Here is a 55,398-nt window from a genome sequence, read left to right on the forward strand (position 1 = left end):
CCCGGCCGGAATGCTCAAGGCGCGACGGGAAAGTGAAGCGCTGGCCGCCAGTGCCGCGCGTGAGGGAACGGCACCGCAATGAGCCAACTGAAGATCACCCAGGTGCGCAGCACCATCGGGGCCCGCTGGAAGCAGCGGGAGAGCCTGCGCACCCTGGGCCTGCGACGGATTCGCCATTCGGTGATCCGTGAGGACAACCCACAGACCCGCGGCCTCATCGCGGTGGTCAATCACCTCGTTGAGGTGGAGGAGACACAGTGACCATCAAGCTGCACGATCTGAAGCCCGCGCCCGGGTCCAAGACCGCCCGCACCCGCGTCGGTCGCGGTGAGGGCTCGAAGGGCAAGACCGCCGGCCGCGGCACCAAGGGCACCAAGGCCCGCAAGAACGTGCCGGCCACCTTCGAGGGCGGCCAGATGCCGATTCACATGCGGCTGCCCAAGCTCAAGGGCTTCCGCAACCGGTTCCGCACCGAATACGAGGTCGTCAACGTCGGCGACCTCAACCGGCTGTTCCCCCAGGGCGGCTCCATCGGTGTCGACGAGCTGGTCGCCAAGGGTGCGGTCCGCAAGAACTCGTTGGTCAAGGTCCTCGGCGACGGCAAGCTGACCGTCAAGCTCGAGGTCTCCGCGCACAAGTTCAGCGGCAGCGCGCGGGAGAAGATCACCGCCGCGGGCGGCTCGGTCACCGAGCTCTGATCAGCCAAGCCGCGGAATCACTTCCGCGGCAAGGCGTTCCATCTGCTCGCGGTTCTCTGGAACGTCGACGCCGACCGGATTGAGCAACAGGTACTCGGCGCCGGCGTCGATCACCTCGCGCAGCCCGCGTGCCACGTCGTCGGGTGTGCCCGACACCGGAACGTCTTCGACGCCGGGCATCTTGCCGTAGATCCGCCGCAGGCCGGCCAGCACGCGCTCGCGTGCCCGCGCCGCGTCGTCGTCGACCATCAGGTAGACGCGCTTGCCGATGGTGAAATGGGTTGGGTCCTTTCGTTGTTCGTCGAGTTCGCGGCGCACCACGGTCACCGCCCCGGCGAACGCCTGGGTGGTCGACGAACCGGCGCCCATGAAGGAGTCGCCGTGGCGCACCGCCCTGGCCAGGGCCTTCGGCGCCAGGCCGCCGAACCAGATGGGCGGGTGCGGCCGCTGTACCGGCTTGGGCGCGATCGGCACGTCGTCGACGTCGCGGAACCGGCCATGGAACGTAACCCGGGCTTCGTCTGACCAGGCGGCCTTCATCAGCTTCAGACCCTCGGTGAAATACGAGATGTACGTTTCCTTTTCGACGCCGAACGCGGCGAACCTGCGAAAACCGCCGCCCGTCCCGACGCCGACGTCCAGCCGGCCGTGGCTGAGCCGGTCGACCGCGGTGACGGAAGAGGCCAGCTGCAGCGGATCGTGCAACGACGTCACCAGCACGGCGACGCCCAGACGCAGGCGCTCGGTGCAGGCCGCGCAGTAGGCCAGCAGCTCCAGCGGCGCCAGCAGCGGTGCGTCCCCGATGATCTGCTCGAGCACCCAACCCCCCTCGAACCCGAGCTCCTCGGCCCGAAGCAGGTACGCCCGCAGGCCTTCGGCGTCGAACCGGTCGTAGTCGAATTGGGGGATGGCGATGGAGAACCTCACCCCATCACCGTACGGCGGCGGTGTCGGTACGCTGCAAACATGTTCGCCTTCCTGCCCTCGATGCCCGGGGTCGACGACGTCCGCGCGTTGGCCGTACGAGTCGACACCGCCCGCCACCACGGCGTACCCAATGGCTGTGTCCTCGAGCTCGACCTGCGGTCGGCGCCGCCGGAGGCGACGGGGTTCGACCTGCTCGCGATCCTCACCGGCGGCAGGCCGATGGCGCTGCGCGACGCGGTCGCCGCCATCCACCGCGCGGCCGAGGACCCGCGGGTCGCCGGGCTGATCGCGCGGGTCCAACTTGCGGCCTCACCGCCGGCGGCGGTGCAGGAGCTGCGTGAGGCCATCGCCATGTTCACCGCCGCCAAGCCGTCGCTGGCCTGGGCGGAAACCTACCCGGGCACCCTGTCCTACTACCTGGCCTCGGCGTTCGGCGAGGTCTGGATGCAGCCGTCGGGAAGCGTGGGGCTGATCGGCTTCGCGAGCAACGAAACCTTCCTGCGCGACGCGTTCGACAAGGCGGGGATCGAACCCCAATTCGTCGCGCGCGGCCAATACAAGTCGGCGGCAAACCGTTTCACCGAACACGGCTTCACGACGGCCCACCGCGAGGCCGTCACCCGGATGCTGGAAAGCCTGCAGCAGCAGGCGTGGCAGGCGATCGCCGAATCGCGCAAACTCGACGCCGGCGCGCTCGACGCGCTGGCCGACCGCGCGCCGCTGCTGCGCGACGACGCCGTGTCCGCCGGGCTGCTAGACCGGATCGGATTTCGCGACGAAGCCTACGCCCGCATGGCGGAACTGGTTGGGGTGAAGGATGTTTCGGATGAGACCGACCCGCCGCGGCTGTACCTGGCGCGTTACGCCGGTGCGGCCCGCCCCCGGCTGACTCCGCCCAAGCCGCCGGTGCCCGGCCGCCGGCCCAAGCCGACCCTGGCCGTCATCACCGTCGACGGCATGATCGTCGACGGACGCGGTGGGCCGCAGTTCCTGCCGTTGGGCACTTCGACCGCCGGCGGCGACACCATCGGGGCGGCGCTGCGGGAGGCCGGCGCCGACGACTCGGTGTCCGCGATCGTGCTGCGGGTGAACAGCCCGGGCGGCACCATCACGGCGTCGGAGAGCATCTGGCGCGAGGTGACCCGCGCCCGCAAGCGGGGCAAGCCGGTGGTCGCTTCGATGGGCGCGGTCGCCGCGTCCGGCGGTTACTACGTCTCGATGGGGGCCGACGCGATCGTCGCCAACCCGGCGACGGTCACCGGTTCGATCGGCGTGATCACCGGCAAGCTGGTGATCCGCGATCTGTTGGAGCGGTTGGGGGTCGGGTCGGATACCGTGCGCACCAACGCCAATGCCGACGCCTGGTCGATCGACGCACCGTTCACGCCGGAGCAGCAGGCGCATCGCGAAGCCGAGGCGGACCTGTTCTACGCCGACTTCGTGCAGCGGGTCGCCGAAGCCCGCAACCTGACCGCCGAGGCGGTCGATCGTGTTGCGCAGGGACGGATTTGGACCGGCGCCGACGCGCTGGACCGCGGCCTGGTCGACGAACTCGGCGGGTTCCGCACCGCCGTGCGCCGGGCCAAAGTCCTCGCCGGCCTCGACGAGGACAGCGACGTCCGCATCGTCAGTTATCCGGGCTCGTCGCTGCTGGACATGGTCCGGCCGCGCGCATCGTCGCAACCCGCCGCCGCATCGCTGCCGGACGCACTGGCCGCGCTGCTGGGCCGCACGGTCACCGGTGTCCTGGACAACGTCGAGCACACGCTGAGCGGCGCCAGCGCGCTGTGGCCGGGGCCGTCGCGGTTCTAAGCGCTAAGCGGTGAGCCCGCCGCTGATGAATATGATCTCGCCGAGCGGGTCGTCGTTTTGCGGGGGCGGCGCCTCGATGCCCTGGCGGCGGAACAGTTCCGTGCGGGTGGTGCCCTCGACGTTCCACCGCTTGGACCGCAGATAGTCCAGGACGTGGTTGCGTTCGCCGGCGTAGACCAGCGACGCCATGTCGATGTCCACGCCGTGGTCGCGGAAGGAACCGGACATCTCCCGCACCCGGTCCGCATCGAAATCGACGATGCCGGGCACGAATTCGGTGGCGATCGTGCTCCCGGGCGCGCTGAGCGCGGTGATGTTGTCGAACAACCGGTCCTGGGCGTCCGGCGGCAGGTAGATCAGCAGACCCTCGGCCAGCCACGCCGTCGGCGCCGTCGTATCGAACCCGGCCGCTTTCAGGGCGGCCGGCCAGTCGGCGCGCAGGTCGATCGGCACGGTGCGCCGCGTCGCGGTCGGTTCGGCACCGATGCCGGCCAACGTGCCCGTCTTGAATTCGATGACGCGGGGCTGGTCGATCTCGTAGACCACCGTGCCGTCCGGCCACGGCAGCCGGTAGGCGCGCGCGTCCAACCCCGATGCGAGGATGACCACCTGCCGGATTCCGCCGCCGGTGGCGTTGACGAAGTAGTCGTCGAAATACTTGGTGCGCACGGCCATTCCGTCGACCATCGCCTGCATGCGCACCTGCGACGCGTTCTCGATCGCGTCGAGGTCGAGCTCGCCGTCCATCATCTTGGTGAAAAAATCGACCCCCACCGCGCGCACCAGCGGCTCGGCGAACGGGTCGTGGATCAGGCCGCGGGGATCCTTCGTCGCCATGGCGCGGCCGGCGGCCACCATGGTCGCGGTGGCGCCCACACTGGACGCCAGATCCCACTCGTCGTCGTGAGCGCGTGACATAGGTGAGACCCTAGCCAACCCGCTACGCCAGCGTCGCGGCGACGTAGCTCAGCTCGCCGAAGGTGGCCGACATCTCGTCCTCGGGAAATTCAAAGCCGTTCTGCGCGTACAATTCCCGGGCCGGGTGGGTCTCCACCTGCCAGCCGTGGGTTTTCAGGTAGTCGACGACGACGTTGCGTTCGCCCCGGTAGAAGAGGTCGGCCGCGTTGAGGTTGAAGCCGAAGCGCTGCCACCTTTCGCTGATGCGCTGCAACCTCTCGTCGGAGAAGGCGTTGGGGTCGGGCACGTGTTCGGTCGCCACCCGGCTGCCCGGCGCGCTGAGCGCGGTGATGTTGTCGAACAACCGGTCCTGCGCCTCGGGCGGGAGGTAGGGCAGCAGGCCCTCCGCGCTCCACGCGGTCGGCCGCGTCACGTCAAACCCGCCTTCGCGCAACGCCGCCGGCCAGTCGTCACGCAGGTCGATGGCGATCGCGCGGCGCTCGGCCGTCGGGGCGGCGCCGAGGCCGGCCAGCGTGTCGGTCTTGAACGCGATGACCTGCGGCTGGTCGATCTCGTAGACAACGGTGCCCGCCGGCCACCGCAACCGGTAGGCGCGGGTGTCGAGGCCGGACGCCAGGATCACCGCCTGCCGCACACCATCTTTGGTGGCGCCGGTGAAGAAGTCGTCGAAAAACCGGGTGCGAACGGTGATCTGCTCGGCCCGGGCCTTGCGGTTGAACAGCGGGTCGTCCTCGAAATCGACCTGTCCGTCGACGATGCGGATGAAGGGCTCCAGGCCGACGGCGCGGACCAGCGGTTCGGCCAGCGGGTCGTCGAGCAATGCGTCGGGTCCCTGTGACGCCACCGCGCGGGATGCGGCGACCATGGTGGCCGTCGCTCCCACGCTGGATCCGGGTCCCCAGCTGTCGCCTTCGGTACGTCCCGATTCCACAGTCATGCAAAGGCTCCTATTTCTTGTCCAGTGTGCCGCTTACGTAAAGCATCTCGCCCATGCGGATGTCGTCGTCCTCGAGCGGCGGAAGCCCGTTGGCCGAGAACAGCTCCTGGATGCTGACGCCGTTCAGCGACCAACCGCGCTCGCCGAGGTAGGGGGCGGCCTCGTTGCGTTCCCCGAAGTAGACGAGCCCCGCCATGTCCAGGTCGAAACCGTGCGCACGCCAGCGTTCGGAGATGTGCTGCATGCGTTCCTTCAGCTTGTCCTCGTCCCCGGGCTCGGGGTTGGGTGCGCTCTCGACGGCCAACCGGCTGCCCGGCGCGCTGAGTTCGGTGATGGTGTCCAGCAGGCGATCCTGCGCCTCAGGGGGCAGGTACCCCAGCAGGCCCTCGGCGCTCCACGCGGTCGGCTGGGCCGGGTCGAATCCTGCGGCGCGCAACGCGGCCGGCCAGTCGTCGCGCAGGTCGACGGCCACCACTCGCCGGTCGGCAGTGGGCGCGGCGCCCAGGTCGGCCAGCGTGCGCGACTTGAAGTCGATCACCTGGGGCTGGTCGACCTCGTAGACGACGGTCCCGGCGGGCCACGCCAGCCGGTAGGCGCGGGCGTCCAGCCCCGAGGCCAGGATCACCGCCTGCTTGATGCCGGCACGCGTCGCGTCCAGGAAGAACTCGTCGAAAAACTTCGTGCGCACGGCCATGTTGTCGGCCATCCGGGACATCGCGCCGGCGGATCCGGTCGCGCCGTCGTGCGCGTCGTTCAGCTCGTCCGGGTTCATCTCGCCGGTCGCCAGTCGGGTCAGCAGGTCCACGCCCACGGCCCGGACCAACGGCTCGGCGAACGGGTCGTTGATCAGCGGACGGTCGGCGCGGGTCGCCACGGCGCGGGCGGCGGCGACCATCGTCGCGGTCACCCCGACGCTGGACGCCAGATCCCAGGTGTCGCCCTCGTACCTGGTGGAAGTCATGTTCGCCCCTGTTCAGGAATAGTCAATCTAATATTTAGCTGATATAACAAGCCTCCACCACTGTACGCTTCCGCGAATTCGCGGCAACCTTGACGGATCGGGTGCTGCGCTCCCGGGGCACGCTGGTGCAGGCCGGCGTTCACGCGCCGGGCCGTTGGGAGTGGAGCGATGGCGCGACGCGTTCCTCGCGATCGCCAACCAGGGCGAAAGCGGAGCGGTGAAAGTCGCTACCGACCAGCGTTAGGCGGGGCGGGTGGCGCGGTAGTAGTTCAGTCGCCCGAGAACGCGGTGCGGCGTCGATGCGACCTCGGTGCAGTCGAATCCCGCCGCCGTCAGCAGTCGAGGAATCGCATCCCCGAGATTTCCCGCCGCGTGGGGGTTGCGCCTGACGAGCCGCGCCAGCGGGCCGCGGTCGGCGGTCTCCTCGCCGCCGATGTCGACCAGATGCAGCCTACCGCCGGGGCGCAGGACACGGAAAATCTCTTGAGCCGCAGCGGTTTTCGACTGATCGGCGATATGGTGCAGCATCATCGACGACAGCACTCGGTCGAATTCGCCGTCGGCGTAGGGGAGCCGCTCCGCGTAGCCGTGCTCGAAACGGACGCCGTCCCCTTTGCGTCGCGCCCGATCGAGCGCCCGCGGGTCGGGGTCGCATCCGACCGCCTCCAAGCGGGGATACTCGCGTTTGGCCCGAAGAATCAGATTGCCGGTGCCGCAGCCGATTTCGAGGACGCGATGGCAGTCGGCCAGGTCGGCCTGAGCGATCAGCGCCTGATGGAACCGTTTAACACCAAGCAGGCGTGAGATCAGGTCGTAGCAGGGCAGCAGCGCGTCGTGACCGGCGGCGGGCAAGTAGTCATGTGGATGATGTTTTGTCACGAAATCCATGGTGAATCGATGGAGCTTAGAATAATTGGGTGATTCTCGGGGAAAATTAGACTATTTTCGGTGACATGACGCAACCTGCTCGGATGGTTCGGCGTCGCGCGGGGGTGCCGATCTACGAATACCGCACCGATCCGGACACGCCGCCGGTGTCGGTGGTGAGGTCAGGTCCCGAGGATTTCATCGATCGCGGTCGCCACATTCACGACTTTCCGGCGCTCTGGTACCTGCCCGCGGCCGGACTGGTCTACGTGGCGGCCGCGGGCCGGGTGCTGGAACCCGCACGGCTGGAGCTTCACGACGCCGGAGTGGCGGTGTTCTTCGATCCCGCCGCGCTCGGCGAGGACGCGCGATCGCCGTGGCCGGCGTGGCGGGCGCACCCCCTGCTGTTCCCGTTCCTGCACGGACAGTCCGGCGGAATCCTGCGGCTGGATGTGCCCGCGGACCGACGGGCGGCGTGGGACGCCGCGATCCGGTCGATCGAAACGGAATTGGGTGCGCGGCAGGACGGTTATCGGCAGGCGGTGCTGGCGCACCTGACCCTGTTGTTGATCGACCTCGCGCGCCTGGCCGGCCCGGTGGTCGCCGAGCTGCGGCGCAGCGGTGAACCGCTGCTGGCCGGGGTCTTCGACGTGATCGACCGGCGGCACGCCGAGCCGTTGTCACTGCGCGACGTGGCAGGTGAACTCGGCATCACCCCGGGACACCTGACCACCGTGGTCCGGCGCCGTACCGGACGCACCGTGGGGGAGTGGATCACCGAGCGCCGCATGGCGGAGGCGCGGACGTTGCTCGCCGAAACCGATCTCCCGATCGCCGAGGTCGCCGGGCGGGTCGGGATCGCGGACGCGGGCTATTTCAGCAGGCTGTTCAGCCGGACCCATGGAGTATCGCCACGCGCATGGCGCGGCCGGGCGGCCTGAATGCCGCGACTCAAACGGTGACCGCCCCGTGAGATCCGGTGATGGGCAAGTCGATCGGGGTGATGACGCCCGGTTGCGCGTCGCAGACGAACGGGATGGCGTTGACCGCCGCGACGGCGGTGCTGTCCATCAACACGGTCATCACGTCCTCGCCGGGTTGACCGAATCGGATGGTCGCGTCGACGCGCGGCTGGCCTTCGATCACCACGCTGAAGCCTTTCGGATCGGTCCAGCGCGGGTCGAGCGCGTCGTCGCTCATCGTCCAGCAGATGGCGAGCTCGACGACCGGACGACCGCCGAGATGGCCGCGATAGGTGCGGCGCTGTCCGCCGACGGTGCCGGCGGCGAAGTTCACCCAGCCCAGGTCGAGATCGCGGGTCAACACCGCCGGCTCGACGAACGCGTCCTTGGAGTCGAGCTCGACGCCCAGCATTGTGGCGATCATGTCCAGGGTCTCGAAATAGCCGAGGCCGTAGCGTTGTGTCTCCGGATCGATGTGGGTCACCGGCTCACGGGGTGTTTTGCCGAATCCGAGCACTTTCCACACGTCCCATACGGGATAGGTGGTGCAGTCCAAGGTTTCAACGAGCTTGACGCTGTGGATCTTTCGGCATGCGCCGGTGAGGAAGCCGGCGACGACGTTGATGAAGCCCGGTTCGAATCCGGTGCCCAGGAAGGTCGCCCGTCCCTCCTGCGCCGCCGCTTCGAGCGCGGGGAGTTCGGCCGGGTGATGGGTGCCGGTGAGGAAATCACCCGTCGTGACGACGTTGATGCCGCTGCGCAGCATCCTGGTCACCAGCTCGTAGTCGATGGCGCGGGGCATGTAGCACACGCAATCCGGTCGGAGGTCGATCAGCGCGTCGGCGTCGCCGGTCGCGGCGACGCCGACCGAGGCTTGGCCCGCCAGCTCGCCCGCGTCGCGGCCCACCTTGTCCGAACCGAATGCATGAACGCCCACCACGTCGAAGTCGTCGCGCTCCAGCAGGGCGCCGAGCGCTCGCTTACCGATGTTGCCGGTCGACCATTGGACCACTCGGTAGCGCGCCATGCTCACACCGTATCGATGTCGAGCCAGTGATCGACGTCGAATTGATCGTCGACGGCGCGGATCGTCGCGCCGCCATGGCCGGGGTAGTGCGCGGGTATCACGGCAGCCTTGGCCTGGACCGCCTCGGCGAATATCCTGCGGCGGGTCACCGCGGCGGCCGCCGCGTCGACGTCGAAGGCGCAGGCGTCGCCGGGTCGACGGAGTTGCAGCGGGCTGTGGGTGAGGTCGCCGACGAAGACCGCCGGCTCACCCGCATCCAGCCACAGCACCGAGGAGCCCGGCGTGTGCCCGGGGGCGGGCCGCAGCCGCAGGGACGCACTGATCTGGTAATCGCCGGACCACGGGACGAGCTGGCCCGCCTCGGCGATGGGCGCAACGCTGTCGGCGAACACCAATTGGTCACCGCGCTGCTGGGCCGCTTCCTCTTCGCTGCGCGGCGATCGCCTCGCCGCGGGCCCATCGGGGGCGAAGTGCCGGTAGTCGGCCGCCGGCACCACGTATCGGGCGTTGGGAAAGGTCGGCACCCAGGAATCGTTGTCCAACATGGTGTTCCACCCGACGTGGTCTGAGTGGATGTGGGTGTTGACCACCACGTCGACGGCGGTGCGGTCGACGCCCGCCGATCGCAGGGCGGCCAGGAAGCCGGTGTTCAAATGGTCCAGGGGCGGCATGTGCGGGCGTTGGCGATCGTTGCCGACACCGGTGTCCACGACGACGGTCAACCCGTCCACCTCGATGACCCAGCTCTGGATCGCGATGTGCCACTGATCGGTGGAGGGATCGAAGAAGTCGGGCACCAGCAGGTCGGCGTTGTCTCGCCAGCCCGACGGCGGCGTTTGCGCGAAAAGGCGGGTGTCCAGGTCGAATTGGAGCTCGAGTACCCGCGCGACGGTCGCGTGGCCGAACCGGACCGGGCGCATCAGACGTTCGCGCGCAGGTAGCCGTAGACGCCGGCGAAGTTGCGGTTGACGTCCTCGGGGATGGGCACCGGACCGCCGAGAGCCCTTGCGCCCCAGACGATTTGGGCGGTGCGCTCGACGAGGGCGGTGATGTGCAGCACCTTGTCGGGCCGCGGCCCCACGGCCACCAGTCCGTGGTTGGCGATCAACGCGGCGCCCCGGCCGTCGAGCGCCTTGACGGCGTTGGCGCCGACGTCGGGAGTGCCGGAGGCGGCGTACTCGGTGCAGCGGACGTCGCCGCCGCAGTACACCGCGAACTCGTCGATGCACGCCGGAATCGATTGGTGCGCAATGGCGAACATGGTCGCCCACACCGGGTGGCTGTGAATGACGCTGCCGATGTCGTCGAACGCGCGGTAGCAGGCCAGGTGCAGCTGCATCTCCGAGGACGGCGAGCGGCCATCCGCGGCGTGCAGCACCGCGCCGTCCGGGTCTACGAGCACGAGGTCGTCGAGCTGCATGTCGCGGTAGTCGACCGACGACGGCGTGATGACGATGTTGCCGTCGGAGCGCCGCGCGGAGATGTTGCCCGCGGTTCCCTCGACCAGGCGCCGGCGCAACATGTCCTTGGCCGCGTCCAGCACGGCGGTTTCGGGGTGGGCCACCGATTTCACGGACGTCATGGGCCGAGCACCTCCGGGTTGACGATGTGGGCGGGCGTGCCGCCGGCCAGCAGCGCTTCCAGGTCGTCGGCCACCATCTGCGCCTGCCGAGCCTCAGTGTTCCACGTGGCACCGCCGATGTGGGGCGTCAGCACGACATTGGGCATGCCGACCAGCGGGTGGTCGGTGGGCAGCCACTCGCCGACGAAGTGGTCCAGGCCCGCGGCGGACACCTTGCCGTCGCGCAGCGCGTCGACGAGCGCGTCGGTGTCGTGCAGCTGGGCGCGGGCGGTGTTGAGGAAGACCACGCCGTCGCGCATGGCGGCGAACTGCGGCGCCCCGATCATGCCGACCGTGTCGTCGGTGACGGGCGCATGCAGGGAGATCACGTCGGCCTCGCCCAGCAGCTCGTCCAGGCCGTGCCGGGCGTCGTCGTTGTACGGGTCGTGGGCGATGACCCGCAGGCCCAGCCCGGACAGCCGCCATGCGGTGGCGCGGCCGACCGCGCCGAGACCCACCAGGCCGGCGGTGCGCCCGGCGACCTCCCAGCCGCGGAACCGCTGATAGGGGATGCTGCCGTCGCGAAAGATGTTGCCGCTGCGGACATCCGCGTCGGCGGGCACGAGCTGGCGGGTGGCGGCCAGCAGCAGGGCCACCGTCATCTCGGCGACCGCGTCGGCGTTGCGGCCCGGAGTGTTGAGCACCGGAACCCCGGCCGCGGTGGCCCCCGCGATGTCGACGTTGTTGGGGTCGCCGCGGGTCGAGGCGATCACCCGAAGGCCCAAGTCGAACACCGGCCCGCCCACCGAGTCGCTTTCCACCACAACCACATCGGCGGCCTCCACGGTGATGCGCTCGGCCAGTTGTTCGGCGCTGTAGATCCGCAGGGGGGCCTGCTCGATCCAAGGGTCATAGACCACGTCGGCCAGCTGCTTCAGCTTGGCGAAGCCCGGTCCCCGCAGCGGGGCCGTCACCAACGCGCGCGGTCTTGACGTCACGAACCCCAATGCTGGCGTACGGTGACGCCCGTGTCACGTGAAGTCGTCACAATCGGCGTCGACGTCGGCAGCACCGCGGTCAAAGCGGTCGCCGCGGACGCCGACGGTCGGGTGACGGCGCGGGCGCGGATCCCGCACCAGTTGCGGGTGCCTGCGCCGAACCGGCTCGAGCACGACGCCGACGAGGCGTGGCGGCGGGGACCGGTGGCGGCGCTGGAACGGCTGAACCCCGGGCCGAACGTCCGCGCGGTGGCCGTATCGGCGATGGTGCCGTCGCTGACGGCCGTCGACGCCGAGGGCGTGCCGTTGACGCCGGGACTGTTGTACGGCGACGAACGGGGCCGAACACCGGAACAACCGGTGCAGCCGCTGCCCGCCCTGGGCGAGGCCGCCGAGTTCCTGCGCTGGACGGCGGCGCAGGCACCGGACGCGGCCGGGTACTGGCCGGCGCCGGCGGTGGCCAACCACGCCCTTGCGGGCGAGGCGGTGATCGACTTCGCCACCGCCGCGACGGCGTACCCGCTGTTCGACGGGACGGGCTGGAACCCCGAGGCGTGCGCCGAGCGGGGCGCGCGGCCCGAGCAGATGCCGCGGGTGGAGAGCATGGGGGCCGCCGTGGGGGAGGTGCACGGCAGCGGCGCCGCCCTGGGAATCGGCGCGATCGACGCGTTGTGCGAACAGATCGTGGCCGGCGCCGACCGCGACGGCGACGTGCTGGTGCTGTGCGGCACCACCCTGATCGTGTGGACCACCATCGGAGAGCCCCGGCAGGTGCCGGGCCTGTGGACCATCCCGCATACCGCCGCGGGCAAGAGCCAGATCGGCGGGGCGAGCAATGCCGGCGGGTTGTTCCTCGGCTGGGTGGACCGCGTGGTCGCGCCCGGCGACCCGGCCGCGGCGCGGCCCGGGCGGGTGCCGGTGTGGTCGCCCTACATTCGCGGGGAGCGCACCCCGTTCCATGACCCGGATCGCCGGTCCGTGCTCGACGCGCTGGATCTCACCCACGACGCGGCCGCGCTGCGCCGGGCCGCCTACGAGGCGTCGGGCTTTGTGGTCCGTCAGCTCATCGAGCTGAGCGGGGCACCGGTGGCGCGCATCGTCGCCACGGGCGGCGGCACCCGGGTCGCACCGTGGATGCAGGCCATCGCCGACGCCACCGGGCGGCCGGTGGAGGTGTCGGCGGTGCCTGAGGGGGCGGCGCTGGGCGCGGCCTTCCTCGCGCGCATGGCGGCCGGCCTGGAAACATCGATCGCCGACGCCGCCCGGTGGGTCTCCACCGAGCGCGTCGTCGAACCCGATTCCGCCTGGGCCCCCGCGGTCGAGGACCGCTACCAGCGGTTCCTGGAGCTGGGAAAGAACAGATGTAGCGCGCTCCCTCCGGCGGCGTTCTAGGCTGTTGCAATGACCGACCACGATCGCAAAGCCGCCCGTCGCGAGATTGCCGATGCCCTGCTGAAAGCCCTTGAACGGCGGCATGAAATCGCCGACGTCGTGGTGGAGTCCGAGAACAAGGCGGCCGCGGTCGAGGCGATCGTCCGCCTGCTCGACACCTCGCACGTGGCCGCCGAAGCGGTGATGGGGATGTCGTTCGATCAGCTCACCATCGACTCGCGCCGCAAGATCCTGGCCGAACTCGAGGACCTCAACAAGCAGCTCAGCTTCACCCTCGGCGAGCGTCCGGCGAGCTCGGGGGAGACCCTGGAGCTGCGGCCCTTCTCGGCGGAAACCGACCGCGACATCTTCGCCGCGCGCACCCAGGACATGGGAGCCGCCGGCGACGGGTCCGGCGGCCCGGCCGGCAACCTCGACGACGAGATCAGCGCGGCGCTGGGGCGCCTCGACGACGAGGAGGCGGCGTGGTTCGTGGCCGTCGACTCCGGCGAGAAGGTCGGAATGGTGTTCGGCGAGCTGCTCGGCGGGGAGGTCAACGTGCGCATCTGGATCCACCCCGAGCACCGCAAGAAGGGTTACGGCACGGCCGCGCTGCGCAAGTCGCGCACCGAGATGGCCTGGTGCTTCCCCGCCGTGCCGATGGTGGTGCGCGCGCCGTCCGCCAGGCCCGCCTGAGCTAGCTCAGCGTCGCGGTGACGGCGACGATGTTGCGCAGCTGGGACGTCTCGTCGTCCGGGAAGACGAGGCCGTAGTCGGCGAAGTACTCGCGCCGCTGCCGGGTGCTCACCCGCCAACCGCGGCCGGTCAGGTAGTCCACGACGTTGCTGCGCTCCCCTTCGAAGAACAGCCCCGACAGGTCGATGTCGCAGCCCAGGTTTGCCCACCGGTCGTTGAACTGCTGCGCGCGTTCGGTCATCGTGCGGCCGGAGTCGCCGTGGAATTCGGTGGCCAGCTTGCTCCCGGGCGCGCTGAGCTCGGTGATGTTGTCGAAGAGCCGGTCCTGGGCTTCGGGCGGCAGGTACATGAGCAGGCCCTCGGCGCTCCACGATGTCGGTTGCGACGGGTCGAAACCGCTGCGCCGCAACGCTTCCGGCCAATCGTCGCGCAGATCGACGCTGACGGTGCGCCGCTCGGCGGTCGGGGAGACGCCCAGCTCGGTCATGGCGGCGGTCTTGAACTCGACGACTTTGGGTTGATCCACCTCGTAGACCACGCTCCCGGGCGGCCAGCTCAGCCGGTATGCGCGGGCGTCGAGGCCGGCCGCCAGGATCACCGACTGACGGATCCCGTCCCGGGCCGCATTGAGAAAGAAGTCGTCGAAGAAGCGGGTGCGCACCGCGATGGAATCCGTCTCCAGCTGCAGGTCCCGTTCGCCGTCCTCGGCGTCCGCGGGGGCCACTTCACCGTCGACCAGTTGGCGGAAGAATTCCAGGCCGACAGCTCGCACCAGAGGCGCCGCGAACGGGTCGTCGATGATCGGGTCGGCGCCCTCGCTGGCCAGCGCGCGGGCCGCGGCGACCATCGTGGCGGTGGCACCGACGCTGGAGGCCAAGTCCCAACTGTCTTGGTCAGTGCGTGTCATGCTGCTCCCCATTTACTTAGCAAATGCAACGAACCAAGAGCACTCTACGCCCCACGGCTTGCGGCTTCCTGTGCTTTTTATGGGTCGTCCTTGACGGCCCTGGACGGACTTGCCCAGACCAGCTGTTAGTCTCGTACACGGTTTGACGCGCTGCAGATAAGTCGGCCGTACGTCCTGGCCTGCGGGTGTTGGGCGCGTAATGCAGGAAACCCCCCGGCTGCGCAGGAGGAAGAGTGCTTTCGGCTTTCATCTCATCGCTGCGGACAGTCGACCTGAGACGGAAGATCCTCTTCACGCTGGGAATCGTCGTTCTCTATCGGCTGGGCGCTGCTTTGCCGTCCCCTGGCGTCAATTTCCCGAACGTCCAGCAGTGCATCAAGGAGGCCAGCGGCGGCGCGGCCGGGCAGATCTATTCGCTGATCAACCTGTTCTCCGGCGGTGCGCTGCTGAAGCTGACGGTGTTCGCCGTCGGGGTGATGCCCTACATCACCGCCAGCATCATCGTGCAGCTGCTCACGGTGGTCATCCCGCGGTTCGAGGAACTGCGCAAGGAAGGCCAGTCCGGCCAGGCCAAGATGACGCAGTACACCCGCTATCTGGCGATCGCGCTGGCGATCCTGCAGGCGACCAGCATCGTGGCGCTTGCGGCCAACGGCGGGTTGCTGCAGGGCTGCTCGCTGGACATCATCGCCGACCAGAGCATTTTCACGCTCGTCGTCATCGTGATGGTGATGACGGCCGGCGCGGCGCTGGTCATGTGGATGGGCGAGCTGATCACCGAGCGGGGCATCGGTAACGGCATGTCGTTGCTGATCTTCGTCGGCATCGCGGCCCGCATCCCCTCCGAGGGCAAGACCATCCTGGACAGCCGCGGCGGGATGATCTTCGGCGCCGTGTGCGTCGCCGCCCTCGTCATCATCGTCGGCGTGGTGTTCGTCGAGCAGGGGCAGCGCCGCATCCCGGTGCAATACGCCAAGCGCATGGTGGGCCGGCGCATGTACGGCGGAACGTCGACGTACCTGCCGCTCAAGGTCAACCAGGCCGGCGTCATCCCGGTCATCTTCGCGTCGTCGCTCATCTATATTCCGCACCTGATCACGCAGCTGATCCGCAGCGGCAGTGGTGGAGTGGGCAATAGCTGGTGGGACAAGTTCGTCGGAAGTTACCTGTCCGATCCCAGCGATCCGATTTACATCAGCATCTACTTCGGGCTGATCATCTTCTTCACGTACTTCTACGTGTCCATCACTTTCAACCCCGACGAGCGTGCGGACGAGATGAAGAAGTTCGGCGGGTTCATTCCGGGCATCCGGCCGGGCAAGCCCACCGCCGACTACCTGCGTTATGTGCTGAGCCGGATCACCCTGCCCGGCTCGATCTACCTCGGCGCCATCTCCGTGCTGCCCAACTTGTTCCTGCAAATCGGCAATGGCGGAGCGGTTCAGAATTTGCCGTTCGGCGGTACCGCGGTTTTGATCATGATTGGTGTCGGCTTGGATACGGTCAAGCAGATCGAGAGCCAGCTGATGCAGCGCAACTACGAGGGGTTCCTGAAGTGAGAGTCGTTTTGCTGGGCCCGCCGGGGGCGGGTAAGGGAACGCAGGCCCAGAAGCTCTCCGAGAAGCTCGGGATCCCGCACATCTCCACCGGCGAGCTGTTCCGCAGCAACATCGAGAACGGAACCAAACTCGGTCTCGAGGCCAAGCGCTATCTGGACGCCGGCGACCTGGTGCCCTCGGAGTTGACCAACCAGCTCGTCGACGACCGCCTCAGCGATGCCGACGCCGACGCCGGCTTCGTCCTGGACGGGTATCCGCGGTCGACGGAGCAGGCCAAGGCGCTGCACGAAATGCTCGAACGCCGCGGCACCGACATCGACGCGGTGCTGGAGTTCCGCGTCTCGGAGGACGAGCTGCTGCAACGGCTCAAGGCCCGTGGCCGCGCCGACGACACCGACGACGTCATCCTGAACCGGATGAAGGTGTACCGCGACGAGACCGCGCCGCTGCTCGAGTACTACCGCGACGAACTCAAGACCGTCGACGCGATCGGCACCCTCGACGAAGTGTTCGCCCGCGCCCTGCAAGCGCTGGGCAAGTAACGATGAGCGCGCTGGCGCGGCTGCGGAGACACAAAGTCGTTCCGCAGCGCACCGCCGGTGAGCTCGACGCGATGGCGGCGGCGGGGGCGGTGGTCGCGGCCGCGCTGCATGCGGTGCGGGCGGCGGCGGTGCCCGGGGTGTCGACGCTGGGCCTCGATCAGATCGCCGAGTCGGTGATCCGGGAGGCGGGCGCAGTTCCGTCGTTCCTCGGCTATCACGGTTACCCGGCGTCGATCTGCGCGTCGGTCAACGAGCGGGTGGTCCATGGGATTCCGTCGGCCGCAGAGATCTTGGCGCCCGGCGACCTGGTGTCCATCGACTGCGGCGCGATCTTGGAAGGCTGGCACGGTGACGCCGCGATCACGTTCGGCGTCGGCACCCTCGACGCGGCCGACCAGGCGCTCTGCGACGCCACCAGGGAATCGCTGGAGGCCGGGATCGCGGCAATGGTTCCCGGCAACCGGCTGACCGATGTCTCGCACGCCATCGAAACCGGCACGCGCGCGGCGGCCGACCGGCACGGGCGGGCGTTCGGGATCGTGGAGGGCTACGGCGGCCACGGCATCGGGCGGCAAATGCACATGGACCCGTTCCTGCCCAACGAGGGCGCGCCCGGACGCGGCCCGCTCCTGGCCCCCGGGTCGGTGCTGGCGATCGAACCGATGCTGACCCTCGGGACGGGCAAGACCGTGGTGCTCGACGACGCGTGGACCGTCACCACCTCCGACGGCTCCCGTGCGGCACACTGGGAGCACACCGTCGCGGTCACCGACGCCGGTCCGCGCATCCTGACGCTGGCCTAGCCTGCTGCGTCGCCCGGCGTGGCGAGTCGCGGCGGGTCGTGGCGATTGAACCGGCCACGACCGCAAGCGCGGCGAAGCCGGGCGCGGCGGGTCGTGGCGATTGAACCGAGCACCCGTTCGACTCGTTTCAGTAGTCGGAGGTGATGGAGTGGCCCGTGTTGCAGGCAATTCGAGGGCGTCCGGGACCGCCGAAGCCGCCCTGATGAAGGCGCTGTACGACGAACACGCAGCGGTTTTGTGGCGTTACGCGCTCCGGCTCACCGGGGATGCGAGCCAGTCCGAGGACGTCGTGCAGGAGACGTTGCTGCGGGCCTGGCAGCATCCGGAGGTCGTCGGGGACACCGAGCGCTCGGCGCGGGCGTGGCTGTTCACCGTCGCGCGCAACATGATCATCGACGACCGGCGGAGCGCACGGTTCCGCAACGTCGTCGGTTCGACGGACGAGGCGGGGGCGCCCGAACGGTCGACGCCGGACGAGGTGAATGCCGCGCTGGACAAGCTGCTGATCGCCGACGCGATGGCGCAGCTGTCCGCCGAGCACCGGGCCGTGGTCGACCGGTCGTACTACCGCGGCTGGACCACCGCGCAGATTGCTGCAGACCTCGGGATCGCGGAAGGAACGGTGAAGTCGCGATTACACTACGCCGTGCGGGCGTTGCGACTCACTCTGCAGGAACTCGGAGTTACCCGGTGAGGGGCTCCGAATGCTTGAAGGGTGCTGGGGAAAATGGATGACATGAAGACGCCGCTGCGGGGCATCGGGCCGCCGGACGACCCGTACGTGATGTGGGATGCCGCATACGTGTTGGGCTCGTTGTCGGCGGTGGAGCGACGCGAATTCGAGGCGCACCTGGCGCACTGCCCGGCGTGCCGGGAGGCCGTCGCCGACTTGAGCGGCGTGCCTGCGCTGCTCTCGCAGCTCGGCCCGGACGAGGTGGCGGCGATCAACGACTCCGGCCCGGCCGCCGGGTTGTCGGCGACACCGGAGATGTCGCCGGAGCTGCTGACGTCGTTGCTAGCCAAGGTGAGCTGGCGCCGGCGCCGCACGCGGATAGTGACCTGGGTGGCCTCATCGGCCGCGGCGGTGGTGCTGGCGATCGGCGTGTTCGTCGGGGTGCAGGGGTATTCCTCGTCCCCGTCGCAGCAGGTGACCGCGTCATCGGCGCCGATGGCGCAGGTGGGCACCACCCTGCTGGCCTCGACGGTCGAGCTGTCCAGCCAGCACTGGGGGACCTCCATCAACTTGCGGTGCGTGTGCCTGGCCCCGCTCAACGCGCACCACGACACGCTGGCGATGGTCGTGGTGGGCCGCGACGGCAGCCAGACCCGGCTGGCGACCTGGGTGGCCGTACCCGGCCACACCGCGACGCCCGCGGGGAGCATCTCGACACCGGTCGACCAGATCGCGGCCGTTCAGGTGGTGGCCGCCGATAGCGGCCAGGTTCTGTTGCAGCGTTCGCTCTAGGGGTCGGGGGCTGCGGTGTCTGGCCACGGGCGTCCACTGCGGGCGCTGGTGGTGGGCGCCGGCGTCGGCGGGATCGCCGTTGCCCGCGGCTTGTCGCGGGACGGGCACGACGTCACCGTCTTCGAGCGTCGACCCGAAGTGCGGGCGGCCGGCGGTGCCGTGACGATCTGGTCCAACGGCGAGACGGTGCTCCGGCAGCTGGGCGTCGACATGGACCGGGCCGGTCAACTGCTGTCGACCGTACGGGCCGTGACCGCCACGGGCCATCCGCTCGCCACGCTCGACGTGTCCGCGATGGCGGCTCGGCTGGGCGCGCCGGTCCGGATGGTTCCGCGCCGGGTCCTGCTAGAGCGGTTGCTGGACGGCTTTCCGGCCGACCGCATCCGATGCGGGGCCCGCGCGATCTCGTTGGCCGCCACGGGCGACGCCGTGCGGGTCGAGTTCGACGACGGCAGCTGGGCCGAGGGAGACCTGTTGATCGGCGCCGACGGCCTGCACTCGATGGTCCGGGACAACGTCGGCGGGCGGCAGGCCAAACCCACCGGCTGGTGCAGTTGGCAGGGGCTGATTGCCCTTGCGGACATCCCGGACAAGCACACCGCGCTCATGGTCATCGGCGAGCGCGGAAACCTCGGCCTGTGGCCGGCCGGGGGCTCCGAGGTGCAGTGGTGGTTCGACCTGCCGTGGTCGTACGACTTCGTGCGACCGCAACGTCCGATCGAGACGCTCCGGACCCACTTCGCCGGGTGGTCGGAAGCCGTCGACCGGGTGCTGGCGGCCCTGACCGACGATGATCTGGCGCACTCGCCGTATCCGCATTTCCGGCATCCGATGGCCCCGGCGGGCCGGGGCCCGGTGACGTTGCTCGGCGATGCCGCCCACACGATGCCGCCCACCCTGGCGCAGGGGACCAACCAGGCGCTGCTCGACACCATGGTGCTCTGCAAGGCGCTGTCGGCTCTTCGGGGCGGCGCCGCCAAAGGCGACGTGCCGAGCGCGCTGCGCTGGTATGAGAAGACCCGACGGCGCAAGGTGATGGCCGTGTCCAGGGTGGCAGCACTGCCGGTCTCGCACGGCGAGTTGGTGCTGCGGCCCGCCGGCCTGATCCCCGACCGGCTGCAGGCCGGCGCACTGACGATGTTTCTGCGCTGGACGAGTCACCCGCGGATGTGCGCGGAGATCAGCCGGGAACTGCGAGCGGCGACGATCAGCCGGTCCAGTCCATGAACGACGAAATCATCAGGGTCAGAGGCGAATTCGATGCGCCCTCCCGCTGGCTCTGGCTGTTGAAGTGGTGCGTGCTGGCATTCCCGCACTACCCGATCCTGATCGGGCTCTACCTGATATATCCGCTGTCGACCGTCGTGGCCGGCGTCGCCATTCTGTTCACCGGGCGGTATCCGCGGCCCATCTTCGACTTCAATGTCGGCGTGCTGCGCTGGTCGTGGCGCGTGATGAACTTCCGGTTCCCGATGAACAGCACGGACAGGTACCCGCCCTTCACGCTGGCGTCGCGGCCGGACTACCCGGGCGATCTGCAGGTCGACTATCCCGAGCGGCTGAAGAACTGGGCCGTGCTGGTGAAGTGGCTGCTGGCCGTGCCGCAGATCCTGCTCTGCTGGTCGATGGAGCCGCTGCTGCAGCTGCTGTGCGTGATCGCCGCGGTCGGGTTGTTGTGTACGGGGACCATCCCGACGGGCATGTTCGATCTTCTGCTGGGCATCGTTCGATGGCGCTATCGGGTGGCCGTGTACGTGTCCCTGATGCGTGACGAATACCCGCCGTTCCGAATGGATTTGGGCGCCAGTGACGCGTCGTAACCCCTTCTTCCCGTACGTGTACAGATTCGGCCAGCCGGTTTTCGACCGGCTCTTCTATCACCGCTATCGCCGCGAGGCGCTCAGCCACGCAAGGGGCCGGCTGCTGATGCTCGGGTTGGGTCCGGGCACCGACCTGAAATTCCTGCCCGCCGCGGTGACGACGGTCGCCGCCGTGGAGCCGGAGGCGCCGTTCCGGCGGATGGCGTCCCGGCTTGCCCATCGCCGCGGCATCGCCGTCGACATCGTCGAGGGAACCGGCGAATCGATTCCGTTCCCGGACAACGCTTTCGACTCGGTACACATCGGGCTGGTGCTCTGCTCGGTCGACGACGTGGCCGCCACGCTCGGCGAGATCCGCCGCGTGCTCGCTCCCGGGGGGCGGCTGGTGGTGCTCGAGCATGTCCGCGGCGAAGGCGCAATGGGCCGGTTCCAGGACCTGGTGGCCAGGCCGTGGTCGTGGCTGGCCGCCGGCTGCGAGCCGAACCGCCGAACCCTGGATTCCATCGCCGCGGCCGGGTTTGACACGACGGAGCTGCGCACCATCCCGCGCACGCCGGTGCCCTTCCCGTGCAAACCCCATTTGCAGGGGTTCGCCATCCTCACTTTACGCTGAGTGCCTCGATGATGTTCAGCCGCGCCGCGCGCCGGGCGGGTGGCAGCGAGCCGAGCAGGCAGATCGCCAGCGCACCTGCGGTGAACGCCAGGGGCATCGGGCTCAGGCGGAAGCCGACCTGGAAATTCATGATCTCCCCGCTGATGAGGCTGAACAGCCACTGGTCGGTCAGGCCGAACAGCAGCCCCAAAACGCCGCCGACGAAACCGATTCCGGCCGCCTCGGCCAGGACCGTCCGCAGGGTGAACCGCCGGCTGGACCCCATGGCCCGCAGCACACCGATCTCGCGGCGGCGTTCCAGCACCGACAGCGTCAGCGTGTTGAGCAGCGCGACGGCCGCCACCGCCACGACGATGACCCACACGGCGTTGGCGATGAACATGCTCTGATGCAGCGGGGCTTCCAGCCCCGCCAGCGCGGTGCGGCCGTCGTACACGTGGTTGGGCGCGGGCACCACGTGGCGCACCTCCGTCAACAGGCGCCGCGGGTCCACCCCCGGGGCCGCGGTGATCTGCAGGGTCGTCGCCGCCGGGCGATCGAACCACGCCCGCATGTGCCCGAGGCCGATTCCGACCGTTCCGATCACGGTCGAGAAGAACGGCACCAGGGCCAGCACCGGCGTCTGCCGCGGGCCGTGTGGCGTCTGCAGCTGCAGCCGATCGCCGGTGCGGACGTGCAAAGTGGCGCCCAGATTCTGCGTGAGCACCACGCCGCGGCCGGCCAGAACGTCGGCGCGCACCCGTTCGTCGAGCGCGCGGAACAGCGAATCGTGGGTCCCGTCGGAGAAGCCGTCGAGCAGGACGCGCGTGCCGCCGACGACGGCGAACCCGAACGCGCCCTCGGTCACCCGCGCCACCCCGGGCACCGCGGCAACCTTTTCCGAAAGGCCTTGCGGCAGTGCGTCGGTGGGGTAACTGTCGGGGGGGTTCGCGCTCACCCACACGTCGACGCCGGCAGCGGGAGCGAATATGGCGCGGGCCGAGCGGATCATGTCGGCGTTGGTGCCGGTGATCACCACGGTGGTGACCACCCCGATCAGCACGGTCATCACGGTGGCCCACACGCGCCGCGGGGCGCGTTCGATGGTGGCCGCCGCGAGTGCCCCGAACGGTCCGAAGACGCGGGCCGACGCGGCCGTGGCCGCGACGATGGGTGCGGCGAGCGCGAACCCGAGGGCGATCTCGGCGCTCAGCAGGGCGGCCATCGCGGCGAACGCCAAGGTTCCGCGTTGGCCGAGGACCACCCAGATGGACAGCGCGAAAACCGCGACGGCGCCCACACCGGCGGCGACCCGCAGCCAGCGGGGCACGACGTCCGCCGTGGACGCCCCGACCGGCGCCAGCGCTTCGATCGGCGCGACCTTGTACACCTGCCGCGCGGCCATCGCCGAGGCGACCACGCTGGTAAGCGCCGTGGCCGCGAGCGCCAGTGGGATCGCGTAACCGGGCAGCCAGTACTGGACGCGGGCCTCGAGGCCCTGGGTCATCGCCGGGGGCAAGCGGCCAATGGCCATGCGGCCGGCCAGGATTCCGATGCCCGAGCCGATGGCGCCGCCGAGCAGCCCGAGTATCGCCGCCTCGCCCAGCATGTCGCCGACGATGGTGACGCGCCGGCCGCCGATCGCGCGCAGCATCGAGATGACCGGCCGGCGCTGGGCGATCGCCATGGTCATCGTGGTGTAGATCAGAAACGCGCCGACCACCAACGCGACCGCGGCACCAAGCAGGGCCATGTAATTCATCAACCTGACACCGTCGCCGGCCCGGGCCGCCCGCAGGCTCGGAGCGGCGACGATGGCGCGGCCGTGCACCGCGGCGGTGACCGCGGCCCCGACGACGTCCGCGTCGGCGCCCGGTTTGGTGGTGATCAGGATCGAGTCGAGCTGCCCGGGGCGGCCGGCGACGTTCTGCGCCAACGCAAGTGGGGCAAGCACGTAGTGCCCGCCGTTGAGGTCGGCGAACTGCTTGTCCGCGAGCACCTCGCTGACCGTGACCGAGCCCGAGCCCAGTTGCAGCGTCTGGCCTTTCGCATATCCGACCCGCGGCCCGACCTGGACCCCGTTCGGCGTCGAGGACAGCGCCTGCACCGGCCGTGTGACCGCGTCCTTCAGGGCGCCGCCCAGTGCCGCGGTGCTCGCGTCCGCACCGAACAGCAGCACCGGTCCCGTCGCCGTCGACGCGGAGGTCCGGATCATCGGCGCCGCGGTCGCGACGCCGGGAACCGCGGACACGTCGGCCAATATCGTGTCGGGGAATCCGGCGTCGGTGATGCCCGACACCTCGAGCGCGGCCACGCCGGCGACCCCGTCGGCCAGCCGGTTGACCGATCCGGTGATCGAACCGAAGATGCCGAATATCGCGACCAAATACATTGCGGAAACGGCCATTACGGCGATCGACGCGAGCGTGCGGCGGCGATGCACGGCGAGCTCACGCAGGCTGAACACGCGCAGTCGGCTGGCCGCCGCCGAGAGTTTCACGCAGGGACCGCCGGTACGTCCGAACCGACGCGGCCGTCCTGCAGCGTGATCACCCGATCGGTCGCCGCGGCGGCGTCCGCATTGTGGGTCACCATCACCACGAGCCGGCCGCGGCCGGCTTCGTGTGCCACCCCGGCGAGCAGCTCCAGGATCGAGGCGCCGGTCGCGGAGTCGAGGTTGCCGGTGGGCTCGTCGGCGAGGATGAGCGGTGGGTCCATCATCAACGCGCGCGCCACCGCGACGCGCTGCATCTGGCCGCCGGACAGTTCCGCCGGCCGGTGCTCGGTCCGGTCGCCGAGCCCGACGCGGTCCAGCAACCGAATCGCATCCGGTTTGACCCTGCCCAGCCGGACACCGTCGAGCAGTTTGGGCACCGCGACGTTCTCCCACGCCGACAAGGTCGGCAACAGGTTGAAAAACTGGAAGATGAAACCCACCCGATGGTGGCGGAACTCCGACTGCTCCTCGTCGCCCAGGCGGCCGATCTCCTCGCCGTCGAACATGATCGAGCCGGAATCGGGAGAGTCCAGCGCACCGAGCAGGTGAAGCAGCGTGCTCTTACCCGCGCCGGAGGGTCCGACCACCGACACGAACTGACCGTCCCCGAGGCGAAGGCTGATCCCGTCGAGTGCCCGGACCGTTTGACCGCCGACCCGATATTCGCGCACCACGTTGAGCAGTTCGATGGTCATCTAGACACCACGAGGGCCGGCGGCACGCGGTTCACCCGCCGGGGTGAACCGATCAAGTGCCGGCCTCGTGTCTGAAGACATGTCCGGCAAGTACCGGGTGGTCGATCACATCGTCGGGCACCTCGCGTCGCTCGGGGTGGACCACCTCTTCGGCGTCGACGGCGCCAACATCGAGGATCTGTACGACGCCGCGCACTTCCGGCCGGAACTCACCGCGGTGCTGGCCAAGCATGAGTTCTCGGCGGCCACCATGGCCGACGGGTACAGCCGCAGCGGTGCCGGGCTGGGCGTGGTGGCGGCGACGTCGGGTGGGGGAGCGCTGAACCTCGTCGCCGGTCTGGGCGAGTCGTTCGCGAGCCGGGTTCCGGTGCTGGCCCTGGTCGGCCAGCCCGCGACCACGATGGACGGACGGGGCAGTTTCCAGGACACCAGCGGCCGCAATGGATCGCTGGATGCCCGCGCGCTGTTCTCGGCGGTGTCGGTGTTTTGCGAGCGGCTGGTCTCGCCGACAGACGTCCTGTCGGCGTTGCCCAGGGCGATCCGCGCGGCGCGTGCCGGGGGCCCGGCGGTGTTGTTGCTGCCCAAGGACATTCAGCAGGCTTTCATCGCCGGCGACGGCAGCGCCGAGCAGTTGCATTTCAGCGCGTCGATCGGCGACCCGCATCCCATCGCCCGGGAACTGCGCCGGACGACCGGTCAGGTCACGATCATCGCCGGCGAGCAGGTGGCCCGCGACGACGCCCGGGCCGAACTCGAGGACCTGCGCGCGCTGCTGCGCGCGCGGGTGGCCACCGTCCCAGACGCCAAAGACGTCGCCGGCACGCCGGGTTTCGGCTCGTCGTCGGCCGTCGGCGTGACCGGCGTCATGGGCCACCCGAGCGTGGCCGAAACGCTGGCCGCCAGCGCCCTGTGCCTGATCGTCGGCACCCGGCTCACGGTAACCGCGCGCGGCGGCCTGGACGACGCACTGGCGGCGGTGCGGACGGTATCGATCGGGTCGGCGCGGCCCTATCTGCACTGCACACACGTGCACACCGACGACCTGCGTGGCTCGCTGCGCCTGCTGACCCAGGCGCTGCGCGGTCACGGACGCCCGAACGGCGTGCGGGTACCCGATCTGGTGCGGCGCACCGAACTGACGCCCAAGGACTGCGACGGGCCGGGCGTGCGGTACCGCGACGCCATGGCGGTACTGGACCGTGCCCTGCCCGACGGGGCCGACATCGTCGTCGACGCCGGCAACACCGGCGCGGCAGCGATCCACTACCTGCCGGCCCGGCGCGGCGGCAGGTTCGTCGCCGCGCTCGGGATGGGTGGCATGGGTTACAGCTTCGGGGCCGGGATCGGCATGGCTTTCGGACGCGCTAACGGCGGCCGGCAGAGCGGCCGCACCGTGGTGATCGCCGGGGACGGCGCCTTTTTCATGCACGGACTCGAGGTGCACACCGCGCTGCAGTACCGGCTTCCCGTGACGTTCGTGTTGTTCAACAACAACGCCCACGCGATGTGCGTGACCCGTGAGCAGCTGTTCTACCAGGACCGCTACAGCTACAACCGTTTCCGGCCCAGCGCGCTTGGGACCGGTCTGGCCGCGATGTTTCCCGGGCTGACATCGGTCGATGTCAATGACCCCGCCCAACTTGCCGCGGCGCTTCGGGTGGCGCTGGACATCGAGGGCCCGGCGGTGGTCAGCGTCGAATGTGACGCTGACGAAATCCCGCCGTTTGCACCATTTCTCACCGCGCTGTCAGGCAGCGCGGCCGCCACAGAACAGGTTCCGACCGCAAAGGAGAACCGGGCCGATGTCGCTGCCAGCGCTTGAGGATATCCCCACTCCCATCGACGGGGTGGTCCGCATCGAAACCAGCCCGCGGGAGAAGGCGACCCCGATCATCATGGAGATGATGCGGTCGGTCTACCCGCACGACCAGGTCTTCGGGGAGTACTGCACGGTCAACGATTACGTTGCGTGCCCGCCCGATGAGTTGTACGAATACCTGGCCGACACCCGCAGCCTCGAGGAGTGGACGTACAGCCTGCGCGGTTTCACGCCCACCGACGAACCCGGCCTGTGGCTGGCCTACGACCGGCTCGGCTCGGAGACCGAGATCTACACCCGGACCGTCGCCAACGCGGCGGCGCGGACCGTCGACTACCACTGCGCATGGGACCAGGGCAAGCACCTGTGGATGATCTATCTGATGCGCGTCGTCGACGCACAGGTGGTCCTCGACAAGCCGGGATCGGTTGTGCTGTGGACGAACTGCCACCACCCGTTCTATGACAAGAACCCGTACCCGGAGACCGCGCCGGCGCAGCGGCCGGTGTGGGTGGGCGACTTCTGGGACATGTTCGGCGCCGGTCACGCGCTGGAGCTGCAGAACCTCAAGGCGATCGCCGAATACCGGCACCGCAACGGCCTTCCGGTGACGCCGAAATGGATGAGGTAGCAACATGAGCCAACCGAGCGTCAGCCTGATCGACGTTTCCACCTATCTGCCCGGCGAGCCGATCGGCGCCGACTACTACGCGCAATTCGCCGAATCCGACGACCTGCGCGAGAGCGTGATGTTCCGCGCCCCGAAGTTCCGCCACCACGTCGGGCCGGACGAGAGTTCGATCGACATGATCGAACACGCGGCCCAGGGCCTGATCGAGCGGCACGGCCAGGACGTGGTCGAGGGAGCCGACGTGCTCATCACCCACACCCAGGTGCCGGACATGGCCTTCTACGGGCAAGGCGGCGGCATCGCGCACCGGCTGGGCATGCGGCCGTCCTGGGTGCTCGACCTCAACAACGGCGGCTGCGCGGCGTTCGTGTTGGCGCTCAACGTGGCCCGCAAACTGCTGGCCGCCGGGGACGGGCACACCGCGCTGATCGCCATCGCACAGAACGCGGCCGGACAGTTCTTCGATCAGCCGACTATCCGCCGCAAGGCCCAGTCCGCGGTGCCCGGGGACGGCGCGGCGGTGGGTTTGGTCACGCGGGGCGACCAATCGCCCATCCTCGACGTCGAGTGCCGCACCTACGGTGAATACGCCGGCGAGATGACGCTGTCCTACGACCCGCCCCGCAAGTGGTGGCAGGCCGGGGCCGGCGAGGGCAGCATCGGCTTCACCGAAAGCAAGATCACCAAGGTGCTGGCCCGCGGCAACCGGCAGGTCCCCGAGGTGGCGCTGGCGGTGTGCGATCGGATAGGCCTGCCCGCCAAGGACATCGACCTGCTCGTCACCAACCAACCGAACCGGGTGTTCCTGCGCAACTGGCGTGAGGCCCTCGAGTTGCCCGAGTCGAGACACCGCGACACTTTTGATGAGTGCGGCAACCTGTTCGGCGCCGGCATCCCGATCAACCTGGACCGCGCGATCTCCGATGGGCAGGTCGAGGCCGGGGACGTCATCATGATGGCCGCGTTCGCGCATGCCGGCGACTTCGCTGGTGCGGCGGCGGTGCGCTGGGGCGGGCGAGGGTGATGCAGCCCGTCCCTAGCCCGGTGGACGGTGGCGGCTGCGACGCGCTGCCCGACGCGGTGGACCCGTTCGCGTTGTCGCTCAACGAGAATCCATTCCCTCCGCTGTCGGCGGTGCGGTCGGCGTTGATGCGGTCCGTTCACGCCGTCAACCGCTACCCCGAGTTCGTGCCCGAGCGGCTGCGCGGCGTGATCGCCGACCACATCGGGGTGCCCGCCGACCGGGTGGTGCCGGGCGCCGGCGCGACGGGCGTCGTGCTGCTGGCCCTGCAGGCGCTGACCACGCCGGGCGACACGGTGGCGATGGCGACGCCCACCTTTGACGGCTACCCGATCCTCGCGCGGATGGCGCGGCTGAAGACGCGGACGGTTCCCCTGGACGCGCAGGGTCACCAGGACCTCGACGGGCTGGCCCGCGCCGCCGCCGATGCCCGGGTCATCGTCCTGTGCCGGCCGCACAATCCCACCGGGACGATCGAGTCCGCGGCCGCCGTTTCGGCGTTCCTGCGCCGCGTGCCGCGCGAGACCGTCGTGCTGCTCGATGAGGCGTACATCGAGTTCACCGCGCCCGAGCACCGCATCGCGGTGTCGGCGTTGGTCACCCGCTTCCCGAATGTGGTGGTGGTACGGACCTTCTCCAAGGCCTACGGTTTGGCGGGGCTGCGGATCGGTTACGGCGTGGCGGCGCGGGAGCTGGCCGCCGCGCTGTGGTCCCATCAGCTGCCTTTCGGCGCCCCGATCACCAGTCTGGTCGCGGTCGCCGCGTCCTACGCCGCGGAAGACCAACTGCTGCAACGGGTCCGGATGATCAACGCCGAACGCTGTTATCTGCGGATGCGCCTCGGCGCGCTGGGGGTCGACACGACGGACGCGCACGCCAACTTCATGTACCTGCCCCCGAGGGGTGGGCCGTGGCATGAGGTTTTCGTCGACGACCGGCTACGGGTGCGGTGCTACCCGGACGGTGGCGCGCGGATCACCGTGGGCAATCGCGCCTCGACACTGGCGGTGCTCGCGGCGCTGGGGAAAGGCCACGCTCGCGCGCCAAGTGCGGTATGAAGGGGCGTGGCCGCCTCACGACCGCCGAAGCGTGATCCGATCGCCGCGGCGCGCGACAACTGGGAGCGCTCCGGTTGGAGCGATGTGGCGCAGGGCATGGTCGCGGTGACCTCGGTGATGCGGGCGCACCAGATCCTGCTGGCCCGCGTCGAGACGGCGTTGCGCCCCTACGACCTGAGTTTCTCCCGCTACGAGTTGCTGCGCCTGCTGGCGTTCAGCCGGACCGGCGCGCTGCCGATCACCAAGGCCTCCGATCGGCTGCAGGTCCACGTCACGAGCGTGACGCATGCGATCCGTCGGCTGGAAGCCGACGGGCTGGTGCAGCGGGTGCCGCACCCCACCGATGGGCGCACCACCCTGGTGCAGATCACCGACCTGGGCCGGTCGACGGTCGAGGACGCCACCGTGACCCTCAACGATCAGGTGTTCGCCGACATCGGGATGTCCGAAGCCGAAGCGCGGGCGCTGGTTTCATCAATCGAAACGCTGCGCCGCGATGCGGGCGACTTCTGAATCGCTCGCCTGGGTCACATCCGTCCCAGCAGTCCCGGCGCGGGCGGGATGCGACATTTTGCCCGCCTCACAGCGACAACGGTTGTCGCTCGGAGGCGGGCAAAACGCGCGGTGAGTCTTCGCAGGTGCCAATGTGAAGGTTGTGAATCCCATTGCCGTTCAGGGGGTTTCGCGCAGCATTTCGATCACCGCGCTGAAGTCCTGGTCGGCGTGGTCGGCCGCGAATTTGGCGTAGATCTCGGCGGCGTGCCTGCCCAGCGGCGCCGCCGACCCGGTCGAGGCCACCGCGTCCATGGCCAGGCCCAGGTCCTTGTTCATCAGTGCGGTCGCGAAACCCGGCTTGAAGTCGTTGTTGGCCGGCGATGTCGGCACCGGGCCCGGCACGGGGCAATTGGTGTGCACGGCCCAGCAGTTGCCGGTCGCGCCGGTGATGACGTCGAACAGGGACTGCGCTGAAAGCCCGAGCTTCTCGGCCAGCACGAAGGCCTCGCCGACGGCGATCTGCTGCACCGCCAGCACCATGTTGTTGCATACCTTGGCGGCCTGCCCGGCTCCAGCCGCGCCGCAGTGAATCACCTTGCCCGCCATGGGTTCCAGCACGGGCCGGGCGCGCTCCAGGGCGCCGTCGTCACCGCCGACCATGAACGCCAGCGTCCCGGCGACGGCGCCCTTCACCCCGCCGGAGACGGGCGCGTCCAGCTGCGAAACCCCGTGCGACTGCGCAAGCGCGTGCACTTCGCGGGCGTCATTGACCGAGATCGTCGAGCTGTCGATGAACAGCGCTCCCGCCTTGGCCGCCGGCAGAACGTCGGCGTAGCACCGCTTCACCAGGTCGCCGTTGGGCAGCATGGTGATCACCACGTCGGCCCCGGCCACCGCCTCGGCCGCGCTGTCGAACGTCGTGACCCCGTTGCCGGCCGCGGCGGCGACCGCCGCGGGCACCGGGTCGAACCCGCGCACGGTGTGGCCGGCGGACACCAGATTCGCCGACATCGGCCCGCCCATGTTCCCCAGCCCCAGGAACGCAATCGAGGTCATGGCTGCCTTTCTAAGCGGTCGCGCGGAATCGTCCGGCCTCGGCGCGGCCGATGACCACCCGCATGATTTCGTTGGTCCCTTCCAGGATTCGATGCACCCGCAGATCGCGGACGATCTTTTCCAGACCATACTCACGCAGATACCCGTAGCCGCCGTGCAGCTGCAGGGCCTTGTCGGCCACCTCGAAGCAGGTGTCGGTGACGTAGCGCTTGGCCATTGCGCACAGCTCGACCTTGTCGGGGTCGTCGTTGTCCAGCGCATCCGCGGCCCGCCACAGCATCATTCGCGACGTTTCCAGCCCGGTGGCCATGTCGGCCAGGGTGAACCGGATGGTGGGCTCGTCGAGCAGTGCCTTGCCGAACGCTTGCCGTTCCCGGACGTAGGCGCCCGCCTTGTCGAAGGCGGACTGGGCGCCGCCCAGCGAGCACGCCGCGATGTTGAGCCGGCCGCCGTTGAGGCCGTTCATCGCGATGCCGAATCCGGCGCCCTCGCCGTCCGCGCCGCCCAGCATGGCCTCGGCGGGTACCCGCACGCCCTCCAGGATCACCTGCGCGGTGGGTTGGGCATGCCAGCCCATCTTCTCTTCCAGCGCACCGAAACTGAGCCCCGGAGCGCCCTTTTCGACGACGAAGGCCGAGATGCCGCGCGGGCCGTCACCGCCGGTCCTGGCCATCACCACGTACACGTCGGAGGCGCCGGCGCCGGAGATGAACTGCTTGACGCCGTCGAGCACATAGTCGCCGCCTTCCCGGACGGCCCGGGTGCTCAAGGCGCTGGCGTCGGAGCCGGCACCCGGCTCGGTGAGGCAGTAACTGGCGATGACGTCCATCGCGGCCAGCCGCGGCACCCAGGCCTTGCGCTGTTCGGCGGTGCCGAACTTATCGATCATCCAGGCACACATGTTGTGGATGGACAGGAACGCGGCGGTGGTCGGGTCCGCGATGGCCAGCTGCTCGAAGATGCGGACCCCGTCGAGCCGGCGCAGGCCGCTGCCGCCGACATCCTCGCGGCAGTAGATCGCCGCCATGCCCAGCTCGGCCGACTCGCGCAACACGTCGGTCGGAAAGTGTTTGGCGGCGTCCCATTCCAGGGCGTGCGGGGCGAGGCGCTTGGCGGCGAACGCGGCCGCCGTCTCGGTGATGACCCGCTCGTCGTCGTTGAGGGTGAACATAGAGCCCTAATCCATTGTGGGGATGACGAATTCGGCGCCATCCTTGATGCCGGACGGCCACCTCGACGTCACCGTCTTCGTTTTGGTGTAGAAGATGATGGACGAGGGCCCATGCTGGTTGAGGTCGCCGAAGCCGGAGCGCTTCCAACCGCCGAAGGTGTGGTAGGCCACCGGAACCGGGATCGGCACGTTCACGCCGACCATGCCCACCTGCACCCGGGACACGAAGTCGCGGGCGGCGTCGCCGTCGCGGGTGAAGACGGCCACGCCGTTGCCGTACTCATGTTCCGAAGGCAACCGCAGCGCCTCTTCGTAATCGTGGGCGCGCACGATGCACAGCACCGGCCCGAAGATCTCGTCGGTGTAGATCGACATGTCGGGAGTGACGTGGTCGAACAGCGTTGGGCCGATGAAGAATCCGCCCTCGAGGCTGGCGTCGTCGAATGTCAGGTCGTCGCTGGCGCGCTCGCGGCCGTCGATCACCAATTCGGCGCCGGCCTGGACGCCCTGGCCGATGTAGTCGCGTACCCGCGCCAGCGCGGCCTCGGTGACCAGCGGGCCGTAGTCGGCCTTGGGGTCCAGGCTGTGCCCGACGCGCAGGTTGTTGATCCGGTCAATGAGCCTGGCGCGCAACCGTTCCGCGGTCCGCTCGCCGACGGGCACCGCGACGCTGATCGCCATGCACCGTTCGCCGGCGCTGCCGTACCCGGCCCCGATCAGCGCGTCGACCGCCTGGTCCAGGTCGGCATCGGGCATCACGATCATGTGGTTCTTGGCGCCGCCGAAGCACTGCGACCGCTTGCCGGTGGCCGCGGCCGTCGCATAGATGTACTGGGCGATGTCGGAGCTGCCGACGAAGCCCACCGCCTGGATGTCGGGGTGGTGCAGGATGGCGTCGACGGCCTCCTTGTCTCCGTGCACGACCTGGAACACGCCGGGCGGCAGGCCGGCCTCCAAGAACAGCTCCGCCAGCCGCACCGGAACCGACGGGTCACGCTCGCTGGGCTTGAGCACGAAGGCGTTGCCGCACGCGAGGGCCGGCCCGGCCTTCCACAGCGGGATCATCGCCGGGAAGTTGAACGGGGTGATGCCGGCGACCACTCCCAGCGGCTGGCGCAGCGAGTAGACGTCGATGCCCGGGCCGGCGCCTTCGCTGTACTCGCCCTTGAGCAGGTGGGGGATGCCGATGGCGAACTCGATGACCTCGATGCCGCGCTGGACGTCCCCGCGCGCGTCGGCAACCGTCTTGCCGTGCTCGAGGGACAGTAGCTCGGCGAGCTCGTCCATGTGGTCGTTGACCAGTTCGACGAATCGCATCAGCACACGCGCGCGCCGCTGCGGATTCCACGCCGCCCAACCCTTTTGCGCCTCGACGGCCGAGGCCACCGCGGCGTCGACTTCGGCCTTGCCGGCCATCGGCACCCGCGCCTGCACCTCGCCGGTGCTGGGGTTGAAGACGTCGGCGGTGCGGGTCGATTGGCCGGCGGTGCGCTGCCCATCGATGAAGTGGGGGATTTGGGTTGTCATGGTGTCCTCGAGTTGTACGCGCGTGAGAGGCGGATACTTGGATATCCTAGTAACCGCCGACGGGCGTCGCAAGGACACCGGTTTCACGCCAGGTAGTTGCCCGCTTCCAGGTCTTCCAGGAGGCTCGGGTGGCTGGGTCGCCAACCGAACCTCTGGCGGGTCAGCGCGCTCGAGGCCGGTTGGTCCGCCTCGAAGACGGCGCCGAAGAAGCCGAAATGGTCGGCCGGGACCGGCGTCGTGGGCACGCCGAGTTCCCGCCCGATGGCCTCGGCGAGCGCGCGCATCGGATCCCCCTCATCGGCGACCGCGTGCGCGACCGTACCGGGAGTGGCCTCCTCGAGAACCAAACGAAACAGGCACGCGGCATCGAGGACATGCACGGCCGGCCACCGCTGGCCGCCGTCGCCGACATATCCGGACACCCCGGTGCGTCGAGCCGCCTCGATGAGCAGGGACGCGAACCCGCACGGCCCGCCCGCCCGGTGCACGGACCTGGGGAGGCGGACCACCGCCGACCGGACCCCCTTTGCGGCCAGGTCCAGGGCGGCCTTGGCGTTTCGGCCCCGTCCGCCGATAGATCCATCGGTCGGCATCGGGTCCTCCTCGGTGCAGGCACGGCCGGGCACAACCGGTGTTCCCGAGGCCATGACGAATGGCTTGCCGGTCCCCTCGAGGGCGGCGCCGAACGCCTCGACGGCACCGGCCTCCTGGGTGACCGCCTTTTCGAAGTCGTCGAAGTGCAGGAAGGCGAGGTGAATCACGGCGTCGGACTCCGCGGCGCCCCTGCGCAGGCTGTTCGGGTCGTCGAGATCGCCGCGTAGCACCTCGGCTCCCATGGACTGGGCGGCCAGCGCCGACGCGTCGGAGCGCGCCAGCGCGAGGACCTCGTGGCCCGCGCCGATCAGTTCGGGCACGATGGCCGAGCCGATGCCGCCGGTGGCACCCGTGACGAAAACCCGCATGAGCGTCTCCTCTGAGTGATGGGACTGATGTCTCATCACGCTACCAGGTGATGGGACAAAGGTGTTATCGCTACGATGACGGGATGCCCCGATGGGAACCCGATGCGCGCCTGCGGCTGGTCGAGGCCGCGCTGCATCTGTTCTCCGAACAGGGCTACGACCGAACCACCGTCGCCGAGATCGCCGATCGCGCCGGGCTGACCAAGAGCACCTTCTTCCGGTATTTCCCCGACAAGCGGGAGGTGCTGGCGGCCGGCCAGGAAAGCCTGTCGCGGCTCTTGGTCGACGGCATCTCGTCGGCGCCGGCGGACGCCACCCCGCTCGCCGCCGTCGCGGCCGGGCTGGACCGCGTGGCCGGGTCGATGACGCCGTTCAATCGCGAGCTGGCGCCCCGGCTCAAAGCGGTCATCGCCACCAGCACCGAGCTGCAGGAGCGCGATGCGCTCAAACAGGTCGGCCTGGCCGCGGCCATGGCGGGTGCGTTGCGGGCGCGCGGCGTGCCGCACCGGGCGGCGGCCCTGGCGGCCGAGCTGGGTGGGCTCGCTTTCAAGGAGGCGTTCGCCGAATGGGTCACGGCCGACGGCGATCAGAGCCTGGGCGAATTGGTTCGCACCGCCCTGAACGAGATCCGTGCCGCGGCGGCCGACCTCGGCTGAGCAGGCTAGCCTTCAGGCGTATGCGCACCGTCGAGGCCGATTACCTGGTGGTCGGCGCGGGCGCCATGGGCATGGCGTTCGTCGACACGCTGGTGTCCGAGACGGATGCCCGCGTGGTGTTGGTGGACCGCAATCATCAGCCGGGCGGGCACTGGACCATGGCCTACCCGTTCGTCCGGCTGCACCAGCCCTCGGCGTTCTACGGCGTCAATTCGCTGCGCCTCGGCAGCGACTCCATCGACCAAGTCGGTTGGAACCAAGGGCTTTACGAGTTGGCCACCGCCGGGGAGGTGTGCGCCTACTACGACCATGTGATGCGCCAGCGGCTACTGGCGAGCGGCCGGGTCTCCTACTTCCCGATGAGCGAGTACCGCGGTGACGGCCGCTTCACCACGCTCGCCGGCGCCGACTACACCGTCAGGGTGGCCCGCCGCGTCGTGGACGCCACCTACATGCACGTCACGGTGCCGGCCATGCGCCCGCCGCCCTACGCCGTCGCGCCCGGCATCACCTGCGTGCCGCCGAACGACCTGCCGAAACTGGGTGCGCAGGAACGTTATGTGATCGTCGGCGCGGGAAAGACCGGCATCGACACCTGCCTGTGGCTGCTCGGCCAGGACATCGCGCCGGACCGGCTGACCTGGATCGCGCCCCGCGACTCCTGGCTGCTGGATCGCGCGACGATGCAGCCGGGACCGCTGTTCGCCGACAAGATCAAAGCCGGCTTCATTGCGCAACTGCGCGCGATCAACGACGCCGCGTCAATCGAGGATTTGTTCTGCCGGCTCGAGGACGTCGGCAGTGTGCTGCGGATCGATCCGGCGATCCGGCCGACGATGTATCGCTGCGCGACAGTCACCCGGGCCGAACTCGAACAGCTGCGACGCATCGGCGATGTGGTGCGCATGGGTCACCTGCTGCGGGTCGAGGCCGACCGGATGGTCCTCGAGGGCGGCACGGTGGCGGCGCTCGACGGCGACGCCCTTTTTGTCGATTGCACCGCCGACGGCGCCGAAAAGCGTCCGGCAACAACAATTTTCGATGCCAGCCGAATCACGCTGCAAAGCGTGCGCGGTTGCCAGCAGATCTTCAGCGCCGCGCTGATCGCCCACGTCGAAGCGGCGTATGCCGACGACACCACCAGGAATCAGCTTTGCGTGCCGTTGCCCCACCCGGACACCGATATCGACTGGCTGCGGTTGGCGCTGGCGGATTACAGCAATCAGCTGCGCTGGCTCGACGATCAGGAGCTGACCGCCTGGCTGTCCGCGGCGCGCCTGGACCTGTTCGGCCATCTCGTCGGTCATCTGCTGCCGCCGGCGTCGGCAAAGCCCCGCGTGCGCGACCGGTTGCTGAGCATCGCCAGGTCGGTGTTCTCGGCCACCGCCACCAAACTCGACGCGCTGCTCAGTGAACAAACCTCGGTTGCCGCACCGTGATAACCGGTGTAACCCGGCTCGATATTCATCGGGTGGAGGAGGCACGTGGCGGCACAAAGCGAACCCGTCAAACGGCCGCTGCGGGCGGTGCCCGACAGCGGCTTTGACGATGGCTATCCCGACTGGGAAGCGGTGTACCAGGACAACGCGTCCTGGGTCTACCGCACGCTGTTCGCCCGGGTCGGCAACCGGGCCGACGCCGAGGATCTCACCGCCGAGGTCTTCCTCGCCGCGCTGCGGCCGCTGCGGCTCACCGCGAGCGTCGGCGAGGTGCGCGCCTACCTACGGGTCACCGCGCGAACGGTGCTGGCCGCGCATTGGCGGGAGACCCTGGGCCGGGAGATAACCTCGATCGACGACATCGAGCAACCACCGGAAAGCGAGGAAGCGATCAGCACCGCGCCGCAGCGTGTTGCCCGGGTTCTGGACAATCTGCCGGACCGTTACCGGCATATCCTGGAATTGCGCTTCCTGCAAGGGCATTCGATCAAGGATTCCGCAGCGGAACTCGGGGTCAGCGTCGCCAACGCCAAGGTGCTCCAGCATCGCGCGCTGCGATTGGCGGCGCAGGTCAACGATGGGGGTGCACCATGAACGCGCGAGGGCTCCGCCGATACGTCGACGACCTGTTGCGGGGCCGGCGGCCCAGGCCGTTCGCTCCAGACGACTTCGAGGCGGCGCAGCTGCGCACGGCGATCGAATTGCGCGCGGCCGGACGCCGGGGCGAGGCCCCGCGGCAGGAATTCCTCGACGATCTGCACGGTCGCCTCGCCGAGCAGATGTCCGACGCGCGCCCGCACGCGGCGCCGAAGCGCAGCAGCACCCGCCGCCAGGTCATCGTCGGCACGTCGGCCGCGGCGGCCGCCGCGGTCACCGCGGTCTCCATCGACCGGGCCGTGATCGCCGGCCAATCCGGCGGGGTCCCCGCCGCCGACAACGCGCCGCTCACGCCCAACGCCGGCACCTGGCAGCGGGTGGCGGCCAGTTCGCAGGTAACCGACGGGAACATGCATCCCTTCGATCTCGGTTCGGTCAGCGGATTCGTCCGCCGCGTCGACGGCAAGCCGCAGGCCGTCTCCGGGGTATGCACCCACCAAGGTTGCCGGCTCTGGTTTGACGCGCCCGACGACACGCTGCGCTGTCCCTGCCACTCGACGTCTTTCTCGCCTACCGGTCAGGTGCTCACCCACCAACTGCCGATCGCCCCGAAGCCGTTGCCGGCGTTGCTGGTTCGTGAGGTCGATGGTGTTATCGAGGTGTTCGCGCCCGCGCGTCCCGACCAGCCCGCCTGAGTGGTGTAACCCGCCGCCCTATTCCTGGGCATGACGCTTCGAAAACATTCGGCGGTCGCCCTGGCCGCCGCGGTCCTCCTGGCGGGCTGCTCGGCTTCGCGGCCCGCGACCGGCTCCGGCTCCGGCACCAGCATGCCGATGGGCTCGGTGACGGCGCCCGCGGCTCCGGTGAGCGGCAACCAGGTCACCATCGACGGCTTCGCGTTCGCGCCGGCCACGCTGACCGTCCCCGTGGGCACCACGGTCACCTGGACCAACCGCGACGAGGAGCCGCATACGGTGGCCGCCTCCGACGGTTCGTTCCACTCACCCGGGATGGGGACTGGGGCCACCTTCACCCACACCTTTTCCGAGGCCGGAACGTTCGACTACGTCTGCTCCATCCACCCGATGATGCGCGGGAGCGTGGTGGTGACGCGATGAATCCCAACATGAGTCGCCGCCAGCTGATGCGGCACACGGCGTGGTTCGGGGCGGCCGTGGGCTTCGCCGTGGTTGGTGGCGAGGTGATTTCGCACGTTGCGGGTGCCGAGGCCGCCGAGCGCGCGCACGCCCGGCCCACCCTGCGGTTCGCCCAGATCAGCGACAGCCACATCGGATTCGCCGGGGCGCCCAACCCGGACGTCACCGGCACGTTCAGTCACGCGATCGAGCAGGTCAACAATCTAGGCTACACACCGGATTTCGTCGTGCACACCGGCGACCTGACGCACCTGTCCAGCCCCGAGCAGTTCGACCAGGTGAAGCAGATGATGACGGCCCTGAAGACACCACACGTGTTCACCGTGCCCGGGGAGCACGACTCGGTCGACGATGCGGGGCAGAAGTACCGAAGCGCCTTCGGTGCCGGATCCGTCGGCGACGGCTGGTACAGCTTCGACACCGCGGGCGTGCACGTGATTGCGCTGGTCAACACGCTGAACCTGCACAAGCTCGGGCATCTGGGTGCCGACCAATTGTCTTTCGTGGAAAAGGATGTCGCGCGGCTGTCGAGCGATACCCCCATCATCGTGTTCAGCCACATCCCGTTGTTCGCGATGTACCCCAACTGGGGCTGGGGCACCGACGACGCGGCCCAGGCGCTGAGCTACCTGCGCCGGTTCTCGTCGGTCACCTGCCTCAATGGGCATGTGCACCAATTGTTTTCCAAAACGGACGGCAACGTGACGTTCTACAGCGGGACGACGACCGCGTACCCGCTGCCGCGGCCCGGTGACGGTCCGGCGCCCAAGCCGGTCACCCTGCCCGCAGGCAAGCTCCGCGACGCGCTCGGCATTCGCGAGGTGAGTTACACCCGCGGCGAGGCCGCCCTGGCATTGAAAGAGCAGGCGCTGCAATGACTCTGCTGATTCGCATCGGCCTGGCCATGTCACTGGCGGCCAGCGCGGCCAGCCACGCCTACCTGTATATCCACGGCTACCGACACATCCCGGACGTCGGCGCAGCCTTTCTGGTTCAAGCCAGCGCGTCGTTCGCCATCGCCCTGCTGATCCTCTTCGGCGGTCCGGGCTGGCTCCGCTGGGCCGGCGCGGCCGTGGCGGGTGGCTCGCTGGTGGCCTTCGGGCTATCGAGAACGGTTGGCGTGCTGGGCTTTTCGGAACAGGGCTGGCAGCCCGCGCCGCACGCCGCGATCAGCGTGGGTGCGGAGGTGCTGACGGTGCTGCTGTGGGCGGGGGATCTGATCGTTCGGCGACCACATTGGCTGGCTGGTGGCGTTCACCGGCAGCTTCCTCTTCGGCCGCCCATTTCTTCAGAAGCCGAGACTTGAGCGACATCGAGGGCTTCTCGACCAGGAACCAGCTCAGCGCGGCGACCGGCAGCGTGACGAACGTCGCAACGATTGCGTGCACAACCGGATTCGGACGGTCAGGCCAAGAGATCACCAGCAACTGCTGAATCGGGAACGCGTAGATGTACACGCCGTAGGACAGGTCGGTACGAAGCCTCAGGCGTTTGTTTTTGAGGAGTGCACCGGAGGCGATGATGGCGTACGCGAGCGGAATTCCACCGAGCAGCCGGTAATGCGGAAGCAGGGTGCCGCCCAAGGCGACCACGACCGCGCTCAGCGCGACGAGCGACCACCGGGCGGGTATTTTGTCCCGCCACTGGTAGAGCAACGCGCCGGCCGCAAACATGACCGCGAAGCGCGAGCTCACGGCCGCGAACTGGCCCATGAACGGCTCACCGAGTCTGATCGGCGGAGACAACGCCTCGCCGATCACGGCCAACGCCAATATGGCGGGAGAAACCCATCGGCGGTTAGCCAGCCCGGCCATGCCAAGGGCGGCCACGGCGAAATAGCAACCCAGCTCGAAGATGAGTGTCCACAGCGAACTGTTCCAGCTTCCCGGATAAGGGACCCCGCGCGGTGTCCCGCCGACGTCGGCCTTCAGCATCACCACGGCGCTGTTCATACCGACGTACTCGAGCGGTGCGCTGGACAGCAGGAGCCTGAGCGCCGCGCCGCCCTGAATCGCCAGGCCGATCGGAGCGATGACGAACGCGGTGATGACCAGGCAGACGTAGTAGCCCGGGAGGATCCGGAGGGCCCGGGCGGCAGAGTAGTCGCGGAGGTGCGGGTGGCGAAGCCAGCTCGCGGTGATGAGGAATCCCGAGATGGCGAAGAAGCCATCGACTCCGCCGGCGGCGATGTATGGCGCGCCGGCCCATAGGTGACCGGTGAGGATAAAGGAGTGCCCGACGATGACCGAGGTCGCCAGCGCCAGGCGCCATGCGTTGAGCGCGTTAGCGCGCGGATCGAACGCTTGCCCGAGGGTCATAGGCCTCCGCCCATATCGCCCCCGAAGCCGTCCGCGGCATAGTATGACAAGCCGCCGGGCGTGTTGGGAATTTTGGCTTATTTGACCCGCTTGTGAACCGGGCCTAGCCGGTACCCGGGGCCTGGGGAGCGGTCCGGTCGGCGACGAGCTCCTCGGGTTGTTCGCCGCCCGGCCCTGCGGGCGCGGGTGCGCCCCACTTCTGCTTGAGTCGCCGTTTCAGGGACATCGAGGGCTTTTCGATGACGAACCAGCTAAGGGCGGCCACGGGCAGGGTACTGACCGCGCTGACGACGAAGAACACGACCGGATGCAGAGTCGCGAGCCCGCAGACGGCCAGTATCTTCTGAGTGGGGTACGCGTAGATGTACACCCCGTAGGAGATGTCGGTGCGCAACTGCAGCCGCTTGTGCTGCAGCAGTGCGCCCGACACGATGACCACGTACGCCAGGGGAAGGGCCGCGACCACGCGGTAATCGGGCAGGAACCCAGCCGCAACAACGATGGCCGCGCACACCGCGACCAGCGACCAGCGGGCGGGAATCACGTCCCGCCACTGATACATAACCGCCCCGGCGGCGAACATGATGGCCGAACGCGCGGCGAGCTGGGGGATGGTCCAGACACCGGGGAAAGTCAGCGGGGGAAACACCAACGCCGCACACACGGCCACCACCAGCAGAACCGGAGAAACCCACCGGCGGTTGGCCAGCCCGACGACGCCGATGAAGGCAACGGCGAGGTAGCACAGCAATTCCCAGACGAGGGACCACAGCGATGCGTTCCAGGTGGGCCCACCGGGCGCCTGACTCAATGTGCCGGCGATGTTCGGTTGGAGGTAGGCCACCGCGCTGTTTTTCAAGACGTATTCGATCGGTGCGATGGAGCGCAGCAGCTTGAGAGCCGACCCGCCCTCGATCAGCACACTGATGGGCGCGAACACGAACGCCGTCACCACCAGGCAGATGTAAAAGCCAGGCAGGATGCGCAGGGCTCGCGCGGTGAGGTAGTCACGCACGCGCGGGTCGGTGAGCCAACTCCTGGTGATGAGGAATCCCGAGATCGCGAAGAAGCCGTCGACCCCCACGGAGAAGAAGAGCTGATTGATCGCCGCGGGCGGCGTGCGGCCGGTGATGGGCCAGGAGTGGAAGAGCATCACCTCGGCCGCGAGCACCAACCGCAGCGCGTTCAGAGCATTACTGCGCGGATCGAATACCTGCCCGAGCTTCATCCGCCTCCGACCGTCGTCCCCCATCGAACTGTCCGCGCCATCGTATCGGCCGCACGCCGACGGCGTGGTCGGATGGGGATTGTCGACTAGGCCGTGCCCGGACGTTCCGGGGGAAGCGGGGATCCCGGGACTTCCTGGGCGGGCGGCACCATCACTGTTTGATCTTGAGTTGCATCTTGATCTTGGTCTTGGGGAGCGGACGATTTCTTTCCGAACCGCCGTTTGAGGCGCCGCGCCGGCTTCTCGACCAGGAACCAGCTCGCCGCGGCCAACGGCACCGTGGCGGCGGCGGTAACACCGGTCAACAGCAGCGGGTTAAGGCTGATGAGCCCGCAGACGAGCAGCAGCTGCTGGGTCGGGTAGGCGTAGATGTACATGCCGTAGGACAGGTCGGTACGCAGTTTCAGGTGCTTGTTGCGGATCAGGGCGCCCGATACGACCACGGCGTAAGCCAGGGGCAAGGCGCCGACCACCCGGTAGTCCGGCAGGAAACCCGCGGCCACGACGATGGCCGCGCTCAACGCGACGAGTGACCAGCGGGCGGGGATCACATCTCGCCACTGATAAAGGAACGCGCCGGCCGCGAACATGATGGCGGTGCGGCACGCCAAGAAGAACAGGGCGGTGCGGACGTCGCCCTCGTGTTGGGTCATGACATCGGGGAACTTCAGCCCCGGCAGCATCATCGCGCCGCCCGTCGCCAGCAGCAAGAATGCGAGAGACACCCACCGGTGGGTGGCGAGTCCGACCACGCCGATGATGGCAACGATGAGGTAGCACATCACTTCCCAGATGAGGGACCACAGGGAAGCGTTCCAGACGCCCGCGCTGGGAACCCCGGTCGGAGTACCGCCGATATCGAACTTGACCAGCGCCACGGCGCTGTTCTTCAACACGAAGTCCAGCGGCGCGCCCGAGGTGATGAGCTTGCCCGCCGAGCCGCCTTGAATCGCCACGCTGATGGGGGCGATGACGAAGGCGGTCACCAGCAGGCAGACGTAGAACCCGGGCAGGATGCGCAGCGCGCGGGCGGCGAGGTATTCACGGAGGCGGGGATTGCCGAGCCAACTCGCGGTGATGAGGAATCCGGAGATCGCGAAGAACCCGTCCACCCCGACGCAAAGTAGAAGCTGGAGGACGGCCCGGGCGGACGGGAGGTGGCCCCTGATCGGGAAGGTGTGCCAGAAGATCACTTCACCCGCCAGCGCCAGCCGCCAGGCATTCAGGGCGTTATTGCGCGGATCGAAGGCCTGCGCGAGTTTCATCCGCCTCCCCCGTGTCCGTACAGGGCCTAATCGGCGTATCGTATCGCGACCAAGCGCCAGAATGGGCCGGTTCACGGTACCTAAGGTATCGCGCAATGGCAAATATGCGGTTGGTCAATATCCGCGCACCAAGCTCGGTCAATTGGTGAATACAATTTGGCGCGCGAAGAGTGGCCAAGTGCCTTGTGGGATAACGACCGTCGCGGTCGGTGAAACAACGCGACCCCGCGGTTATGCGTTGCGCATCCCGTCGATAAACCTCTGCGTCTCCTCCCAGCTGGGCAAAAGCCCTGCGGCTCGCACCTCTTCGAAGCTGGGGGCCGCGGCGTCGCGGTCGGACAGGCTGGGGGCGGCACCGTTCACCAGCGGCCAGTCGACCCCGATCGCCGGATCGGTCGCGCAGATGGTGTGCTCGCGCTGCGGGTTGTATTCGGCCGAGCAGAGATACATCACGGTCGAATCGTCCTGCAAGGCAAGGAAGCCGTGCCCCAGGCCTTCGGAAAGGTAAATCGTCCTGCGGTCCTTGTCGTCGAGCAGCACCGAGTCCCATTGCCCGAATGTCGGTGAGCCCTCCCGGATATCCACCACGACGTCGAACACCGAGCCGCGTACGCAGGTCACATATTTGGCCTGGCTCGGCGGCAGCTGGGCGAAGTGCAAGCCGCGCAGCACGCCGGCGGCCGAGACCGAACAGTTCGCTTGGCGGACATCCAAGCGGTGGCCGGCGAATTCGGTGAACCCGTGGTCGGTGAGCCATTCGAAGAACAGTCCGCGGGAATCGCCGTGAATGGTGGGGGTGATCTCCCAGGCGCCGGGGATTGCGAGCTCGCGAACCTTCATCTACTGACCACGCTCTTCGTAACGGGCTTCCGCGGCGTCCTTCAAAGGGCGCCACCATGATTCGTTGGCACGATACCAGTCGATGGTGGCGCTCAACCCCTCTTCGAAATCGGTGTGCTTTGGCGCCCAACATAATTCGTCGTACAACAGCGAAGGGTCGATGGCGTAGCGCAGATCGTGACCGACGCGGTCGGTCACGTGGTCGAAGTCATCTTGTTCGCGCCCCATCATCTTCAGCAGCGTGCGCAGCACACTCAGATTGTCGCGCTCGCCCTCGGAACTGATCAGGTACGTGCGGCCGATCTCGCCCTTTTCCAGGATCCGCCGCACGGCGCTGTTGTGGTCGTCGACGTGGATCCAGTCGCGGACGTTGGCGCCGCTGCCGTACAGCTTGCACCGCCGGCCGGTGAGCACGTTGGTGATCTGGCGCGGGATGAACTTCTCGACGTGCTGATACGGCCCGTAATTGTTGGAGCAGTTCGAGATCGTCGCGCGCACGCCGTACGACCGCACCCAGGCTCGCACCAGCATGTCGGCGCCTGCCTTGGTGGCCGAGTACGGACTCGACGGGTTGTACGGCGTCGACTCGGTGAATCGGTTGGGGTCGTCGAGCTCGAGGTCGCCGTAGACCTCGTCGGTCGAAATGTGGTGCAGCCGCACGCCGTGGCGCCGCACCGCTTCCAGGATGGTGAACGTCCCGACGACATTGGTGTGCAGGAACGGGCCCGGGTCGTCCAGCGCGTTGTCCACGTGGCTCTCCGCGGCGAAGTGCACCACCGCGTCGGACTCGGCGACCAGCCGCGAGACCAGCTCGGTGTCGCAGATGTCGCCCACCACCAGCCGGATGGAGTCCTCGACGTCGGCCAGCGACTCCCGCCGGCCGGCGTAGGTCAAGGCGTCGAGCACCGTCACGGAATCTTCGGGGTGCTCCCGGACCGTGCTGTGCACGAAATTCGCGCCGATGAAGCCAGCGCCGCCGGTGACCAGTAACCGCATGCCCAAACCCTAACCGAGCGAGTCGGTCAGCTTGTGCCAGTCAGCCCCAGCGGCCCGGCCAATTCGCTCAGTGCCGAGACGAGCGCGTCGTCGTCCCCGGCGTCCAGCACCTGGACGGCGACGTGATCGGCCCCGGCGTCGCAGTGTTCGCGGAGCCGGTGCGCGATGGCTTCCGGCGTGCCGTAGGCGACCACCGCGTCGATCAGCCGGTCGCTGCCCGGCTTGCGCACGTCGGCTTCGGTGAACCCGAGCCGCAGCCAGTTGTTCACGTAGTTGCTCAGGTCCAGGTAGAAGTTCGCGTACCTGCGGCCGATCTCGCGGGCCTTTTCCGCGTCGGTGGTGAGTACCACCTTGTGTTCCGGCGCCAGGAACACGGAGTTGCCCACCAGTTCGCGTGCTTTGGCCGTGTGTTCCGGCGTGGTCAGGTACGGATGGGCGCCGGCGCTGCGCTGCGCCGCCAGCCGCAATACGCGCGGCCCGAGCGCCGCGAGCACCCGGCGACTGGTGGGCACCACCGCCGCGTCGAGCTCGTCGAGGTAGGAGACCAGCGCGTCGTACGGCTTGACGTACTCCTGGGTGTGCTCGGGGTGTCCCACCCCGACACCCAGCAAAAACCTTCCGGGATGGGCGTTTTCGATGCGCTTGAAGGACTCGGCGACCGCCGGGGCCGGTGCGGTCCAGATGTTGACGATCCCGGTGGCCAGTTGCAGCGACGTCGTCTGCTCCAGGGCCGGTTCCACCCACGACAGCTCGGCATCCGGTGAACCGCCGATCCAGACGGCGCCGTAACCCAGCGACTCGATCCGCGCCGCCAGTTCGGGGGTGATGGACCGCGACCCCAGCCATACGCCGAACCGGCCCAGGTCGGGTTTGAGTGCTACTGGCTCGGTCATCTACGTCCCCCTCGTGCGTCGTCTGCTAGCTCAGTCCGAGCGGCCCGGCCAATTCGGCCAGAGCCGGAACCAGGTTTTCATCCTTCGTCAGGACCTGCACGGGCACGTGGTCGGCGCCCGCATCGAGGTGCTCCTTCAGCCGCGCCGCGATCGCATCGGGCGTGCCGTAGGCCACCACCGCGTCGACCAGGCGGTCGCTGCCAGGCTTGGTGACCTCCTCGTCGGTGAAACCGAGCCGCTTCCAGCTGTTGCGGTAGTTGGCGAGCTGGAAATAGATGTCGAGCGCCCTGCGGCCCACCGCACGGGCCTTCTCGGGGTCGGTGGTCAGCACCGCCTTGTGCTCGGGAGCCAGGAATGCCGACGGGCCGATCAACTCGCGCGCCTGAGCGGTGTGCTCGGGCGTGGTGAGGTACGGGTGCGCGCCGGCGGCGCGCTCCGCCGACAGCTTGAGGACGCGCGGGCCCAGGGCGGCCACCACCCGTCGGTTGGCGGGCACCCCGTAGTCGTCCAGTTGCTGCAGGTATTCGACGAGCGCGTCGTAAGGCTTGCGGTACTCGGTGTGCGCCTCGGGATGGCCGACGCCGATGCCGAGCAGGAAGCGGCCGGGGTAGGCCTTGTCGATGCGGTGGAACGACTCCGCCACCGGCTTGGCCGCGGCCGTCCAGATGTTGACGATGCCGGTGGCCACCTGCAGGGTGGTCGTCGCTTCGAGGATGGGTTCCACCCAGGCCAGCTCGGCCGGTGGTGAACCGCCCACCCACACGGCCCCGTATCCGAGGGATTCGATGTCTTTGGCTTGCTGTGGCGTCACGCCGCGTCCGAACGATCCGAACCGGCCGAGATTGGGCTTGCTCGCTGCATCGGTCATGGTTGTTCCCAACCGGGGGCGCGTTGCGGCTATTCCGGAACGTCTACATCCACGGGCGGCGGCGTCTCGAGCGGCAGCAGCACGATGAACCGGGTGTCGCCGGGGACCGATTCCACGCGCAGGTCCCCTCGATGCTTCTTGACGACGATGTTGAAGGCCAGATCCAGCCCCAGGCCGGTGCCCTCGCCGAACGGCTTGGTGGTGAAGAACGGCTCGAAGATGTGCTCACGCACCTCCTCGGGCACCCCGGGTCCGGTGTCGCAGATCTCGACGCGGGCCATGTTCTCGCCCTCCCGGCAGGTGCGGACGGTCAGCGTGCCGCCCTCCTCGCGCATCGCGGCGATGGCGTTGTCGATGATGTTGGTCCACACCTGATTGAGATCACCTGGGTAACAAGGGATTTCAGGAAGAGATTGGTCGAAGTCCTTGACCAGGGTGATCACCGGATTCTTGCCGGACTCCTTGCTCGGGTCCTTGGTCAACCGGTCGGCGAACATCACCAGCGTGCTGCGCAGCAACTCGTGCACGTTGGCCACCTGGAACGGGGCCCGATCAAGCTGCGAATACTGCTTGGCGTCGGCGACCAACGCCGAAATCCGTTTGCTCGCTTCCAAAACCTGGTTCATCAGCAGTTCGCTCTCGATGGTGTAGTTGATCCATCGGATCGCCTCCTCCAGCGAGGTCGACGCGAGTTCCTCGCTGACCGTGGAAATCCGCTCCAGCCAGTCGGTGTCGATGCCGCCTTCGACGAACGTCGGCGCGATGTCCCAACCGCCCTCGACGCCGTGGTCTTCCAGCCAGTCGCCGACGGCGTCCTCGCGGTCGGCGGTTTCCATCGCGCTCAGGTGCTCGGACGCCGACTTGGCGACCTGCTCGGCGACCTCCTGCTGCAGGTGGACCAGGGCGCTGAGCGCCTCGGGACTGACCGTGCCGTCGGCGAGCATCGCCAGCTTGCCCCGCATGCCGGCGACCCGGCCGCGCAGGTCGGCCGCCGCACGGGCGATGGCCGCCGCGGGGTTGTTCAGCTGATGCGTCAGCCCGGCCGACAACCGGCCCAGCGCCAACAGCTTCTCCCGGTTGTCGATGATCCGGCGCGTGCGGTCGGTGCCGACGGCGATGCCGTCGAGCAGGTGGACCGCCATCGGGAATTGGTCCTTCATGAACCTGGCGAACACCGGCGCGTCCATCACGAAGAACCGCGACGGCTTGGTCACGTGCACCGAGGCGTCGTAGCTCTTCTGCTTCCCGCCGGTGAACGCCCGCCACGCCCCGCAATACACGCCGCGCTGCGAGGTGCGGTTGGTTTCGATGTCCTGGCCGCCGGAGAGCTTGGACATCATCAGCTCGCCCTCGATCAGGACGTAGAAGCAGGTCGCCGGCTCGCCCTCGACGCAGATCGGGCCCGGTTCGTAGTTCTCGATGTGCCCGTTGGCGCACAACACCGCCAGCTGCTCGTCGGTGAGGGCCTCGAACAGGAACAGGCTGCGCAGCTCGTCGGGCTCGCACGGCGCCTTCGCGGTCACGATTCCGCCAGGTAGCGGTGCACCAGCATCACGGCCATCGACCCCTCGCCGACGGCGGCCGCGACCCGCTTGGCGGACTCGGCCCGCACGTCGCCGGTGGCGAATACGCCCGGCACGCTCGTCTCGAGGTGGTGGGGCGGGCGGTCCAACGTCCAGCCGCAGACGTTGCGCAGGTCCGGCCCGGTCAGGACGAAGCCGTGGTTGTCGCGCGCGAGCACCCCGTCCAGCCACTCGGTGCGCGGCGCGGCGCCGATGAAGATGAACATCCGGGCGCAGGTGACGTCCTCGGTGTCTCCGGTCCGGTTGTCGACCAGGGTCAGCCGCTCCAGGTGGTCGTCCCCGACGGCGCGGCGCACCTCGGTGCAGGTGCGCACCGTGATGTTGGGTCGTTGCTGGATCTGCTGGATGAGGTAGTAGGACATCGAGGCGTCCAGCGACGGCGCCCGCACCACGATGGTCACCGACTTGGCCTCGCGGGAAAGGTACATCGCGGCCTGGCCGGCCGAGTTGGCCCCGCCGACGACGTAGACCTCCTCGCCGGCGCATTCCGACGCGATCGACACGGCGGCCCCGTAGTAGACGCCGCGGCCGGTCAGCTCGCCGCAGCCCTCCGCCGGCAGCTGGCGGTAGGCGACTCCGGTGGCCAGGATGACGGCGTGCGCGTCGATCGATCCGCCGTCGGAGAACCGCACGGTGCGCTTGGGGCCGTTGACCTCGAGCGCCGTGGCGGTGCGGGCGGTGATGAGTTCGGCGCCGAACTTCTCGGCCTGCCTGCGGGCCCGGTCGGCCAGCTGGCCGCCGGACACCCCGTCGGGGAAGCCCAGGTAGTTCTCGATGCGTGAGCTCTGGCCGGCCTGGCCGCCCGTCGCGGTGCGTTCGATGAGCACCGTGCGCAGCCCCTCGGAGGCGCCGTACACGGCGGCGGCCAGGCCCGCCGGCCCGCCGCCGATGACGATCAGGTCGTAGAACTCCTGCGACGGCGTGGTGGTCAGGCCCAGGGTGTCCGCCAGCTGCGCGTCGGTGGGCTCGACCAGGGTGTCGCCGCGTTCGGTGACGACGACGGGCAGCCGCAGGCCGTCCTCGCCGGCGGCCTTCAGCAACCGCTCGCCGTCGGGGTCGTCGGCCATGAACCACGAGTAGTGCAGCCCGTTGCGGGCCAGGAAGTCGCGCACCTGCCAGGACCGCTCCGACCAGCGGTGCCCGATCACCTTGGTGTGCGGGATGGGGTGTTCGGGTGCCGCGCGCCAGGCGTCCAGCAGCGCGTCGATGACGGGGTAGAACTTCTCCTGCGGCGGATCCCACGGCTTGAGCAGGTAGTGGTCCAGGTCGACGACGTTGATCGCGTCGATGGCGGCGTGGGTGTCGGCGTAGGCGGTCAGCAGCACGCGGCGCGCCGCCGGGTACAGGTCCATCGCCTGCTCGAGGAATTCGATGCCGCTCATCTGCGGCATCCGGTAGTCGGCGATCAGCACCGCGACCGTCTCACCCCGCAGCTTGAGCTCCTTGAGCGTCTCCAGGGCGTCGGGGCCCGACTCGGCGCGCACGATCCGGTGCCGGTCTCCGTATTGGCGACGCAGGTCGCGGGCGACCGCGCGGGAAACCGATGGATCGTCGTCGACGGTCAACAGGACCGGCTTGCGAGGCTGAACTGATGGGGTTGCGGGGCTCGCGGGACTCGTCATCGGGGTTAAGTATGCCCTCGTCAGGGCCCCGGCGGCAGGTCGAGGAGGCGGATAATCGGCGGCCCGGATTTCGCCGCCAGCGATTTTGGGTCAGGGCGCTGACCAGGTATCGTGGGACAACGGTGCGTCATCCGCGCCGACTTTTTGCGTGCCCTGTCTTAGGAACTTCCTGGAATTTCCTGCCCTTGGCTCACGTTTCTAGTCGGGCGAATGCTGCGCCGATATGGGCGCACACAAGGATACGAAACCAAAGACGAGGATTGCTGAAAAGTTATGGCCAAGAAGGACGGTGCCATAGAGGTCGAGGGCCGCGTGGTCGAGCCCCTGCCCAATGCGATGTTCCGCATTGAGCTAGAGAACGGTCACAAGGTGCTCGCCCACATCAGCGGCAAGATGCGGCAGCACTACATCCGCATCCTGCCCGAGGACCGGGTGGTGGTGGAGCTGTCTCCCTACGACCTGTCCCGGGGCCGCATTGTGTACCGGTACAAGTAAGCCCGAATTCCGACAACGAGAAAGAACAGGATCGAACAGCCGTGAAGGTGAACCCGAGCGTCAAGCCAATCTGTGACAAGTGCAGGGTGATCCGTCGGCATGGGCGGGTCATGGTGATCTGCTCCGATCCGCGTCACAAGCAGCGCCAGGGCTAGACGCAGCCCCTCACACAACTGAATGCAGACCTCCCAGCACCACTGAGCGGCTGGCATCTATAGAGATGGGCCAGCTCATCCACGCCCGGACGGAGGCCGGGCCCCGCGAAGCGGGAACGGGCTGGGAAAAGACCTCCGCCGAGAAAAAGAGGAAACGCCACCTATGGCTCGACTAGTAGGCGTCGATCTGCCGCGCGACAAGCGGATGGAGATCGCGCTGACCTATATCTTCGGCGTCGGCCGCACCCGGTCGAACGAGATCCTGGCAGCTACGGGGATCGATAAGGACCTGCGCACCAGGGACCTGACCGACGACCAGCTGACCCACCTGCGTGACTACATCGAAGCGAACCTCAAGGTTGAGGGTGACCTGCGCCGCGAGGTGCAGGCCGACATTCGCCGCAAGATCGAGATCGGCTGCTACCAGGGCCTGCGGCACCGCCGCGGCCTGCCGGTGCGCGGCCAGCGGACCAAGACCAATGCGCGCACCCGCAAGGGCCCCAAGCGCACCATCGCAGGCAAGAAGAAGGCCAGGTAATCGCCCATGCCACCAGCCAAGAAGGCAGCCTCTGCCCCCAAGAAGGGGCAGAAGACCCGCAAGCGGGAAAAGAAGAACATCCCGCACGGTGCCGCGCACATCAAGAGCACGTTCAACAACACGATCGTGAGCATCACCGACCCGCAGGGCAACGTCATCGCCTGGGCGTCGTCGGGTCACGTCGGCTTCAAGGGCTCGCGGAAATCGACCCCGTTCGCCGCGCAGCTCGCCGCCGAGAACGCCGCGCGCAAGGCGCAGGAGCACGGCGTGCGCAAGGTCGACGTGTTCGTCAAGGGCCCGGGCTCGGGCCGGGAGACGGCGATCCGCTCGCTGCAGGCCGCGGGCCTCGAGGTCGGCGCGATCTCCGACGTCACCCCGCAGCCCCACAACGGCTGCCGTCCGCCCAAGCGCAGAAGGGTCTAGGAAGACAATCATGGCTCGTTACACCGGACCCATCACCCGCAAGTCGCGCCGGCTGCGCACCGACCTGATCGGTGGCGACCAGGCCTTCGAGAAGCGTCCCTACCCGCCCGGCCAGCACGGCCGCGCGCGGATCAAGGAGAGCGAATACCTGCAGCAGCTGCAGGAGAAGCAGAAGGCCCGCTTCACCTACGGCGTCATGGAGAAGCAGTTCCGCCGCTACTACGAAGAGGCCACCCGGCAGCCCGGCAAGACGGGTGAGGAGCTGCTCAAGATCCTGGAAAGCCGGCTGGACAACGTCGTGTACCGCGCCGGGCTGGCGCGCACGCGCCGGATGGCCCGCCAGCTGGTGAGCCACGGCCACTTCAGCGTCAACGGCGTGCACGTCAACGTCCCCAGCTACCGGGTGTCGCAGTACGACATCATCGACGTGCGGGACGGCTCGCTGAACACGGTGCCGTTCCAGATCGCGCGGGAGACGGCGGGCGACCGGCCGATCCCGAGCTGGCTACAGGTGGTGGGGGAGCGCCAGCGCATCCTCATCCACCAGCTGCCCGAGCGGGCGCAGATCGACGTGCCGCTCGCCGAGCAGCTGATCGTCGAGTTCTACTCGAAGTAACGGACTTTCGAGCCGCCCGGCTCGAAGCCCCCAACGGCATCAAATAGCGGGTGCCGAGAAGGAGAAGAAGAAACAAATGCTGATTTCTCAGCGACCCACACTGTCGGAGGAAGTCCTCACCGACAGCCGCTCGCAGTTCGTCATCGAGCCCCTGGAGCCCGGATTCGGTTACACCCTGGGCAATTCGCTGCGCCGGACGCTGCTGTCGTCGATTCCCGGCGCGGCCGTCACCAGCATCCGCATCGACGGCGTGCTGCACGAGTTCACCACCGTCGCCGGGGTGAAGGAAGACGTCACCGCGATCATCCTGAACCTCAAGGGCCTGGTCGTCTCCTCCGAGGAGGACGAGCCGGTCACCATGTACCTGCGCAAGCAGGGCCCGGGCGCGGTCACCGCGGGTGACATCGTCCCGCCCGCCGGTGTCACGGTGCACAACCCCGAGATGCACATCGCGACGCTGAACGACAAGGGCAAGCTCGAGGTCGAGCTCGTCGTCGAGCGTGGCCGCGGTTACGTCCCGGCGGTGCAGAACCGGGCCTCCGGCGCCGAAATCGGCCGCATCCCAGTCGATTCCATCTACTCGCCGGTGCTCAAGGTGACCTACAAGGTCGACGCCACCCGTGTCGAGCAGCGCACCGACTTCGACAAGCTGATCCTGGATGTCGAGACCAAGAGCTCGATCACCCCGCGCGACGCGCTGGCGTCGGCCGGTAAGACGCTGGTCGAATTGTTCGGCCTGGCACGCGAACTCAACGTCGAGGCCGAGGGCATCGAGATCGGGCCGTCGCCGGCCGAGGCCGACCACATCGCCTCGTTCGCGCTGCCGATCGACGACCTGGACCTGACGGTGCGCTCGTACAACTGCCTGAAGCGCGAGGGTGTACACACCGTCGGCGAGCTGGTGAGCCGCACCGAGTCGGACCTGCTCGACATCCGCAACTTCGGTCAGAAGTCCATCGACGAGGTCAAGGTCAAGCTGCACCAGCTGGGCCTGTCGCTCAAGGACAGCCCGCCGAGCTTCGACCCGTCGCAGGTCGCCGGTTACGACGTGGCCACGGGCACTTGGTCCACCGAGGGCGCGTACGACGACCAGGACTACGCGGAAACCGAACAGCTGTAATAGACGTCCGTCCCGGCCCTACCTGATACGGGGGCCGGCCCCCAATGAGGAGATAGTGCAATGCCCAAGCCCACCAAGGGCCCCCGCCTCGGCGGGTCGTCTTCGCACCAGAAGGCCCTGCTGGCCAACCTGGCGACGTCGCTGTTCGAGCACAACCAGATCAAGACGACCGAGCCGAAGGCGCGCGCGCTGCGTCCGTACGCGGAGAAGCTGATCACGCACGCGAAAAAGGGCACGTTGCACAACCGTCGCGAGGTGATGAAGAAGATCCGCGACAAGGACGTCGTGCACAAGCTGTTCGACGAGATCGGGCCGTTCTTCGCCGACCGCAACGGCGGTTACACCCGCATCATCAAGGTCGAGCCGCGCAAGGGCGACAATGCCCCGATGGCGGTGATCCAGCTGGTGCTGGAGAAGACGGTGACCTCGGAGGCCGATCGGGCGCGCCGGGCCAAGACGCCCAAGAAGGCTCCGGTTGCGGCGGCGGCGGCACCTCAGGCGGCGGTCGAGCCTGAGGAAGCCGTCGGCCCGACGGCCGAAGAGGTGACCGAGCCGGCCGAGACGCCGGAAGCCGAGTCCGGAGAGGCCACCGAAGCCCAGGCCAAGGCCGAGGAGAAGGCCGACAAGGCCGTCGCCGCGAGGGCCGAGGCCGAGAAGGCCGCCGAGGCCGACGAGGCTGACGAGAGTTAACGACGCCGTCCGTCTGCGGCTCGACATCGCCTATGACGGGACGGAATTCGCCGGCTGGGCACCTCAGTCCGGCCAGCGCACCGTCGCCGGAGTGCTCGACGAGGCGCTGACGACGGTCTTCCGTGCGCCCATGCGGCTGCGGGCCGCCGGGCGCACCGACACCGGGGTGCACGCCACCGGTCAGGTGGCGCACGTCGACGTGCCGCCGGCCGCGCTTCCGCACGCCTACCCGCGCTCGTCACGCGCCGGGGAGGCGGAATTCGAGCCGCTGGTGCGCCGGCTCGGCCGGTTCCTGCCCACCGATGTGCGGGTGCTCGACATCACCCGTGCCCCAGCGGGTTTCGACGCCCGATTCTCGGCGCTGCGGCGCCACTACACCTACCGGCTGTCGACGGCGCCCTACGGGGTGGAACCACAGCAGGCCCGCTACATCACCGCCTGGCCGCGCCCCTTGGACGTGGACGCCATGGCCGACGCGTCGCGAGAGTTGCTGGGGCTGCATGACTTTGCCGGATTCTGCCGTCAACGGCCCAACGCCACCACGATCCGCGACCTGCAGCGCCTGGAGTTCTCGCGCGACGGCCACCTGATCACGGCGCACGTCACCGCCGACGCATTCTGCTGGCAGATGGTGCGCTCGTTGGTGGGGGCGCTGCTGGCCGTGGGCGAGCACCGGCGCCCGGCGTCGTGGTGTCGCGAATTGCTCACCGCCACAAGCCGTTCCAGCGACTTCGCGGCCGCGCCGGCGCACGGGCTGACGCTGGCGAGCGTCGACTACCCGCCCGATGACCAGCTGGAGGCGCGCAACCTGGTCACCCGGGACTTGCGCACCCGCTAAACCTTGGCCGCGACGAAACTGGCGGCCTGGTTGGTCAATCCGGGCACGTAGCTCAGGTGCGAGGCCCACCGGGTGCCGCCCGAGCAGATCGGGTCGCCCGGGTTGCACAGGTCGATGGTCTTGCCGGCGAATTCCGGAGTCAGGGCGTTCATCAGCCCGCCCGCCCGGCTGGACGGATTCCCGAACAGGGCGACGGCGGCGACGTGATCGGCGGCGGTGGCCGGCAGTGGCTGCCGGAAGCCCAGGCCGGGCAAGGGCGCGGCCGTGACGATGTCGACGACGGCGGCCCCCTGCGAGTAGCCGCCGAGCACCAGCTTGGTGTTGGGGCAGTTGCCCGCCATCTGCTGGATGTGGTTGCTGGCGTCGTTGGCGCCGTCCGCGGCGGCCAGGAAGTCCTTGTTGGCCGGGTAGTTCACCCCATACGCGCCAACACTTTTAGAAGTCTGCTGGCGCAGCGAGTTGACGAACGCCCCGCCGACCTTGCCGACGCCGGGCGGTTCGTCGGTTCCGCGGGCGAACACCACCTCAACGCCGGGGCAGGAGGCGAAGGCCTGCGGAAGCAGTTGGGGAGCAACCACTATCGCGGCGCCGGCGAGGAGGCCGGCGCCCAGCGTCAGTGGAATGAGCCGCACCCCACGATGTTAGGGGCGCGTTGATCTCGCGCCGGTAACGATTCAGACGAGAGGTGCTTGCGGAGTAACCGTGC

Annotated in this window: 59 protein-coding genes and 4 pseudogenes (1 of these 63 only partly in view); 35 read left to right on the forward strand and 28 right to left on the reverse strand. The window is 68.5% G+C overall.

The genetic code is table 11. The annotated features are described in order from the left end of the window. The first annotated feature begins 78 nt into the window (after positions 1-78). Both rpmD and rplO read left to right on the forward strand, forming a co-directional pair. Positions 79-261, forward strand: coding sequence for a 50S ribosomal protein L30 (gene rpmD / locus A5711_RS22970; protein WP_067754267.1), 183 nt, complete (start codon positions 79-81; stop codon positions 259-261). After that, complete coding sequence (gene rplO, locus A5711_RS22975; RefSeq protein ID WP_067950619.1) at positions 258-698, forward strand: 50S ribosomal protein L15; 441 nt, start codon at positions 258-260, stop codon at positions 696-698. Before rpmD ends, rplO begins: the two co-directional genes overlap by 4 nt. On the opposite strand, the gene A5711_RS22980 is transcribed toward rplO, so the two are convergent. Further along, positions 699-1,625: an LLM class flavin-dependent oxidoreductase gene (locus tag A5711_RS22980; RefSeq protein WP_067950622.1), complete on the reverse strand. Its 927-nt coding sequence runs from the start codon at positions 1,623-1,625 to the stop codon at positions 699-701. 39 nt (positions 1,626-1,664) lie between these two features. Here A5711_RS22980 and sppA point away from each other — a divergent pair, with 39 nt between their 5' ends. After that, on the forward strand, positions 1,665-3,437 hold the full coding sequence (gene sppA, locus A5711_RS22985; protein WP_067950624.1) for a signal peptide peptidase SppA: 1,773 nt from the start codon (positions 1,665-1,667) through the stop codon (positions 3,435-3,437). Positions 3,438-3,440: 3 nt separating this feature from the next. Here sppA and A5711_RS22990 read toward each other — a convergent pair whose 3' ends face one another. Genes A5711_RS22990 through A5711_RS23000 form a run of 3 tightly spaced genes read right to left on the reverse strand, consistent with a single transcriptional unit; the run spans position 3,441 to position 6,253 of the window. Beyond that, positions 3,441-4,355, reverse strand: coding sequence for a class I SAM-dependent methyltransferase (locus tag A5711_RS22990; protein ID WP_067950626.1), 915 nt, complete (start codon positions 4,353-4,355; stop codon positions 3,441-3,443). 22 nt (positions 4,356-4,377) lie between these two features. Beyond that, on the reverse strand, positions 4,378-5,292 hold the full coding sequence (locus tag A5711_RS22995; RefSeq protein ID WP_067950628.1) for a class I SAM-dependent methyltransferase: 915 nt from the start codon (positions 5,290-5,292) through the stop codon (positions 4,378-4,380). A 10-nt stretch (positions 5,293-5,302) separates the two neighbouring features. Continuing rightward, complete coding sequence (locus A5711_RS23000) at positions 5,303-6,253, reverse strand: class I SAM-dependent methyltransferase (protein ID WP_067950630.1); 951 nt, start codon at positions 6,251-6,253, stop codon at positions 5,303-5,305. A 98-nt stretch (positions 6,254-6,351) separates the two neighbouring features. Here A5711_RS23000 and A5711_RS27050 point away from each other — a divergent pair. Next, positions 6,352-6,497 (forward strand): annotated as a pseudogene (locus A5711_RS27050) (oxidoreductase); the annotation flags it as partial. On the opposite strand, the gene A5711_RS23005 reads toward A5711_RS27050, so the two are convergent. Then, positions 6,494-7,132 carry a class I SAM-dependent methyltransferase gene (locus A5711_RS23005; RefSeq protein ID WP_369829956.1) on the reverse strand — a complete coding sequence of 213 codons (639 nt, stop codon included), beginning with the start codon at positions 7,130-7,132 and terminating at the stop codon, positions 6,494-6,496. The pseudogene A5711_RS27050 and the gene A5711_RS23005 overlap by 4 nt on opposite strands. A gap of 74 nt (positions 7,133-7,206) precedes the next feature. On the opposite strand from A5711_RS23005, the gene A5711_RS23010 reads away from it, so the two are divergent. After that, positions 7,207-8,061 carry an AraC family transcriptional regulator gene (locus A5711_RS23010; RefSeq protein ID WP_067950634.1) on the forward strand — a complete coding sequence of 285 codons (855 nt, stop codon included), beginning with the start codon at positions 7,207-7,209 and terminating at the stop codon, positions 8,059-8,061. Positions 8,062-8,071: 10 nt separating this feature from the next. On the opposite strand, the gene A5711_RS23015 is transcribed toward A5711_RS23010, so the two are convergent. From A5711_RS23015 to A5711_RS23030, 4 genes are read right to left on the reverse strand one after another with little or no spacing between them, the layout of a single operon-like run. Next, positions 8,072-9,109, reverse strand: a complete 1,038-nt coding sequence (locus tag A5711_RS23015; protein WP_067950636.1) for a dihydrodipicolinate reductase — start codon at positions 9,107-9,109, stop codon at positions 8,072-8,074. 2 nt (positions 9,110-9,111) lie between these two features. After that, positions 9,112-10,029 carry an MBL fold metallo-hydrolase gene (locus A5711_RS23020; RefSeq protein WP_067950638.1) on the reverse strand — a complete coding sequence of 306 codons (918 nt, stop codon included), beginning with the start codon at positions 10,027-10,029 and terminating at the stop codon, positions 9,112-9,114. Beyond that, complete coding sequence (locus A5711_RS23025; RefSeq protein WP_156745037.1) at positions 10,029-10,691, reverse strand: L-fuculose-phosphate aldolase; 663 nt, start codon at positions 10,689-10,691, stop codon at positions 10,029-10,031. Before A5711_RS23025 ends, A5711_RS23020 begins: the two co-directional genes overlap by 1 nt. Further along, positions 10,688-11,668 (reverse strand): NAD(P)-dependent oxidoreductase, encoded by a 981-nt coding sequence (locus A5711_RS23030; RefSeq protein WP_067950741.1) that lies wholly within the window; start codon positions 11,666-11,668, stop codon positions 10,688-10,690. Before A5711_RS23030 ends, A5711_RS23025 begins: the two co-directional genes overlap by 4 nt. A 30-nt stretch (positions 11,669-11,698) precedes the next feature. Between A5711_RS23030 and A5711_RS23035 the strand changes: the two genes are divergently transcribed. Both A5711_RS23035 and A5711_RS23040 read left to right on the forward strand, forming a co-directional pair. Next, positions 11,699-13,060 carry an FGGY-family carbohydrate kinase gene (locus A5711_RS23035; RefSeq protein WP_067950744.1) on the forward strand — a complete coding sequence of 454 codons (1,362 nt, stop codon included), beginning with the start codon at positions 11,699-11,701 and terminating at the stop codon, positions 13,058-13,060. 9 nt (positions 13,061-13,069) lie between these two features. Next, the gene (locus tag A5711_RS23040; RefSeq protein ID WP_067950640.1) at positions 13,070-13,735 is read left to right on the forward strand and encodes a GNAT family N-acetyltransferase; all 666 of its coding nucleotides are present in this window, start codon (positions 13,070-13,072) and stop codon (positions 13,733-13,735) included. A 1-nt stretch (position 13,736) separates the two neighbouring features. Here the strand turns inward: A5711_RS23040 and A5711_RS23045 are convergent, their stop codons facing one another. Beyond that, on the reverse strand, positions 13,737-14,642 hold the full coding sequence (locus A5711_RS23045) for a class I SAM-dependent methyltransferase (protein WP_067950642.1): 906 nt from the start codon (positions 14,640-14,642) through the stop codon (positions 13,737-13,739). A gap of 233 nt (positions 14,643-14,875) precedes the next feature. On the opposite strand from A5711_RS23045, the gene secY reads away from it, so the two are divergent. The 8 genes from secY (at position 14,876) to A5711_RS23085 (ending at position 21,444) form a co-directional block, all read left to right on the forward strand. After that, positions 14,876-16,201 carry a preprotein translocase subunit SecY gene (secY, locus tag A5711_RS23050; protein WP_067950644.1) on the forward strand — a complete coding sequence of 442 codons (1,326 nt, stop codon included), beginning with the start codon at positions 14,876-14,878 and terminating at the stop codon, positions 16,199-16,201. Next, positions 16,198-16,743 (forward strand): adenylate kinase, encoded by a 546-nt coding sequence (locus tag A5711_RS23055; RefSeq protein WP_067950646.1) that lies wholly within the window; start codon positions 16,198-16,200, stop codon positions 16,741-16,743. Before secY ends, A5711_RS23055 begins: the two co-directional genes overlap by 4 nt. A 2-nt stretch (positions 16,744-16,745) precedes the next feature. Then, positions 16,746-17,546, forward strand: a complete 801-nt coding sequence (gene map / locus A5711_RS23060; protein WP_067950648.1) for a type I methionyl aminopeptidase — start codon at positions 16,746-16,748, stop codon at positions 17,544-17,546. Positions 17,547-17,694: 148 nt separating this feature from the next. Then, positions 17,695-18,240 carry a sigma-70 family RNA polymerase sigma factor gene (locus A5711_RS23065; RefSeq protein ID WP_082953377.1) on the forward strand — a complete coding sequence of 182 codons (546 nt, stop codon included), beginning with the start codon at positions 17,695-17,697 and terminating at the stop codon, positions 18,238-18,240. A 42-nt stretch (positions 18,241-18,282) separates the two neighbouring features. Then, positions 18,283-19,011 (forward strand): anti-sigma factor, encoded by a 729-nt coding sequence (locus tag A5711_RS23070; protein WP_156673286.1) that lies wholly within the window; start codon positions 18,283-18,285, stop codon positions 19,009-19,011. A 15-nt stretch (positions 19,012-19,026) separates the two neighbouring features. Further along, entirely contained in the window at positions 19,027-20,238 is a 1,212-nt protein-coding gene (locus A5711_RS23075; protein WP_067950654.1) for an NAD(P)/FAD-dependent oxidoreductase, read from the forward strand. Beyond that, complete coding sequence (locus tag A5711_RS23080; protein ID WP_067950656.1) at positions 20,235-20,831, forward strand: DUF4389 domain-containing protein; 597 nt, start codon at positions 20,235-20,237, stop codon at positions 20,829-20,831. Before A5711_RS23075 ends, A5711_RS23080 begins: the two co-directional genes overlap by 4 nt. Then, positions 20,818-21,444 (forward strand): class I SAM-dependent methyltransferase, encoded by a 627-nt coding sequence (locus A5711_RS23085; protein ID WP_067950658.1) that lies wholly within the window; start codon positions 20,818-20,820, stop codon positions 21,442-21,444. Before A5711_RS23080 ends, A5711_RS23085 begins: the two co-directional genes overlap by 14 nt. Here the strand turns inward: A5711_RS23085 and A5711_RS23090 are convergent. Continuing rightward, positions 21,431-23,830, reverse strand: coding sequence for an ABC transporter permease (locus tag A5711_RS23090; RefSeq protein WP_231987534.1), 2,400 nt, complete (start codon positions 23,828-23,830; stop codon positions 21,431-21,433). The two genes, A5711_RS23085 and A5711_RS23090, sit on opposite strands and share 14 nt — an antisense overlap. Positions 23,831-23,919: 89 nt before the next feature. Beyond that, positions 23,920-24,615, reverse strand: coding sequence for an ABC transporter ATP-binding protein (locus A5711_RS23095; protein ID WP_067950662.1), 696 nt, complete (start codon positions 24,613-24,615; stop codon positions 23,920-23,922). 79 nt (positions 24,616-24,694) lie between these two features. Here A5711_RS23095 and A5711_RS23100 point away from each other — a divergent pair, with 79 nt between their 5' ends. The 5 genes and pseudogenes from A5711_RS23100 (at position 24,695) to A5711_RS23120 (ending at position 29,657) form a co-directional block, all read left to right on the forward strand. Then, positions 24,695-26,437, forward strand: coding sequence for a thiamine pyrophosphate-binding protein (locus A5711_RS23100; protein WP_067950664.1), 1,743 nt, complete (start codon positions 24,695-24,697; stop codon positions 26,435-26,437). Further along, entirely contained in the window at positions 26,418-27,065 is a 648-nt protein-coding gene (locus tag A5711_RS23105; RefSeq protein ID WP_067950666.1) for a hypothetical protein, read from the forward strand. The genes A5711_RS23100 and A5711_RS23105 overlap by 20 nt, the downstream gene beginning before the upstream one ends. Positions 27,066-27,069: 4 nt before the next feature. Further along, positions 27,070-28,089, forward strand: a complete 1,020-nt coding sequence (locus A5711_RS23110; RefSeq protein WP_067950668.1) for a 3-oxoacyl-ACP synthase III family protein — start codon at positions 27,070-27,072, stop codon at positions 28,087-28,089. After that, positions 28,089-29,253, forward strand: a pseudogene (locus tag A5711_RS23115) (histidinol-phosphate transaminase). The gene A5711_RS23110 and the pseudogene A5711_RS23115 overlap by 1 nt, the downstream one beginning before the upstream one ends. Further along, the gene (locus A5711_RS23120; protein WP_067950670.1) at positions 29,151-29,657 is read left to right on the forward strand and encodes a MarR family transcriptional regulator; all 507 of its coding nucleotides are present in this window, start codon (positions 29,151-29,153) and stop codon (positions 29,655-29,657) included. Before A5711_RS23115 ends, A5711_RS23120 begins: the two are co-directional and overlap by 103 nt. Positions 29,658-29,816: 159 nt before the next feature. Here A5711_RS23120 and mmsB read toward each other — a convergent pair whose 3' ends face one another. The 4 genes from mmsB to A5711_RS23140 form a co-directional block, all read right to left on the reverse strand. Then, a complete protein-coding gene (gene mmsB, locus A5711_RS23125) occupies positions 29,817-30,695 on the reverse strand; it encodes a 3-hydroxyisobutyrate dehydrogenase (RefSeq protein ID WP_067950672.1) in 879 nt (292 codons plus the stop codon). A 10-nt stretch (positions 30,696-30,705) separates the two neighbouring features. Then, positions 30,706-31,866: an isobutyryl-CoA dehydrogenase gene (locus tag A5711_RS23130; protein WP_067950674.1), complete on the reverse strand. Its 1,161-nt coding sequence runs from the start codon at positions 31,864-31,866 to the stop codon at positions 30,706-30,708. Between the two features lie 6 nt (positions 31,867-31,872). Beyond that, on the reverse strand, positions 31,873-33,393 hold the full coding sequence (locus tag A5711_RS23135) for a CoA-acylating methylmalonate-semialdehyde dehydrogenase (RefSeq protein WP_067950675.1): 1,521 nt from the start codon (positions 33,391-33,393) through the stop codon (positions 31,873-31,875). Between the two features lie 83 nt (positions 33,394-33,476). Further along, entirely contained in the window at positions 33,477-34,355 is an 879-nt protein-coding gene (locus A5711_RS23140) for an SDR family oxidoreductase (protein ID WP_067950677.1), read from the reverse strand. Between the two features lie 83 nt (positions 34,356-34,438). Here A5711_RS23140 and A5711_RS23145 point away from each other — a divergent pair, with 83 nt between their 5' ends. The 7 genes and pseudogenes from A5711_RS23145 to A5711_RS28110 form a co-directional block, all read left to right on the forward strand. Beyond that, complete coding sequence (locus A5711_RS23145; RefSeq protein WP_067950679.1) at positions 34,439-35,011, forward strand: TetR/AcrR family transcriptional regulator; 573 nt, start codon at positions 34,439-34,441, stop codon at positions 35,009-35,011. 20 nt (positions 35,012-35,031) lie between these two features. Further along, positions 35,032-36,450, forward strand: coding sequence for an NAD(P)-binding protein (locus A5711_RS23150; RefSeq protein WP_067950681.1), 1,419 nt, complete (start codon positions 35,032-35,034; stop codon positions 36,448-36,450). Positions 36,451-36,495: 45 nt separating this feature from the next. Then, the gene (locus A5711_RS23155) at positions 36,496-37,044 is read left to right on the forward strand and encodes an RNA polymerase sigma factor (RefSeq protein ID WP_067950683.1); all 549 of its coding nucleotides are present in this window, start codon (positions 36,496-36,498) and stop codon (positions 37,042-37,044) included. Next, positions 37,041-37,742 (forward strand): Rieske (2Fe-2S) protein, encoded by a 702-nt coding sequence (locus tag A5711_RS23160; protein ID WP_067950685.1) that lies wholly within the window; start codon positions 37,041-37,043, stop codon positions 37,740-37,742. Before A5711_RS23155 ends, A5711_RS23160 begins: the two co-directional genes overlap by 4 nt. Before the next feature lie 30 nt (positions 37,743-37,772). Then, entirely contained in the window at positions 37,773-38,165 is a 393-nt protein-coding gene (locus tag A5711_RS23165) for a cupredoxin family copper-binding protein (protein WP_067950686.1), read from the forward strand. Further along, the gene (locus tag A5711_RS23170) at positions 38,162-39,082 is read left to right on the forward strand and encodes a metallophosphoesterase (RefSeq protein WP_067950688.1); all 921 of its coding nucleotides are present in this window, start codon (positions 38,162-38,164) and stop codon (positions 39,080-39,082) included. The genes A5711_RS23165 and A5711_RS23170 overlap by 4 nt, the downstream gene beginning before the upstream one ends. Beyond that, positions 39,079-39,438: pseudogene (locus A5711_RS28110) on the forward strand (hypothetical protein); the annotation flags it as partial. The gene A5711_RS23170 and the pseudogene A5711_RS28110, both read left to right, overlap by 4 nt. On the opposite strand, the gene A5711_RS23175 reads toward A5711_RS28110, so the two are convergent. From A5711_RS23175 to A5711_RS23215, 10 genes and pseudogenes are all read right to left on the reverse strand, one after another. Continuing rightward, a complete protein-coding gene (locus A5711_RS23175) occupies positions 39,374-40,522 on the reverse strand; it encodes an acyltransferase (protein ID WP_067950690.1) in 1,149 nt (382 codons plus the stop codon). The pseudogene A5711_RS28110 and the gene A5711_RS23175 overlap by 65 nt on opposite strands. 103 nt (positions 40,523-40,625) lie before the next feature. Further along, the gene (locus A5711_RS23180) at positions 40,626-41,750 is read right to left on the reverse strand and encodes an acyltransferase (RefSeq protein ID WP_067950691.1); all 1,125 of its coding nucleotides are present in this window, start codon (positions 41,748-41,750) and stop codon (positions 40,626-40,628) included. A gap of 86 nt (positions 41,751-41,836) precedes the next feature. Next, on the reverse strand, positions 41,837-43,015 hold the full coding sequence (locus A5711_RS23185) for an acyltransferase (RefSeq protein WP_067950693.1): 1,179 nt from the start codon (positions 43,013-43,015) through the stop codon (positions 41,837-41,839). A gap of 231 nt (positions 43,016-43,246) precedes the next feature. Further along, positions 43,247-43,855, reverse strand: coding sequence for a dTDP-4-dehydrorhamnose 3,5-epimerase (gene rfbC, locus A5711_RS23190; RefSeq protein WP_067950695.1), 609 nt, complete (start codon positions 43,853-43,855; stop codon positions 43,247-43,249). After that, complete coding sequence (gene rfbB / locus A5711_RS23195; RefSeq protein WP_067950697.1) at positions 43,856-44,851, reverse strand: dTDP-glucose 4,6-dehydratase; 996 nt, start codon at positions 44,849-44,851, stop codon at positions 43,856-43,858. A 26-nt stretch (positions 44,852-44,877) separates the two neighbouring features. Next, the gene (locus A5711_RS23200; protein WP_067950699.1) at positions 44,878-45,744 is read right to left on the reverse strand and encodes an LLM class F420-dependent oxidoreductase; all 867 of its coding nucleotides are present in this window, start codon (positions 45,742-45,744) and stop codon (positions 44,878-44,880) included. 25 nt (positions 45,745-45,769) lie between these two features. Then, positions 45,770-46,612, reverse strand: a complete 843-nt coding sequence (locus A5711_RS23205) for an LLM class F420-dependent oxidoreductase (protein WP_067950702.1) — start codon at positions 46,610-46,612, stop codon at positions 45,770-45,772. 29 nt (positions 46,613-46,641) lie between these two features. Continuing rightward, positions 46,642-47,238 carry a sensor histidine kinase gene (locus tag A5711_RS28115; protein WP_369829957.1) on the reverse strand — a complete coding sequence of 199 codons (597 nt, stop codon included), beginning with the start codon at positions 47,236-47,238 and terminating at the stop codon, positions 46,642-46,644. Positions 47,239-47,775: 537 nt separating this feature from the next. Next, positions 47,776-48,135: pseudogene (locus tag A5711_RS28120) on the reverse strand (cyclic nucleotide-binding domain-containing protein); the annotation flags it as partial. Beyond that, positions 48,132-49,817 (reverse strand): FAD-dependent oxidoreductase, encoded by a 1,686-nt coding sequence (locus A5711_RS23215; protein WP_067950706.1) that lies wholly within the window; start codon positions 49,815-49,817, stop codon positions 48,132-48,134. The pseudogene A5711_RS28120 and the gene A5711_RS23215, both read right to left, overlap by 4 nt. A 273-nt stretch (positions 49,818-50,090) precedes the next feature. Here A5711_RS23215 and infA point away from each other — a divergent pair, with 273 nt between their 5' ends. From infA to truA, 8 genes are all read left to right on the forward strand, one after another. Next, entirely contained in the window at positions 50,091-50,312 is a 222-nt protein-coding gene (gene infA, locus A5711_RS23220; protein ID WP_003418601.1) for a translation initiation factor IF-1, read from the forward strand. A 41-nt stretch (positions 50,313-50,353) separates the two neighbouring features. Then, the gene (rpmJ, locus tag A5711_RS26570) at positions 50,354-50,467 is read left to right on the forward strand and encodes a 50S ribosomal protein L36 (protein ID WP_003879483.1); all 114 of its coding nucleotides are present in this window, start codon (positions 50,354-50,356) and stop codon (positions 50,465-50,467) included. Positions 50,468-50,630: 163 nt separating this feature from the next. Then, entirely contained in the window at positions 50,631-51,005 is a 375-nt protein-coding gene (gene rpsM / locus A5711_RS23225) for a 30S ribosomal protein S13 (protein WP_007167900.1), read from the forward strand. Positions 51,006-51,011: 6 nt separating this feature from the next. Further along, on the forward strand, positions 51,012-51,428 hold the full coding sequence (rpsK, locus tag A5711_RS23230; protein WP_046182344.1) for a 30S ribosomal protein S11: 417 nt from the start codon (positions 51,012-51,014) through the stop codon (positions 51,426-51,428). A 10-nt stretch (positions 51,429-51,438) separates the two neighbouring features. After that, positions 51,439-52,044, forward strand: a complete 606-nt coding sequence (rpsD, locus tag A5711_RS23235; RefSeq protein ID WP_067950708.1) for a 30S ribosomal protein S4 — start codon at positions 51,439-51,441, stop codon at positions 52,042-52,044. Positions 52,045-52,120: 76 nt separating this feature from the next. Beyond that, positions 52,121-53,164 carry a DNA-directed RNA polymerase subunit alpha gene (locus tag A5711_RS23240; protein WP_067950710.1) on the forward strand — a complete coding sequence of 348 codons (1,044 nt, stop codon included), beginning with the start codon at positions 52,121-52,123 and terminating at the stop codon, positions 53,162-53,164. Between the two features lie 60 nt (positions 53,165-53,224). Continuing rightward, complete coding sequence (rplQ, locus tag A5711_RS23245; RefSeq protein WP_067950712.1) at positions 53,225-53,854, forward strand: 50S ribosomal protein L17; 630 nt, start codon at positions 53,225-53,227, stop codon at positions 53,852-53,854. After that, a complete protein-coding gene (gene truA / locus A5711_RS23250; protein ID WP_082975824.1) occupies positions 53,841-54,692 on the forward strand; it encodes a tRNA pseudouridine(38-40) synthase TruA in 852 nt (283 codons plus the stop codon). Before rplQ ends, truA begins: the two co-directional genes overlap by 14 nt. Here the strand turns inward: truA and A5711_RS23255 are convergent. Further along, positions 54,689-55,309 carry a cutinase family protein gene (locus A5711_RS23255; RefSeq protein WP_067950750.1) on the reverse strand — a complete coding sequence of 207 codons (621 nt, stop codon included), beginning with the start codon at positions 55,307-55,309 and terminating at the stop codon, positions 54,689-54,691. The genes truA and A5711_RS23255 overlap by 4 nt on opposite strands. Positions 55,310-55,366: 57 nt before the next feature. Then, positions 55,367-55,398 carry the end of a cutinase family protein gene (locus A5711_RS23260; protein WP_067950713.1) on the reverse strand. It continues 826 nt past the right edge of the window, so only the last 32 of its 858 coding nucleotides appear in the window; the start codon falls outside the window, past its right edge — the gene reads right to left on this strand; it ends in the stop codon at positions 55,367-55,369.

Origin of the sequence: Mycobacterium sp. E2238 (genome assembly GCF_001672665.1) — a bacterium.
GTDB lineage: Bacteria > Actinomycetota > Actinomycetes > Mycobacteriales > Mycobacteriaceae > Mycobacterium.

Coding starts and splice junctions, on each gene's coding strand:
- A5711_RS23180 (WP_067950691.1), bottom strand. CDS start 41,750: ATGAAGCTCGGGCAGGTATTCGATCCGCGCAGTAATGCTCTGAACGCG.
- A5711_RS23130 (WP_067950674.1), bottom strand. CDS start 31,866: ATGTTCACCCTCAACGACGACGAGCGGGTCATCACCGAGACGGCGGCC.
- A5711_RS23020 (WP_067950638.1), bottom strand. CDS start 10,029: ATGCGCCCGGTCCGGTTCGGCCACGCGACCGTCGCGCGGGTACTCGAG.
- A5711_RS23145 (WP_067950679.1), top strand. CDS start 34,439: ATGCCCCGATGGGAACCCGATGCGCGCCTGCGGCTGGTCGAGGCCGCG.
- A5711_RS23170 (WP_067950688.1), top strand. CDS start 38,162: ATGAATCCCAACATGAGTCGCCGCCAGCTGATGCGGCACACGGCGTGG.
- A5711_RS23185 (WP_067950693.1), bottom strand. CDS start 43,015: ATGAAACTCGCGCAGGCCTTCGATCCGCGCAATAACGCCCTGAATGCC.
- A5711_RS23045 (WP_067950642.1), bottom strand. CDS start 14,642: ATGACACGCACTGACCAAGACAGTTGGGACTTGGCCTCCAGCGTCGGT.
- rpsD (WP_067950708.1), top strand. CDS start 51,439: ATGGCTCGTTACACCGGACCCATCACCCGCAAGTCGCGCCGGCTGCGC.
- A5711_RS23040 (WP_067950640.1), top strand. CDS start 13,070: ATGACCGACCACGATCGCAAAGCCGCCCGTCGCGAGATTGCCGATGCC.
- A5711_RS22995 (WP_067950628.1), bottom strand. CDS start 5,292: ATGACTGTGGAATCGGGACGTACCGAAGGCGACAGCTGGGGACCCGGA.
- A5711_RS23135 (WP_067950675.1), bottom strand. CDS start 33,393: ATGACAACCCAAATCCCCCACTTCATCGATGGGCAGCGCACCGCCGGC.
- mmsB (WP_067950672.1), bottom strand. CDS start 30,695: ATGACCTCGATTGCGTTCCTGGGGCTGGGGAACATGGGCGGGCCGATG.
- A5711_RS22990 (WP_067950626.1), bottom strand. CDS start 4,355: ATGTCACGCGCTCACGACGACGAGTGGGATCTGGCGTCCAGTGTGGGC.
- map (WP_067950648.1), top strand. CDS start 16,746: ATGAGCGCGCTGGCGCGGCTGCGGAGACACAAAGTCGTTCCGCAGCGC.
- rfbB (WP_067950697.1), bottom strand. CDS start 44,851: ATGCGGTTACTGGTCACCGGCGGCGCTGGCTTCATCGGCGCGAATTTC.
- A5711_RS23150 (WP_067950681.1), top strand. CDS start 35,032: ATGCGCACCGTCGAGGCCGATTACCTGGTGGTCGGCGCGGGCGCCATG.
- rfbC (WP_067950695.1), bottom strand. CDS start 43,855: ATGAAGGTTCGCGAGCTCGCAATCCCCGGCGCCTGGGAGATCACCCCC.
- A5711_RS23165 (WP_067950686.1), top strand. CDS start 37,773: ATGACGCTTCGAAAACATTCGGCGGTCGCCCTGGCCGCCGCGGTCCTC.
- A5711_RS23205 (WP_067950702.1), bottom strand. CDS start 46,612: ATGACCGATGCAGCGAGCAAGCCCAATCTCGGCCGGTTCGGATCGTTC.
- A5711_RS23100 (WP_067950664.1), top strand. CDS start 24,695: ATGTCCGGCAAGTACCGGGTGGTCGATCACATCGTCGGGCACCTCGCG.
- A5711_RS23105 (WP_067950666.1), top strand. CDS start 26,418: ATGTCGCTGCCAGCGCTTGAGGATATCCCCACTCCCATCGACGGGGTG.
- A5711_RS23080 (WP_067950656.1), top strand. CDS start 20,235: ATGAACGACGAAATCATCAGGGTCAGAGGCGAATTCGATGCGCCCTCC.
- A5711_RS23025 (WP_156745037.1), bottom strand. CDS start 10,691: ATGACGTCCGTGAAATCGGTGGCCCACCCCGAAACCGCCGTGCTGGAC.
- infA (WP_003418601.1), top strand. CDS start 50,091: ATGGCCAAGAAGGACGGTGCCATAGAGGTCGAGGGCCGCGTGGTCGAG.
- rpsK (WP_046182344.1), top strand. CDS start 51,012: ATGCCACCAGCCAAGAAGGCAGCCTCTGCCCCCAAGAAGGGGCAGAAG.
- A5711_RS23200 (WP_067950699.1), bottom strand. CDS start 45,744: ATGACCGAGCCAGTAGCACTCAAACCCGACCTGGGCCGGTTCGGCGTA.
- sppA (WP_067950624.1), top strand. CDS start 1,665: ATGTTCGCCTTCCTGCCCTCGATGCCCGGGGTCGACGACGTCCGCGCG.
- A5711_RS23090 (WP_231987534.1), bottom strand. CDS start 23,830: ATGGCCGTTTCCGCAATGTATTTGGTCGCGATATTCGGCATCTTCGGT.
- A5711_RS28115 (WP_369829957.1), bottom strand. CDS start 47,238: ATGAACCAGGTTTTGGAAGCGAGCAAACGGATTTCGGCGTTGGTCGCC.
- A5711_RS23110 (WP_067950668.1), top strand. CDS start 27,070: ATGAGCCAACCGAGCGTCAGCCTGATCGACGTTTCCACCTATCTGCCC.
- A5711_RS23070 (WP_156673286.1), top strand. CDS start 18,283: ATGAAGACGCCGCTGCGGGGCATCGGGCCGCCGGACGACCCGTACGTG.
- rplQ (WP_067950712.1), top strand. CDS start 53,225: ATGCCCAAGCCCACCAAGGGCCCCCGCCTCGGCGGGTCGTCTTCGCAC.
- A5711_RS23010 (WP_067950634.1), top strand. CDS start 7,207: ATGACGCAACCTGCTCGGATGGTTCGGCGTCGCGCGGGGGTGCCGATC.
- A5711_RS23000 (WP_067950630.1), bottom strand. CDS start 6,253: ATGACTTCCACCAGGTACGAGGGCGACACCTGGGATCTGGCGTCCAGC.
- A5711_RS23175 (WP_067950690.1), bottom strand. CDS start 40,522: ATGACCCTCGGGCAAGCGTTCGATCCGCGCGCTAACGCGCTCAACGCA.
- A5711_RS23095 (WP_067950662.1), bottom strand. CDS start 24,615: ATGACCATCGAACTGCTCAACGTGGTGCGCGAATATCGGGTCGGCGGT.
- A5711_RS23215 (WP_067950706.1), bottom strand. CDS start 49,817: ATGACGAGTCCCGCGAGCCCCGCAACCCCATCAGTTCAGCCTCGCAAG.
- rpmD (WP_067754267.1), top strand. CDS start 79: ATGAGCCAACTGAAGATCACCCAGGTGCGCAGCACCATCGGGGCCCGC.
- A5711_RS23160 (WP_067950685.1), top strand. CDS start 37,041: ATGAACGCGCGAGGGCTCCGCCGATACGTCGACGACCTGTTGCGGGGC.
- A5711_RS23015 (WP_067950636.1), bottom strand. CDS start 9,109: ATGGCGCGCTACCGAGTGGTCCAATGGTCGACCGGCAACATCGGTAAG.
- A5711_RS23140 (WP_067950677.1), bottom strand. CDS start 34,355: ATGCGGGTTTTCGTCACGGGTGCCACCGGCGGCATCGGCTCGGCCATC.
- rpsM (WP_007167900.1), top strand. CDS start 50,631: ATGGCTCGACTAGTAGGCGTCGATCTGCCGCGCGACAAGCGGATGGAG.
- A5711_RS23240 (WP_067950710.1), top strand. CDS start 52,121: ATGCTGATTTCTCAGCGACCCACACTGTCGGAGGAAGTCCTCACCGAC.